This window comes from Veillonella orientalis, assembly GCF_018406505.1.
Lineage (GTDB): Bacteria > Bacillota > Negativicutes > Veillonellales > Veillonellaceae > Veillonella > Veillonella nakazawae.
The window spans coordinates 1387572-1445242 of the sequence record NZ_AP022322.1 but is presented as its reverse complement, the minus strand read 5'-3'; the positions used below and the strand labels follow the sequence as shown (position 1 = coordinate 1445242).

The 57671-nt window shown below is 38.8% G+C and carries 56 protein-coding genes (2 of these 56 cut by a window edge); 53 read left to right on the top strand and 3 right to left on the bottom strand.

Translation table 11 applies throughout. The features are described from left to right. The 40 genes from VEIS1202513_RS06565 to VEIS1202513_RS06370 all read left to right on the top strand — a co-directional run. On the top strand, positions 1-1525 hold the 3' portion of the coding sequence (locus tag VEIS1202513_RS06565; protein ID WP_156719789.1) for a BamA/OMP85 family outer membrane protein. The gene continues 647 nt to the left of window position 1, outside the view; the window shows 1525 of its 2172 coding nt (coding positions 648-2172); its start codon lies off the left edge, out of view; its stop codon occupies positions 1523-1525. A gap of 107 nt (positions 1526-1632) precedes the next feature. Next, entirely contained in the window at positions 1633-2121 is a 489-nt protein-coding gene (locus VEIS1202513_RS06560) for an OmpH/Skp family outer membrane protein (protein WP_060924949.1), read from the top strand. 29 nt (positions 2122-2150) lie between these two features. Next, positions 2151-3122 carry a coiled-coil domain-containing protein gene (locus VEIS1202513_RS06555; protein WP_213467098.1) on the top strand — a complete coding sequence of 324 codons (972 nt, stop codon included), beginning with the start codon at positions 2151-2153 and terminating at the stop codon, positions 3120-3122. 11 nt (positions 3123-3133) lie between these two features. Beyond that, positions 3134-3664, top strand: coding sequence for an OmpH/Skp family outer membrane protein (locus VEIS1202513_RS06550; RefSeq protein ID WP_060924947.1), 531 nt, complete (start codon positions 3134-3136; stop codon positions 3662-3664). Positions 3665-3695: 31 nt separating this feature from the next. After that, entirely contained in the window at positions 3696-4727 is a 1032-nt protein-coding gene (gene lpxD / locus VEIS1202513_RS06545; RefSeq protein WP_156719787.1) for a UDP-3-O-(3-hydroxymyristoyl)glucosamine N-acyltransferase, read from the top strand. 6 nt (positions 4728-4733) lie between these two features. Further along, the gene (locus VEIS1202513_RS06540) at positions 4734-5636 is read left to right on the top strand and encodes a lysophospholipid acyltransferase family protein (protein ID WP_213467095.1); all 903 of its coding nucleotides are present in this window, start codon (positions 4734-4736) and stop codon (positions 5634-5636) included. Positions 5637-5898: 262 nt separating this feature from the next. Continuing rightward, on the top strand, positions 5899-6738 hold the full coding sequence (gene lpxC / locus VEIS1202513_RS06535) for a UDP-3-O-acyl-N-acetylglucosamine deacetylase (RefSeq protein ID WP_213467093.1): 840 nt from the start codon (positions 5899-5901) through the stop codon (positions 6736-6738). After that, entirely contained in the window at positions 6735-7160 is a 426-nt protein-coding gene (fabZ, locus tag VEIS1202513_RS06530) for a 3-hydroxyacyl-ACP dehydratase FabZ (RefSeq protein WP_004695477.1), read from the top strand. The genes lpxC and fabZ overlap by 4 nt, the downstream gene beginning before the upstream one ends. A gap of 19 nt (positions 7161-7179) precedes the next feature. Then, entirely contained in the window at positions 7180-7992 is an 813-nt protein-coding gene (gene lpxA, locus VEIS1202513_RS06525) for an acyl-ACP--UDP-N-acetylglucosamine O-acyltransferase (RefSeq protein ID WP_174683260.1), read from the top strand. A 222-nt stretch (positions 7993-8214) separates the two neighbouring features. Continuing rightward, the gene (locus tag VEIS1202513_RS06520; RefSeq protein ID WP_156719785.1) at positions 8215-9051 is read left to right on the top strand and encodes an LpxI family protein; all 837 of its coding nucleotides are present in this window, start codon (positions 8215-8217) and stop codon (positions 9049-9051) included. Beyond that, positions 9051-10193 (top strand): lipid-A-disaccharide synthase, encoded by a 1143-nt coding sequence (gene lpxB / locus VEIS1202513_RS06515; protein ID WP_060924943.1) that lies wholly within the window; start codon positions 9051-9053, stop codon positions 10191-10193. Before VEIS1202513_RS06520 ends, lpxB begins: the two co-directional genes overlap by 1 nt. Next, a complete protein-coding gene (locus VEIS1202513_RS06510) occupies positions 10186-11916 on the top strand; it encodes an ABC transporter ATP-binding protein (RefSeq protein WP_213467091.1) in 1731 nt (576 codons plus the stop codon). Before lpxB ends, VEIS1202513_RS06510 begins: the two co-directional genes overlap by 8 nt. Before the next feature lie 2 nt (positions 11917-11918). After that, complete coding sequence (locus VEIS1202513_RS06505) at positions 11919-13223, top strand: 3-deoxy-D-manno-octulosonic acid transferase (protein ID WP_213467089.1); 1305 nt, start codon at positions 11919-11921, stop codon at positions 13221-13223. A 56-nt stretch (positions 13224-13279) separates the two neighbouring features. After that, complete coding sequence (gene lpxK, locus VEIS1202513_RS06500; protein ID WP_156719783.1) at positions 13280-14392, top strand: tetraacyldisaccharide 4'-kinase; 1113 nt, start codon at positions 13280-13282, stop codon at positions 14390-14392. A gap of 44 nt (positions 14393-14436) precedes the next feature. Further along, positions 14437-15168, top strand: a complete 732-nt coding sequence (gene kdsB, locus VEIS1202513_RS06495) for a 3-deoxy-manno-octulosonate cytidylyltransferase (protein WP_105094766.1) — start codon at positions 14437-14439, stop codon at positions 15166-15168. Beyond that, positions 15169-15987, top strand: a complete 819-nt coding sequence (kdsA, locus tag VEIS1202513_RS06490) for a 3-deoxy-8-phosphooctulonate synthase (RefSeq protein ID WP_024065882.1) — start codon at positions 15169-15171, stop codon at positions 15985-15987. Between the two features lie 11 nt (positions 15988-15998). Next, positions 15999-16970 carry a KpsF/GutQ family sugar-phosphate isomerase gene (locus VEIS1202513_RS06485; RefSeq protein ID WP_060924938.1) on the top strand — a complete coding sequence of 324 codons (972 nt, stop codon included), beginning with the start codon at positions 15999-16001 and terminating at the stop codon, positions 16968-16970. Beyond that, entirely contained in the window at positions 16970-17491 is a 522-nt protein-coding gene (locus tag VEIS1202513_RS06480; RefSeq protein ID WP_213467087.1) for a KdsC family phosphatase, read from the top strand. The genes VEIS1202513_RS06485 and VEIS1202513_RS06480 overlap by 1 nt, the downstream gene beginning before the upstream one ends. A gap of 14 nt (positions 17492-17505) precedes the next feature. Next, positions 17506-18438 (top strand): lysophospholipid acyltransferase family protein, encoded by a 933-nt coding sequence (locus VEIS1202513_RS06475; protein ID WP_213467084.1) that lies wholly within the window; start codon positions 17506-17508, stop codon positions 18436-18438. Then, positions 18425-18961: an LPS export ABC transporter periplasmic protein LptC gene (gene lptC, locus VEIS1202513_RS06470; protein WP_213467082.1), complete on the top strand. Its 537-nt coding sequence runs from the start codon at positions 18425-18427 to the stop codon at positions 18959-18961. The genes VEIS1202513_RS06475 and lptC overlap by 14 nt, the downstream gene beginning before the upstream one ends. 12 nt (positions 18962-18973) lie before the next feature. After that, positions 18974-19696: an LptA/OstA family protein gene (locus VEIS1202513_RS06465; RefSeq protein WP_105086196.1), complete on the top strand. Its 723-nt coding sequence runs from the start codon at positions 18974-18976 to the stop codon at positions 19694-19696. 9 nt (positions 19697-19705) lie between these two features. Beyond that, the gene (gene lptB / locus VEIS1202513_RS06460; RefSeq protein ID WP_105086197.1) at positions 19706-20425 is read left to right on the top strand and encodes an LPS export ABC transporter ATP-binding protein; all 720 of its coding nucleotides are present in this window, start codon (positions 19706-19708) and stop codon (positions 20423-20425) included. A gap of 9 nt (positions 20426-20434) precedes the next feature. Continuing rightward, positions 20435-21526 (top strand): LptF/LptG family permease, encoded by a 1092-nt coding sequence (locus VEIS1202513_RS06455; protein WP_119209191.1) that lies wholly within the window; start codon positions 20435-20437, stop codon positions 21524-21526. 87 nt (positions 21527-21613) lie between these two features. Then, positions 21614-22828, top strand: coding sequence for a DUF3084 domain-containing protein (locus VEIS1202513_RS06450; RefSeq protein ID WP_213467081.1), 1215 nt, complete (start codon positions 21614-21616; stop codon positions 22826-22828). 114 nt (positions 22829-22942) lie between these two features. Further along, positions 22943-23470 carry a RuvC family protein gene (locus VEIS1202513_RS06445; RefSeq protein WP_105086200.1) on the top strand — a complete coding sequence of 176 codons (528 nt, stop codon included), beginning with the start codon at positions 22943-22945 and terminating at the stop codon, positions 23468-23470. Next, positions 23460-24329, top strand: coding sequence for a YitT family protein (locus VEIS1202513_RS06440; protein ID WP_105090307.1), 870 nt, complete (start codon positions 23460-23462; stop codon positions 24327-24329). The genes VEIS1202513_RS06445 and VEIS1202513_RS06440 overlap by 11 nt, the downstream gene beginning before the upstream one ends. A gap of 9 nt (positions 24330-24338) precedes the next feature. Beyond that, positions 24339-24911, top strand: a complete 573-nt coding sequence (gene lepB / locus VEIS1202513_RS06435; RefSeq protein ID WP_213467080.1) for a signal peptidase I — start codon at positions 24339-24341, stop codon at positions 24909-24911. Between the two features lie 612 nt (positions 24912-25523). After that, a complete protein-coding gene (locus VEIS1202513_RS06430; RefSeq protein ID WP_105094769.1) occupies positions 25524-26786 on the top strand; it encodes an S-layer homology domain-containing protein in 1263 nt (420 codons plus the stop codon). A gap of 607 nt (positions 26787-27393) precedes the next feature. Beyond that, the gene (locus tag VEIS1202513_RS06425; protein WP_213467079.1) at positions 27394-28632 is read left to right on the top strand and encodes a putative porin; all 1239 of its coding nucleotides are present in this window, start codon (positions 27394-27396) and stop codon (positions 28630-28632) included. Positions 28633-28920: 288 nt separating this feature from the next. Beyond that, positions 28921-29733 (top strand): Cof-type HAD-IIB family hydrolase, encoded by an 813-nt coding sequence (locus tag VEIS1202513_RS06420; RefSeq protein ID WP_213467078.1) that lies wholly within the window; start codon positions 28921-28923, stop codon positions 29731-29733. 12 nt (positions 29734-29745) lie between these two features. Continuing rightward, complete coding sequence (rapZ, locus tag VEIS1202513_RS06415; RefSeq protein ID WP_213467077.1) at positions 29746-30660, top strand: RNase adapter RapZ; 915 nt, start codon at positions 29746-29748, stop codon at positions 30658-30660. Between the two features lie 12 nt (positions 30661-30672). Further along, the gene (locus VEIS1202513_RS06410; RefSeq protein WP_005387319.1) at positions 30673-32022 is read left to right on the top strand and encodes a gluconeogenesis factor YvcK family protein; all 1350 of its coding nucleotides are present in this window, start codon (positions 30673-30675) and stop codon (positions 32020-32022) included. 15 nt (positions 32023-32037) lie between these two features. Further along, on the top strand, positions 32038-32985 hold the full coding sequence (whiA, locus tag VEIS1202513_RS06405) for a DNA-binding protein WhiA (RefSeq protein ID WP_005387320.1): 948 nt from the start codon (positions 32038-32040) through the stop codon (positions 32983-32985). Positions 32986-32997: 12 nt separating this feature from the next. Further along, entirely contained in the window at positions 32998-35934 is a 2937-nt protein-coding gene (locus VEIS1202513_RS06400) for an ATPase (protein WP_213467076.1), read from the top strand. A gap of 353 nt (positions 35935-36287) precedes the next feature. Then, positions 36288-37238, top strand: coding sequence for an aspartate carbamoyltransferase catalytic subunit (locus tag VEIS1202513_RS06395; protein WP_105086209.1), 951 nt, complete (start codon positions 36288-36290; stop codon positions 37236-37238). Then, a complete protein-coding gene (locus VEIS1202513_RS06390) occupies positions 37222-38508 on the top strand; it encodes a dihydroorotase (RefSeq protein ID WP_213467074.1) in 1287 nt (428 codons plus the stop codon). The genes VEIS1202513_RS06395 and VEIS1202513_RS06390 overlap by 17 nt, the downstream gene beginning before the upstream one ends. Further along, positions 38508-39575: a glutamine-hydrolyzing carbamoyl-phosphate synthase small subunit gene (gene carA / locus VEIS1202513_RS06385; protein WP_060924922.1), complete on the top strand. Its 1068-nt coding sequence runs from the start codon at positions 38508-38510 to the stop codon at positions 39573-39575. The genes VEIS1202513_RS06390 and carA overlap by 1 nt, the downstream gene beginning before the upstream one ends. Before the next feature lies 1 nt (position 39576). Beyond that, a complete protein-coding gene (gene carB, locus VEIS1202513_RS06380; RefSeq protein WP_213467072.1) occupies positions 39577-42777 on the top strand; it encodes a carbamoyl-phosphate synthase large subunit in 3201 nt (1066 codons plus the stop codon). Positions 42778-42781: 4 nt separating this feature from the next. Beyond that, positions 42782-43549 carry a dihydroorotate dehydrogenase electron transfer subunit gene (locus VEIS1202513_RS06375; RefSeq protein ID WP_105094774.1) on the top strand — a complete coding sequence of 256 codons (768 nt, stop codon included), beginning with the start codon at positions 42782-42784 and terminating at the stop codon, positions 43547-43549. Beyond that, complete coding sequence (locus tag VEIS1202513_RS06370; protein WP_213467070.1) at positions 43549-44499, top strand: dihydroorotate dehydrogenase; 951 nt, start codon at positions 43549-43551, stop codon at positions 44497-44499. Before VEIS1202513_RS06375 ends, VEIS1202513_RS06370 begins: the two co-directional genes overlap by 1 nt. A gap of 207 nt (positions 44500-44706) precedes the next feature. Here VEIS1202513_RS06370 and VEIS1202513_RS06365 read toward each other — a convergent pair whose 3' ends face one another. Next, positions 44707-45597, bottom strand: a complete 891-nt coding sequence (locus tag VEIS1202513_RS06365; protein ID WP_060924918.1) for a LysR family transcriptional regulator — start codon at positions 45595-45597, stop codon at positions 44707-44709. A 196-nt stretch (positions 45598-45793) separates the two neighbouring features. Between VEIS1202513_RS06365 and VEIS1202513_RS06360 the strand changes: the two genes are divergently transcribed. Beyond that, positions 45794-45982, top strand: coding sequence for a hypothetical protein (locus VEIS1202513_RS06360; protein WP_105094777.1), 189 nt, complete (start codon positions 45794-45796; stop codon positions 45980-45982). 21 nt (positions 45983-46003) lie between these two features. Here the strand turns inward: VEIS1202513_RS06360 and VEIS1202513_RS06355 are convergent, their stop codons facing one another. Beyond that, positions 46004-46657 (bottom strand): YigZ family protein, encoded by a 654-nt coding sequence (locus tag VEIS1202513_RS06355; protein WP_213467068.1) that lies wholly within the window; start codon positions 46655-46657, stop codon positions 46004-46006. 337 nt (positions 46658-46994) lie between these two features. Here VEIS1202513_RS06355 and VEIS1202513_RS06350 point away from each other — a divergent pair, with 337 nt between their 5' ends. Next, the gene (locus VEIS1202513_RS06350) at positions 46995-49169 is read left to right on the top strand and encodes a heavy metal translocating P-type ATPase (RefSeq protein ID WP_213467982.1); all 2175 of its coding nucleotides are present in this window, start codon (positions 46995-46997) and stop codon (positions 49167-49169) included. Between the two features lie 191 nt (positions 49170-49360). Continuing rightward, the gene (locus VEIS1202513_RS06345; RefSeq protein WP_213467066.1) at positions 49361-49888 is read left to right on the top strand and encodes an ECF transporter S component; all 528 of its coding nucleotides are present in this window, start codon (positions 49361-49363) and stop codon (positions 49886-49888) included. A 126-nt stretch (positions 49889-50014) separates the two neighbouring features. On the opposite strand, the gene VEIS1202513_RS06340 is transcribed toward VEIS1202513_RS06345, so the two are convergent. Next, the gene (locus tag VEIS1202513_RS06340) at positions 50015-51340 is read right to left on the bottom strand and encodes an FAD-containing oxidoreductase (RefSeq protein WP_213467065.1); all 1326 of its coding nucleotides are present in this window, start codon (positions 51338-51340) and stop codon (positions 50015-50017) included. Between the two features lie 188 nt (positions 51341-51528). On the opposite strand from VEIS1202513_RS06340, the gene ylxM reads away from it, so the two are divergent. From ylxM to VEIS1202513_RS06290, 10 genes are all read left to right on the top strand, one after another. Beyond that, complete coding sequence (gene ylxM, locus VEIS1202513_RS06335; RefSeq protein ID WP_060924915.1) at positions 51529-51864, top strand: YlxM family DNA-binding protein; 336 nt, start codon at positions 51529-51531, stop codon at positions 51862-51864. Continuing rightward, positions 51854-53206 carry a signal recognition particle protein gene (ffh, locus tag VEIS1202513_RS06330; protein WP_060924914.1) on the top strand — a complete coding sequence of 451 codons (1353 nt, stop codon included), beginning with the start codon at positions 51854-51856 and terminating at the stop codon, positions 53204-53206. The genes ylxM and ffh overlap by 11 nt, the downstream gene beginning before the upstream one ends. Before the next feature lie 59 nt (positions 53207-53265). Next, on the top strand, positions 53266-53529 hold the full coding sequence (gene rpsP, locus VEIS1202513_RS06325) for a 30S ribosomal protein S16 (RefSeq protein WP_005377914.1): 264 nt from the start codon (positions 53266-53268) through the stop codon (positions 53527-53529). 21 nt (positions 53530-53550) lie between these two features. Further along, on the top strand, positions 53551-53778 hold the full coding sequence (locus tag VEIS1202513_RS06320; RefSeq protein WP_009352618.1) for a KH domain-containing protein: 228 nt from the start codon (positions 53551-53553) through the stop codon (positions 53776-53778). A 14-nt stretch (positions 53779-53792) separates the two neighbouring features. Further along, the gene (locus VEIS1202513_RS06315; RefSeq protein ID WP_060924913.1) at positions 53793-54200 is read left to right on the top strand and encodes a YlqD family protein; all 408 of its coding nucleotides are present in this window, start codon (positions 53793-53795) and stop codon (positions 54198-54200) included. Next, the gene (gene rimM / locus VEIS1202513_RS06310) at positions 54200-54697 is read left to right on the top strand and encodes a ribosome maturation factor RimM (RefSeq protein WP_060924912.1); all 498 of its coding nucleotides are present in this window, start codon (positions 54200-54202) and stop codon (positions 54695-54697) included. Before VEIS1202513_RS06315 ends, rimM begins: the two co-directional genes overlap by 1 nt. A 120-nt stretch (positions 54698-54817) precedes the next feature. Then, complete coding sequence (trmD, locus tag VEIS1202513_RS06305; protein WP_213467063.1) at positions 54818-55648, top strand: tRNA (guanosine(37)-N1)-methyltransferase TrmD; 831 nt, start codon at positions 54818-54820, stop codon at positions 55646-55648. After that, the gene (locus VEIS1202513_RS06300; RefSeq protein ID WP_156719931.1) at positions 55645-56298 is read left to right on the top strand and encodes an NAD(P)H-binding protein; all 654 of its coding nucleotides are present in this window, start codon (positions 55645-55647) and stop codon (positions 56296-56298) included. Before trmD ends, VEIS1202513_RS06300 begins: the two co-directional genes overlap by 4 nt. Positions 56299-56373: 75 nt before the next feature. Continuing rightward, positions 56374-57420 (top strand): DUF4178 domain-containing protein, encoded by a 1047-nt coding sequence (locus VEIS1202513_RS06295; protein WP_156719932.1) that lies wholly within the window; start codon positions 56374-56376, stop codon positions 57418-57420. 44 nt (positions 57421-57464) lie between these two features. Further along, positions 57465-57671, top strand: partial view of a hypothetical protein gene (locus VEIS1202513_RS06290; protein ID WP_213467061.1) — the 5' portion only. The gene runs 366 nt beyond the window's last position; 207 of the gene's 573 nt are visible here — the first part of the coding sequence; the start codon lies at positions 57465-57467; its stop codon lies off the right edge, out of view.

Here is a 57671-nt window from a genome sequence, read left to right as displayed (position 1 = left end):
TACAGTACCTGAAGGCGTTAAATTGGACTTTGCTGTTACAGTAAATCCGATTACTACTGGCGTGGCTTTCGAAGGTAATACAGTTTATACTTCTGAAGTATTGACTAAATTCATGGACATTCAACCAGGTCAAGTTCTTAACTCTGTATATGTAGGCCAAAAGGTTCAAGGTATCAATGCAGCATATGCTCGTGATGGCTACATGTTGGCACACGTTGATGGTATTCGCGTAGATGATCAAGGCGTGCTTCATGTACATATCGTGGAAGGCATTGTAGAGGATATTATTCCTGCTGGTAACAAGAAAACACGCGATAAAGTTATTACTCGTGAATTCGTTCAAAAGAAAGGTAAACCTTTCAATAAATTCTTGGTACGCCGTTCTGTAGAACGCGTATACAACCTAGGCTTCTTTGATGATGTAAATGTTCGCATGTTGCCTGGCGATCAAGATCCTAATAATGTAATCATTGAAATCGATGTTTTGGAACATAAAACAGGTACTATTACATTAGGTGCAGGTTACTCCAAATCTGATGGTTTGATGGGTATCATTGAATTTGGTGAAGATAACTTCCGTGGTACTGGTGATAAATTCAAAGTTCACTGGGAAATCGGTGGTAAGAAAAAATATAAAAACTACCAAATCTCTTACTTGAAACCTTGGATTGATAGCAAAGGTACATCTCTTGGCTTCTCCTTCTTCAACCGTGAAGATGAATACACTGATTACAACGAAGACGGTAATGAAGTAGCTGAATATAACAAGAAATCTCGTGGTTTCAATATTTCCTTCGGTCGTCAAACAGGGGAATATACTCGTGATTACTTGACTCTTGAATCCCGTAAAGATTCTTATAAATGGGATGATGATGACAGCTCTGGCTTCCGTTATGACAAAAATGCGGGCAAAGGTAAAAATTGGAATAATGGTTCCTACAACTTTGCAAATGATAAATATGTAGATAAAAACTTTGGTCGTATCAATTCCATTACATGGCAAAAGGTATACGATTCCCGTGATAATATTTATGAACCTACACGTGGTCGTCGTATTTCTTATACAGCACAATGGGCTGGTCATGGCTTAGGCGGTGACTTCGACTTCTACAAATTCACAGCTGAAGCACGTATGTATAAAAAACTAGGTGCTAAGAATGTATTGGCATTCCGCGCACGTGGTGGCTTTATCCAAGGTGATGCTCCTTATAGCCAATTGTTCACATTGGGTGGTGCAGACTCCTTACGTGGTTACGAAGATGATCAATTCCGCGGTAAGTATATGTACAATGCTACATTGGAATTCCGTTTCCCAATCGTTAAAAAGGTTAGTGGTGTATTGTTCACTGATATCGGTGATGCATGGGATGCACCAAATGTTTCTTGGTACAATAGCAAGAAAACATTTAACTATGGTGTTGGTGCTGGTGTTCGTATTACTACACCAATTGGCCCAGTTAAACTTGATTATGGCGTGGGTAAACATAAAAATAAATTCCACTTCAGCTTCGGCACACAATTCTAATATAGTAAATGTATATGGTGGAGGCCTCTTTTCTAAAGAGGCTTTCACCAATATCTCTATATGGCATCCTTTGATGTAGTAATTTAAAGAAATGAGGGCACTCTATTATGATGCGAATGATGAACAACAAGGCGAATGTGAAAATTTTCTCCATCGTCATTGCTGCTATTTTTATTATCGGTATTGGTGCATTGGCATATACTCAAATGGCTACGCCAACTGGTAGTAGTGGTAACAGCACAATTGGTGTTATCGATACATCTCGTATGATGTCTCAAGATAATCCAATTTATATCTCTGCAGCTCAAGAATATATGAGCTATCAAAGCCAATTACAACAAGAAACACAAGCAAAAATTGATGCAGCACAAGATGATGCGACTAAACAAAAATTAGCTGAAGAAGCACGTCAAAACTTAGCAAAAAAAGATCAAGAAATTGCTAAATCCGTTCAAGATAAAGCGATGGAAGCAGCAAAAGCTGTGGGTGATGCAAAAGGCCTTAGCGTTGTAATGACTAAAGACACTGTATTATATGGTGGTGTAGATATTACAGATCAAGTATTGAAAAAATTAGCTAATGATGCGAAAAAATAAACTGTAGTTCTATGTAAGGGAGAACGACAATGAACGGGAAAAAACGATATATCGGATTTGCCATATTTCTCGTTGTTGCATTATGTGCTATGGTTTGGGCCTATGGATTTGTGACGAATCGTCAGCAGAGTCCTGATGGGGTATCAATAGGTGTTGTACGTATTGATGATGTATTAGAGTTTAATCCTTCTTATGAGGATTATAAACAAGCTAAAAATGAATTGGACCTTTTACAACGTCAGTATGAACTTGAACAACAAGCTCTAAATGCCAAGTCAGAGACACAAGAGGAACAATTGAAATCTCTTGCATTAGATTCAACCTTGTCAGATGCTCTTACGGTGGAATTGCAAACTCGTATTGCAACAAAAGAAAATGAATTGAATCAGCAATTAAATGCAAAACGAAACGAACTTACGCAAAAATATTTGGCTGAGTTAAAAGTTAGCCCTAATGAATATGATTTAGAAATCGTTAATCTACAGTTAGATCTTTATGCTTATGATGCTCGTGTATACATTGATGATGCACAAAAAGAAGCAGCTATGGCAGAGAAGGCTAAGAAAGAGGAGCGATTGAAGGAGTTATTAGCTAAGAGAAAACCATCTAATCTAGATATGGACTCTATTAAGGCTAAAGTACAAGCAGAACTTGCTCCTATGCAACAAAAAGGGCAAGAAGAGCTTAACCAATATGCAGCATCTTTACAAAAGGAGTTGGCTGCAAAACGGGATACTATGGTACAACAACAAGCACAATCTATTATTGCTAATAATAACTTACCTGTTGCTCAGGACTGGAATGATTCTTGGGCTAAAAAGCTTTCAGATAAGGAAGCTGAAGTGAGTGCACTTCATGAGGCCATTTTAGAAGATGTTCGTATGCGTGTAGCAATTATTGCAGAGGAACAACATTTAGATTTAGTCATCATCGATGATGGTGGTAATATTAAGGGGCTTGATATTACTGATGCTGTAAAAGCGTCCTATCGAGTTCAATAAGGAGTTATATTATGAATAAACGTATTAAATCTTTAGTATTAGGTGCATCCTTAGTGGCTTCTATGGCTGTTTTAGGTGGTTGTGGTTCTAATAATATTGGTTATGTTGATAGCGTGAAAGTAGCAAACAGCACTGAAAAAGGTATTGAAATCACTAAAGAAATTAATGCTAAAAAAGCTGAGTTGGATGCTAAAATTGCAGCCGCTGATGAAGCATCTAAACAAAATGTATTTAATCAAGCTAATCAAGAGTTAAACGCCTTTGCCAATGCAAAAGCACAAGAATATCGTCAATATCAAGAACAAAAAGTTGGTGAACTTGTAAAAGAGAAAAAACTTGATGTTGTTATCGAAAAAGGTGCTGTTGTTGGTGGTGGCTCTGATGTGACTGATGATTTGATTGCGAAGATGGGCAAAGCTTCTGATGACCAAATTAAAGAAGCTGAAAATGCGGCTAAAGCACAAGAACAACAAGATGCACAACAAAATGCTCAACAAGCAGGTCAAACTACAGCAGTTAATACTGAGGAAAGTGCACAATAATTAAGGATTATTACAGGGGGAGGAGTTTACCTTGGAAAAAACTTTACAGGAACTCGCAACATTAGTAGGTGGTCGTGTTATAGGCGATGCATCTATTGTTATTACTGAGACACGTAGCTTTGAACAAGCCGTAAAACAATCCATAACTTTTGCAGTAGGTGAATATGTTGAACATATTGCATTATGCCAAGCGGGTGCTGTGATCGTTGAATCTGAAGTGACAGATGCACCGATGGCTCAAATTGTAGTTGATAATGCAAAAGCAGCATTTGCACAAGTGTTAGAACTCTTCCATCCACCTGTTGTTGTTCCTAGAGAAGTGCATAGCACTGCTATTATTGGCGAAAATGTAACGATTGGAAAAAATGTTTCTATTGGTGCCTATTGTGTTATTAATGATAATGCAGTCATTGAAGATAATGTAACAATTCGCCCATATGTTTATATTGGACATAATGTGCGTATTGGCGAAGGTTCTGATATTTATGCAGGCGCTATTGTTCATGAAAATTGTATTTTAGGTAAACGCGTTGTATTGCGTGCTAAAGCAGTAATTGGTGGCGAAGGCTTTGGTTTTGCTACAGAGAATGGCGTACATACACATATTCCACAAGTTGGTAATGTTATTCTTGAAGATGATGTTGAGATTGGATCTTGTACAACAATTGATAATGCTACAATGGGATCTACATTAGTTCGTCGTGGTACAAAAATTGATAACCTTGTACACCTTGGTCACAATGTGGAAATTGGTGAAGATTGCTTCTTGATTGCTCAAGTTGGTATTGCAGGTAGTACTAAATGTGGTAATCATGTAATCTTTGCAGGTCAAACTGGTTGTACTGGACATATCACAATTGGAGATAATGTACAATTTGCTGGAAAGACTGGTATTACAGGTAATGTACCATCTAATTCTATTATGGCGGGCTATCCTATGAGACCACATAAAGAATGGTTAAAATTGGCAGCCTATGAAAACCGTTTGCCGGATATGGTTAAAACAGTAAAACAACTACAAAAAGAAATTGACGCTTTGAAAGCACAGCTGAAGGAGAGCTAATAATCCATGTATAGGTTTATGAAAATCTTTAGTGCCTTTATTTGCTTATTACCTAAAGGTTTGCAATATGCTATTGGTACATTGCTTGGTGAAATTGCGTGGCTAGCAGTGCCGCCTAAACGCAAGCGCCTAGCGATAGGCCAAATTCTATTCTGTAATATTACCGATGACCCCAAGGAAGCTCGACGCATTGCGAAAGCTAGTACTACACGCTTTGGTCGCATGATTATTGATGTATTACGCTATCCTGAAATTAAGGATGGTGCATACAAAGATATGGTAGAGTTTATTAACAAAGAGTACTTAGATGATGCTTTAGAAAATGGTCGAGGCGCAATCTTGGCGGCTGTTCATAGTGGCAACTGGGAACTCCTTGGGGGGGTTCTTGCTTCGGAAGGGTATCCGTTAATTTCTGTGGCTATGAAACAGAATGGTGATGCCGATAAGTTTATCAATGAATATCGTCAGATTATGCACCAACATGTGACTTATAAAACTGGTGTGCGGGAAATGATCAATGAACTAAAAAAAGGTGCTTTTTTAGGCCTTATTATGGATCAGGATCCTGGTGATGATGGTGTTCTTGTACCATTCTTTGGTTATGAAACATTGACGGCTGCTGGACCAGCTGTACTGGCTCGTATGCAAGATGTACCTATCATTTTTGTAACAATACATTATAGTCCATTTTCTGAGAAGCATGAGATTGAAGTACATCCACCAATTTATGTGGAGCGTACAGATGATAAAAAACGTGATATAGCAGTAACAACAACGCTTTTAAATGAGTTTATTGAAGATTATATTAGAAGATATCCTGAAGATTGGTTCTGGCTTCATAACCGTTGGAAGTGGACACGTCGTTTCTATGGCGAGCATATTGAAACTCCGCCAGATGTATATCGCTAATTATTAAATATAAAGAGATTTTACATGTGTATTTGTACAGTGTCGATTTAGATGCCGCATGAATAAAGCATAGTAAAGTCTCTTTTTATTTTACGGTGTATAAAGTACTATTTATAATTAAATTTATATAGAGTTAATTATGTGAAAAATACTTTCAAAATCATTGAATATATGGTAAATTCCTTGTATCACCTATGCAAATAGGGTATAATACATATTGGTGTATAGTAAACGTGAATTCAGATTATGAAAGGACTTTCTTATGAGTAAGCCACAACAAACAATTAAACAGGCTATTTCATATCAAGGGATTGGCCTTCATAGCGGTGAACCAGTGAATATGGTTTTTAAACCTGCACCTGAAAATACAGGAATTGTGTTTATCCGTACGGACATTGAAGGTCATCCTTCTGTGCGAGCACACATTGATAATGTGACGAACACTATGCGCGCTACTACATTGGAAAATGGTGAAGCGAAGGTTTTCACTGTAGAACATGTTATGGCTGCGTTCAGTGCTATGAATATTGATAACTGTTATATCGAGATGGATTCTCCTGAACCTGCTGTAGGTGATGGTAGTAGTGCTATTTTTGTAGGCCTTATAGAAGAGGCTGGCATTCAAGAACAATCAGCACCACGTCATGTATATAAAATAACTCGATCCCATGCTATTTATGATGGTGATCGTTTTGTAGTTATTTTGCCATACGATGGCTATCGCATTACATTTACATCGGTTAACAGTCATCCGTTACTGGGTACGCAAAATTGCGATTTTGAGGTTTCACCAGAAAACTTTAAAGAGCATATTAGTGCTGCTAGAACTATCGGATTTATGAAAGAATTAGAACAATTACAGGCAATGGGCCTTGCAAAAGGTGGTACCTTAGATAATGCGTTAGTTTATGATGATGAGAAGTGTTTGTCTGTACCTCGCTTTGATGACGAATTAGTTCGTCATAAGGCATTAGACGTAGTAGGCGACTTATTCTTATTAGGACGAATCGAAGGTCATGTAATTGCTATGAAATCGAGTCATGAATTAAACTCAAAATTGGCTCGTAGTATAATGGAAGAAATAAGGGAGACACAGCCATGATTCTTAATCACGAAGACATTTTAGAAATTTTACCTCATCGTTATCCTATGCTTTTGGTAGATCGCATCGTTGAGTTAGAACCTATGAAACGCGCTGTGGGCATTAAAAACGCTACATTCAACGAATTGTTCTTCCAAGGTCACTTCCCAGGTAATCCAGTAATGCCAGGCGTGTTATTGACTGAGGCTATTGCACAAGTTGGTGGTATTGCTTTGCTATACCCTGAAGAAAACCGAGGTCTTACACCTATGTTTACAGGTATTGATAAAGTTCGTTTCCGTCATCCTGTGAAACCTGGTGATCAAGTACGTATGGAAGTTGATATTGTAAAAATCAAAGGTAAAATGGGTAAGGTTGAAGGCCGTGCCTATGTTGGCGACAAATTGTGCGCTAGCGGTGAATACATGTTTGCCCTTGTATAATGATTGAGGAGTGATTGTAGTGATAGTTGTAGGCATGGAAAATGCAGAATCCAACATCCATAGTACAGCCATAGTCCATCCAAATGCTAAATTGGGCAAAGATGTAATCGTAGGTCCTGGCGCTGTAATCGGCGAACATGTCGAAATTGGCGATGGGACACAAATCGGTGCACATGTTGTAATTGGTGGTTGGACAACCATTGGTAAGCGTTGTGAGATTTATCCTAACGCATCTATTGGGTTGGAACCGCAAGATTTAAAATTCAAAGGCGAAAAAAGCTATTGTAATATTGGTGATGAAACGGTTATCCGTGAATTTGTCACTATTAGCCGCGCTACTGGAGAAGGTGAAGAAACACGTGTAGGCAATAACTGCTTGCTTCAGGCATGTACACATGTGGCTCATAACTGTATTGTTGGTAATAATGTAATTATGAGTAACTGTGCAGGCTTAGCTGGTCATGCTATCGTTGAAGATCGCGTAGTTATTGGTGGCCTTGCAGGTATTCATCAATTTGTTAAGATTGGTCGAAATGCTATGGTTGGTGGCATGGCTAAGGTGGTCCAAGATATCCCACCATACGTTATTGCTGATGGTCAACCAGCGCGTGTTATCGGCCTTAACTCTGTTGGTTTATCTCGTGCAGGTATTTCAGAAGAAGTACGCCGAGATTTGAAACAAGCATTCCGTATTATTTATCGTTCTGGTTTTAGTTTATCTAAGGCTATTGAAGAAATGGAAATGCAGCTTGACTCTTCTGTAGAAATTGAAAATTTATTACGCTTCTTACGCAATGCCGATCGTGGTATTATGCGTACACGTCGCGACTAATTCAAAAGACCTCGTACAATGTACGAGGTCTTTTTTGTGTGCTAAATAATTCTGTTAAAATGTTGAAGAAATAGGCATAAAACATGGTGTTTTAATGGTAAAAAGTATCCATTTATAGTACAATATATTGTATATGATTATGTCTTTTTTGAGGCATTATTTATTGTAAATTTGTAATTACTAATTGATATATAGGCCGTAGGTCATCTAGGAGGTATAGTCTTGGCAAAGGTAGGATTGATTGCAGGCATTGGAGTTTTACCTGTAGAATTCATGCGAGCCGCTCATGTATTAGGTCACGAGGTAGTTGTTATCGGCGTGGTTCCAGATGTAGACCCGGCTTTGAAGGCTGAGGCCGATGCTTTCTATGATATTAGTGTTGCTAAACTAGGTAAAATCTTCAAAACCTTGAAAAATGAAGGTGTTGTGGAGTTAACCATGTTAGGCAAAGTTACTAAAGAAATTCTTTTTAAGGGTCTTGCTTTCCCAGACTTGAAAACATTAGGCGTGCTTAAACGTTTGAAAAATCGCAAGGATGACACGATTATGCTTGCCATCGTTGATGAAATTGAAAGAGAAGGATTTAAAGTTTTAGATCAAACCGTATATCTAAAACCATTTATGCCAAAGGTGGGGGTGCTTTCAAAAACACAACCCACTGATGAGCAATGGGCGGATATTTGCTTTGGCTTTGAACTAGCAAAACAAATGGGCGGTCTTGATATTGGACAAACTGTTGTTGTTAAGCACAAAGCGGCAATGGCTATCGAGGCTATTGAAGGTACTGATAAGTGCATTTTGCGTGGCGGTGAGTTAGGTCGTGGTGAGGCTGTTGTAGTTAAAACAGAAAAGCCAAATCAAGACGTGCGTTTTGATGTACCTGCTGTGGGGATTAAAACATTAATGTCTATGATTGACAGTGGCTGTAAAGTGTTAGCTGTTGAAGCAGAAAAGACTATTTTTGTTCAGCAAGAAGACGTACTTGATATGGCTAATCGCCATGGTATTGTCATCTGTGCTGTAGACCAAGAATTTGTGAATTCCAGAAAGGATGCATAATGAAAGTCATGTTTTCCGCCGGAGAAGCATCCGGTGATACTCATGCGGCCAGCGTTGCAAATGCACTAAAAGAAATAGATCCTTCGGTCGATATGTTTGGTATGGGTGGCACCTTGATGGAACGCGCTGGTGTTCGCATCGTATATGATATTAAAAATTTAGGTGTTATAGGGATTGTAGAGATTGTCAAATCCTTACCAAAATTCTTTAAACTTCGCACCTATTTAAAACGCGTCATGATGAAGGAAAAACCGGATATTCTCGTATGTGTAGACTATCCTGGGTTTAATATGAAGCTGGCAGCCGTAGCTCATGAATTAGGGATTCCTGTTCTATATTACATTGCCCCTACAATTTGGGCATGGCATAGTAGCCGTGGCAATACGATTCGCAAGTATGTCACTAAGGTGGCATCTATATTTCCTTTTGAAGCAGAAGCGTATCGCAAATATAAATGCGATGTAGAATTTGTAGGACATCCTTTATTAGATATTGTACATCCTACAATGACTAAAGATGAGGCTGAGGAATATTTTGGAGCCCGTAAAGAAGCTAAAAAGGTTTTACTCATGCCTGGCAGTCGTAAACAAGAGGTTTTATCATTGCTTGATACGATGTTAAAAAGTGGTGAGCAATTGATGGCAAACCATGAAGATATTCAATTCTTCTTACCTCGAGCACATACCATCGATCGCAGTGAGCTGGAAACCTTTATCGATGCTCATAAGGTGCCTGTTACGATTACAGAAGACCATACGTATGACTTGATGCAGATTTGTGATGTGTGCCTTGCCGCATCAGGAACTGCTACGTTGGAAACAGCAATGATGGAATTACCGACAGTGTTACTGTACCGTGTATCCCCAATTACTTATGGTATTGGGAAAATGGTAGTAAATGTATCACATGTAGGATTGCCTAATATTGTGGCCGGTAAAGAGGTAATTCCTGAATTATTACAAGATTCTGTTACACCACAGGCTATTGTATCTTTAGTGGAACCTCTTCTAACTGATGTTGAGAAAAATAAAGCTATGCGCAGTGAATTGCGTGAAGTACATCATAAATTAGGTGAACCAGGCGCCGTAAAGCGTGTAGCGGAATTAGTATATAATCTCGGTAAGGAGAAATGTAATGAATAGTTACTCTAGGCTCTTATATTTTGTAAAGCCTTATTATAAACGCATGATCTTTGCAGTATTTTGCATGATTGTTGCGGCTGCAGCCTACTTGGTAGTTCCTTGGCTAATTAAAAATGTAGTAGACCAAGTATTAGATGAAAAGAATATATTTATGTTGAACCTCATTGTAGGTGCTATCATTCTTATATTCTTAATTCGTGGCTTTGCTACCTATGGTCAAACCTATAATATGTCCTACATTGGACAACGTGTCATCATTGATGTCCGTGAGGCCATTTTTAATCACTTGCAAAAATTAAGTTTATCTTATTTTGACCGCCGTAAAACAGGCGTTATCATGAGTAATCTTACAAATGACGTTGCTGCGCTTCAGTCTGCTGTAGTGGATAACTTAATTTCCTTTATTACAGAATCTGTAACACTGATAGGTTCTCTCGTGTCTATGCTTCTCATTGACTGGAAATTGACACTAGTTACCTTTATTACGGTTCCTGTAGTGCTTGTAATTATCAATGTATTTGGTAAAAAGCTTCGCGTTGCAGGTCATGATGTACAAGGTCGTGTGGCTGACATTACAGCTCTTTTACAAGAGGTTATTAGTGCAATTCGTGTTGTGAAATCCTTCGCTCGTGAAGATTTTGAGCGCAAGCGTTTCGAAGATGAAAATGATCGCAACTTTAAAGCTGTTATTAAAGCTACTAAGTTGACTAGTTTACTAAGTCCAATGGTCGAGTTTTCTGCGGCTATTGCAGTGGCAGTCATTCTTTGGTATGGTGGCTATTCTGTAGTAACAGGAACTATTACAGCAGGCTCTTTGATTGCTTTCTTGATTTATGCCATTAATTTGTCCAACCCGGTAAAACGTTTGAGCCAAGTGTATGGTAACATTCAAAAAGCCTTAGCAGCAGCTGATCGTGTATTTGAAATCTTAGATACTAAAACTGATGTTGTAGAAAAAGCTGATGCTATTACGTTGCCATCTATTAAAGGCGATGTAGAGTTCAAAGATGTTTCCTTCTCTTATGATGGTGAAAAAACGGCGCTTGAAAACTTCACGTTGTCTGTTAAGGCTGGTGAAAGTGTAGCCCTTGTTGGTCCATCTGGAGCAGGTAAAACGACTCTTGCTAACTTGTTACCTCGCTTCTACGATGTAACGGGTGGCGCTCTTACCATCGATGGTTATAATGTAAAAGATGTTACATTTAAATCATTACGTGAGCAAATCGGACTTGTACCACAAGAAACAGTATTATTTAATGCCACAATTAAAGAGAATATCTTGTATGGTCGATTAGATGCTACTGATGAAGAGGTATATGAAGCTGCTAAGGCTGCTAATGTTCTTGAATTCGTAGAAAAGATGCCTGATGGTCTCGATACAGTTGTAGGTGAGCGAGGCAGCTCCTTATCTGGCGGTCAACGTCAACGGGTAGCCATTGCACGGGCTATTTTAAAAGATCCTCGTATTCTAATCTTGGATGAAGCTACATCTGCATTAGATACAGAGAGTGAAAAACTTGTACAAGAGGCACTAGATCGCCTCATGAAAGGGCGGACTGCATTTGTTATTGCCCATCGATTGAGCACAGTTCAAAATGCTCATCAAATTGTTGTACTTAATCAAGGCCACTTGGTAGAGCAGGGGACTCACCAAGAGCTATTAGCTATTAATGGCGGATTGTACAATCATCTCTATTCCGTTCAATTCTCCAACAAAGGATAACCATGTACTGGATATATAATGTATTGCTCATATTTTATTGGATTGGCTTGATTCCGGTCATTTTATACCGTCTCGCCTTTGAAGATGGATTTTATGAGCGTATCAAACAGAGTGCAGGCTATATGCCCGCCTCATTACTAAAGAAAATTGAAGGACGTCGTGCTATTTGGATTCATGCTGCTTCTGTAGGGGAAATTGTAGCAACTAGTCCATTAGTAAAAGAGGTAAAAAAGGAATTTCCTGAAGCCGTTGTGGTCGTATCTGTCGTAACTGCTACAGGTCATGCAATGGCACATCGCATTATTCCTGAGGCAGAAGGTATTATTTTCTTCCCTCTTGATTTGCCTTATTTAACACGTAAGATTTTGCATATTATTAAACCTATTGCTATCTTACTTGTAGAAACAGAAATTTGGCCAAATTTCTTGCGCATTGCGCAATCAGAAAATATTCCTGTTATGATGGTTAATGGGCGAATTTCTGATCGTAGTATGAAACGTTATAAATATATTAGTGCGTTCACAAAAGAAATGTTGCGTTCTATTGAACGTTTTTGTATGCAATCTAAGTTTGATGCAGCACATATTGAAGTGTTAGGAGCTCATACACCAGATATTACCGTAACAGGGAATATGAAGTACGACCAAACGTACGCTACTGTATCAAACGAAGAAAAACAATCTCTTCTTGAAGAGTTTGGCTTTGGTAATAATCATCCTATAATTATTGCTGGTAGTACACATAAGGGTGAGGAAGAAACAATATTTGAGACCTTTAAACAAGTATTACAAGAATACCCTCAAGCTCGTTTACTAATTGCGCCTCGTGAGATATATCGCGGTCATGATGTTCAAAATTTAGCGAAGCGTTATGAATTAAATGCTATTTGTCGTAGTGATATGACAGAGCCAGTTCATGAAGGAATACCTGTAGTTGTTTTGGATACTATTGGCGAACTCGGTCGTTTATATAGCTTAGGGGATATTATTTTTGTTGGTGGTTCTCTTGTGAAAACTGGGGGTCATAATATTCTCGAACCGGCAGCACATGGTAAACCAATTCTTGTAGGACCATATATGTTCAATTTCAAAGAGATTTTCGCTTTATTACATTCTCGTCATGCTTGTGAGCAGGTGAAGAATGGTAAAGAATTAACTGATATGGTATTGCGATTATGTGAGGATAAGGATTTATCAACGGAAATGGGTCAAAACTGTCTTGATATTATTCGTGAAAATCGCGGTGCTACACAACGTAATACACAAGAGTTACGTCAGTTATTTGAAAAACACCATATTATTCCATAAGCTAGATATAATTTATTAGATTCATCTATGATGTTACATAATAGGAGGAGTCACCTATGAGTGGGGAAGCATTATTTAAATCCATCGTTAGTGGTGAGAATCAATCCATATTAGGTGATATAGCTCGTTCCAGCTTGGGCTTTCTAAGTAAAGGTTACGAAAAGGCTGTATCAATACGAAACGCTCGATTTGATGCGGGAAAAGGGGTTACTAAAGTTACCGTTCCGGTTATCAGTGTCGGTAATATTACTGCCGGTGGTACAGGTAAAACCCCAATGGTGAGATTTATATGTGATGTGCTCGCACGAAAAGGACTCCATCCTACTGTGCTTAGTCGTGGCTATCGAGCTGAGGACAATAAGAAAAATATAATTATTTCTAAAGATGGTGCCATGTTGGTAGAGCCATTTATTAGTGGTGATGAAGCTTGGTTGTTGGCCAAAGTATTGCAAAAGTCTAATGTGATCATTGGCCGTGAACGGGCTAAATCTGCAGAAATTGCTATAAATGAGCTCGGTGCAGATTGTTTAGTTATGGATGACGGCTTTCAACATCGCGCATTAGCTCGAGATATTGATATTGTTCTTATTGATGCTTCTAATCCATTTGGTTATGACCATGTATTACCCCGTGGTTTATTACGAGAACCGCTTAGTGGCTTACAGAGAGCTAGTATTATTGTTCTTACCAAGGTGGATCAAGTGGCACCAGGTGTTGTTTCAGGTATCCGTAAGCGTTTAGCTCATATGCTTCCCAATACACCTGTATATGAAACAATCCACAAGCCTCAATGTATGTATACATTAGATGAGTGGGCCAACGGAGAAAATGGGTCTCCCGTCGATACATATCAAAAGCATCGAATCATGGCGGTTAGTGGTATTGGGAACCCTCAATCCTTTACACAAACATTGACCGATATCGGATATAATGTGGTCCATACAATGCCATTTGGTGATCATCATAATTTCGAAAATGATGATGTTGTAGATATTTGGAAAGAGGCATTTGCTCATCAAGCAGATGCTATTTGTATCACGGAGAAGGATGCGGTGAAGTTAAGTCAATTGCATGCAATTGAAGACTTGAAAATGCCGATTCTAGTGCTATCTATTGGAATTGAGTTCATCTCTGAAAAACAAGAATTCATAGAAAATTTAGAGATTTAGTGTATAATAATTAGATACACGAATAACAGAAATGGGGGATTATTGTGAAGTTTGGATGCGTTATTCCTGCTCGTTATGGTTCTACAAGATTACCAGGAAAACCACTAGCGGATATAGCAGGTAAACCAATGATTGAACGTGTTTATGCAAGAGTGTCACAAGCGACAAAAACTGAGTGTACTATTGTTGCTACAGATGATGAACGTGTATATTCTGCAGTTCAAAACTTTGGAGGTTCTGTTATGATGACAGACCCTAATCACCCTACCGGAACTGATCGATTAGCCGAGGTTGCTAATCATTATACAGACTTAGATGTCATTATTAATGTTCAAGGTGATGAACCTATGATTGAGCCAAAACTTATTGATGAATTGGCCCAACTTTTTGAAGAAGATCCAAACTTACAAATGGCAACTGTAGCCACTCCTTTATTAGAGGATGAATACGATGAACCATCAGCTGTAAAGGTTATTTTAAATAATCGCAATGATGCGATGTATTTTTCTAGATCATTAATTCCGTATCCACGTCATGATTTTGTACGTGCGCCGTTAAAACATATTGGCATCTATGCATATCGTAGAGATTTCTTATTAAACTATGCAAAGATGGAACCAACACCAGCGGAGCAAACCGAATCGTTAGAGCAATTGCGCGCTCTTGAAAATGGCTATACTATTCGTGTTATTCTTACAGATAAACGATTTATCGGTGTTGATACACCGGAAGACTTAGCTCGTGTAAATGCAATTTACGAGCAAGAGGAGAAATAAATGAAAACAGTTCAAATTAAAGATATTACAGTCGGTGGCGGTAAAGGTCTTTTTGTCCTTGCTGGACCTTGTGTTATTGAAGATTATGACCGTACATTGGCTATTGGCAAACGAGCAAAAGAAATTTGTGAACGCTTAGGAGTTCCATATATCTTTAAAGCTTCTTTCGATAAGGCTAACCGTTCTAGCTACGGTTCTTTCCGTGGACCAGGTCTTGAGGAAGGTCTAAAAATCCTTGCTTCTATTAAAAAAGAACTCAATGTACCAGTTGTAAGTGATATTCACTCTATAGAACAAATCGAACCAGCGGCAGAAGTATTGGATGTTTTACAAATTCCAGCTTTCTTATGTCGTCAAACAGACCTTGTATATGGTGCAGCTAAAACTGGCAAATGTGTAAATGTGAAAAAAGGTCAATTTATGGCACCTAAAGATATGGAAAATGTCTTAAATAAAATGAAAGAAACAGGCAATGAAAATCTTATGCTTACAGAGCGTGGATTTAGCTTTGGCTATAACAATCTCGTTGTAGATATGAGATCTTTCCCAATTATGCGTTCTTTCGATTATCCAGTAGTATTCGATGCTACACATAGCGTTCAATTACCTGGTGGCGCAGGTACTAAATCTAGTGGTAATCGCGAATTTGTACCAAACTTGGCTCGTGCCGCTGTTGCAAGTGGTGTAGATGGTCTATTCTTTGAAGTACATGATAATCCAGAGGAAGCCTTATCCGATGGTCCAAACATGTTATACTTAGATAATTTTGAAGCTTTGCTACGAGATTTAGTAGCTATTGATAAAATCGTAAAAGGTTAGGGGCGGTATTTGTGACTATTTTAGAACAAGCAGCACAGGTACTTCATGAGGAAGCACGTGCTATTGAGGAATTAAGTTCTCGTTTGGATCACAATTTTGTAAATGCTGTAAATATGATTTTGGCTTGTAAGGGCCGTGTAGTATGTACTGGTATGGGAAAATCTGGTCATATTGGTCGCAAAATTGCGGCTACCTTGGCTAGTACTGGTACACCGGCACTTTTCATGCATCCTGGTGAAGGTGTGCATGGCGACCTAGGTATGATTACAGAAGATGATGTAGTATTAGCTTTTTCCAATAGTGGTGAAACAGGCGAAATCATCAGTATCTTACCATCCTTACGTCGCATAGGTGCAAAATTAATTTGTGTTGTAGGTAAACCAGAATCTACATTAGCTAAGAATTCTGATATTGTATTGCTAGCTGAAGTAGAACGTGAAGCTTGCCCATTGGGGTTAGCGCCAACTACAAGTACTACTGTTGCTTTAGCATTAGGTGATGCCTTAGCAGTATGCTTATTAGAACGACATCACTTTACACCAGAAAACTTTGCTGTATTCCATCCAGGTGGTTCTCTTGGTCGCAAATTATTGTTGACCGTAGAAAATATTATGCATGGTGGTGAAGATAACCCTACGGTGTTTAAAGGTGCAACAGTGCGAGATGCACTCTTTGTAATGACCGAAAAAGGTTTAGGTGCTACTAATGTTATTGATGAAGAAGGTCACTTATTAGGCCTTGTTACCGATGGTGATGTGCGCCGCGGATTAGATTCTGGTAGTAATTTCCTAGAATGGCCTGTAGAGGATATGATGACCTCTATGCCTCGTACGATTACAAAGGACAAATTAGCGGCTGAAGCTCTTCATTTAATGGAGAAAAATCAACCACGCCCTATTACGGTGTTACCAGTTGTAGATACAGATAATAAATGTCTAGGCATTGTTCATATTACAGATTTATTGCGTAGAGGCATTGTATAATGAATATTCAATGGATTGTTCTTGATGTTGATGGCGTGCTATCTGATGGTACTCTAATCTATACATCAAGTGGAGAAGAGCTTAAGTCTTTCTCTGTAAAAGATGGCCTAGGATTAACGGCAGCTCGAAAAGTAGGACTTAAGCTTGCCATCATCACAGCACGGATATCTCCTATGGTTGAGCGACGTGCTAAGGAGCTTCATTTTGATGCATTGCTTATGGGGCATGCCAATAAGACAGAAGCATTAAGAACCCTTTGTGAAGAGCATCAAATCAATTTAGAAGAGATTGCTTATATGGGGGATGACCTAAATGATTTAGGGGCACTCCAAATCGTAGGTTTACCAATGGCGCCAAACAATGCGGTACCAGAGGTCAAAGAATTAGCTAAATTTATATCTACTGTCAATGGAGGCCATGGTGCCGTTAGAGAGGCTGTAGAATATATCTTGAAAAATCAAGGTCTATGGGAAACTGTTGTAGCAGACTATGCACGAGAGGCCCATGCTCATGGACAATAAAGGAGGTGGGCAGAATGAATAACGAATGGCAATACCATTTAGTTAAAGGCATTAGCTGGCTCGTTTGCCGACTGCCATATAAGCTCATTTTGCTCATAGGCGCTAGTTTAGGACCAGTATATGGTCTCATAGCGAAGAAGCAAAAACTTAGAGGTATAAAAAACATAAAGATTGGCATGAACATGAATGATCAAGAGGCAGAGCAATTAATTGAAAAGTTGTTCAAAAATCTTGGCCGTAGTGTTATGGAAGTCTTATATATGCCAAACCTGACAAAGTCTTTTATCAATAAACATATTGAAATGCGAGGCGTAGAACATTTAGAAAAAGCTATCGCTGAAGATAAAGGTATAATTGTTCTTACTGGACATGTTGGCAACTGGGAATGGATGGGGGCTGCTATGGCGGCTCATGGTTATCCATCCACTACTATTGTTAAGAAACAGCCTAATGCTCAATTTACACGTCTTATGAATGAATATCGTGAGATGGTGGGCCTTGATGTGTTTGCTAGTGGTGGCAATGAAATCGTTTCTGCTGCTAAAGCATTAAAAAAGAAAAAATTACTTGGTTTTTTAGCTGACCAAGATGGCTATATACATGGTTTACCGATTCCATTTTTAGGCCAAGATTCCTCGGCAGTTATTGGTCCTGCTACGTTTGCAAGAAAATTTGGCTCTCCAGTAGTTCCAATTTTTGCATCTCGAAAACCAGAAGGTGGTCATATTGTTCACATTCTACCAGCCTTACATTATATAGATACAGGTGATGAAGATGCAGATATGTATCGTCTAACTGAGGAATGTGTACGTGTTACAGAAGACTTTATTCGTGAGCATCCAGATGAGTGGCTATGGTTCCAACATCGCTGGATGACTAAGATGGATCAAATTATTGATTATGATAAGAAGGTAGCTGCACGGGAGAGGGCACATGAAAAACAATAAAAAATTAATTGCCATAGTGGCCGCCATAGTGTTGGCTCTGATTGGTCTTATCGTATATATTATGAAAGACTCTAGTGATGTTGGTACCACTCAAAATCAGAATGGTCAACTCGTTAATTTCCAAGGTGCTGACCTACAAGAGGAAAAGGATGGCAAATTAGTGTGGGCCTTATCAGCTGAAAAGATTGAATATGACCCACGGACAAAGGCCATCGTTTTGACTAATTTGAAGGGTCTTTTCTATCAAGATGATGTGACCACTACTATTACAGCTCCTCATGCTGTATTGACGGGGGACCGCAATTCTCTTGATATCGACCAAGGCGTTACAGCTACCAATACAGAAGGTGCAGAATTTAAAACAGAAGCCCTTCACTTTGATAACAAAACGAAAACGTTGACATCTAAGACGGCTTTTACTTATAACAGTAAGGATGTAACTATTACAGGCGATAAGCTTGAAGGTAATATGGCTTTGAAAATTATTAAAGCCATTGGCAACGCAAAATTAACGAAGAAGTAATTGAGGGGAAATATGATGAATAAGAAAAAACAGATTGGTATGGCTATTTTGGCTGTACTCATGACAGCATCTGTTACAGCTTGGGCTGCAAATGACCCATTGACTATTAGCGCTGATACGTTGTCTTATGATGGCAATACAGGTCGTGCTGATGCAACCGGTAATGTTGTTATTACTCAAGCTGATAAAACTATGACTGGTGCCAATGGTTGGTACAACACAAAAACTCAAGAAGCAAGTCTTGAAGGTGGTGTATCTTTGATTGGTTCTGATATGGCTATGTCTGCACAATCAGTGCACAGCTACAATAATAATAAATTTACTGCTAATGGCGGTGTTCATTTACAACGTAGTGATCGTCAAATTTTTGGCGATAAAGTTGAATATAATACAGATACAGAATATGGCCTTGTATCTGGCAACGCTCGTTTAATTGCAGAAGGTACTACATTAACAGGTAATCAAGTAGAAGGTTGGCTAAAAGAAATTCGCGCAGTAGCACAAGGGGATGTGACATTCTCTAATCCAGAACGAAATGTATCTGGTTCTGCAGAACGAGCTACCTATACACAAACACCAAATCAAAATGATGGAGTTGTACTCTTATCTGGCTCTGCTCATGCTGTTCAAAACGGTAATGTACTTAATGCACCAGAGCTTAAGATTCGCCTTGCTGATGATTCTGCTGAAACATTAGGTGGTCGTAGTACGCTTATCATTGTTCCAAATCAATAAGGATTAAATATGTATATAGAAACCAAAAACTTAGTCAAAACCTTTAACGGGCGCAACGTAGTAGACGGGGTTAGTCTACGCGTTGATAAGGGGCAAGTCGTTGGGCTCCTAGGTCCTAATGGGGCAGGGAAAACTACATCATTCTATATGATTGTTGGCATTGAACGACCTAGTTCAGGTATCATTACCGTTGATGGCAAGGATATTACGAATATTCCAATGTATAAACGCGCTGCTGAAGGTATTGGGTATCTTCCGCAAGAAGCATCAATTTTTCGCTCTATGACTGTTGAGGATAATATTCGAGCAATGTTACAGACAACATCGAAGAAATCTGATGAAATTGAAGCTATAGTGGAATCCCTCATTGAAGAATTTCATATTGGTCATGTTCGGGATCGTATGGGGATGCAGCTATCTGGTGGTGAACGCCGTCGTGTAGAAATCGCTCGTTGTCTTGCGTTAGAACCGAATTTTATTCTTCTCGATGAACCTTTTGCTGGCGTCGACCCTATCGCGGTTGCTGACATTCAACAAATCATTTTGCATGTAAAAAATCGCGGTATTGGTATCTTGATTACAGATCACAATGTGCGTGAAACATTGGGGATTGTAGATAAGGCTTATATTTTAAGTAGTGGTAAGATCCTCCTAGAAGGCACCCCTGAAGAAATTGCAAACGACCCAATCGCTCGTGAGCATTACTTAGGGGATAACTTTAGATTATAGGAGGGGACTATGAGATTATTAGATAAATATATATTAAAAGCCTTTGTAGGTCCATTCCTATTTGGGGTATTTGCTTTTACCAGTATTTTTATTGGCACAGGCACATTGTTTAGAATTGCTCAATATATTACTGAATATGGGGCACCGCTAGTTCTCGTTATGAAAGCTTTTGTGTTGGCATTACCAAGCATTGTTATCTTAACATTCCCAATGTCAGTACTATTGGCTTCACTTATGACCTTTAGTCGCTTGAGTAGTACTAGTGAGATTGTTGTTATGCGTGCCGGTGGTCTTAGCTTTTTACGCTTAGCGATGCCTGTATACATTATTGCCCTTATCATCTCAATTGGAGCTGTTGCGTTTAATGAATTTGTTGTGCCTCGTACGAATAATATGTATCAAACGATTGTGCGCGAACAGATTATGAAAAATGCATCACCTCAAACACAAAATCATATCGTTTTAAAAACAATGAATGGTAATGATTTAGGTACATTGATGTATGCTAAAAGCTACAATGCAGAGACTAAAAAGTTGAGCATGATTACGGTGCAACAATTTGGTGAAGGTGGTAAGCTACAACAAGTTGAGAATGCAGATACTGCCGTTTGGAATGGTCAATATTGGGTAATGCAAAACGGCATCATTTATGATATTTCCGCCGGTGATGGTGTAGAACGTACAATGAAGTTCAAGGAGCAATCCTTACCAATTAAGTCTGCACCAAAGGATATCCAACAAGATCAACGTAAACCTGAAGAACTAACAATCAAAGAATTACGTCATCAAATCAAAGCGTATAAGGCGGCTTATACGAATGCCAATAAACTAGAAATGGAAATGTACCAACGTTTTACAATTCCTTTGGCTAGCTTTGTATTTGCTCTTGTAGGTGCTCCATTAGGTCTTCAAAAGCAACGTTCTAGCTCATCTATTGGTTTTGGTATTAGTATTTTAATCATCTTTATTTATTATGGGGTGATGACATTTGCTGGTGCATTAGGTAAAGGTGGTGCATTGCCAACCGTATTTGCTGCATTAATTCCAGATACATTAGGCATCATTGCTGGCCTATATTTGAATTGGCGTGTATCTAAGTAACCTAGTATATAAAGAAATAAATTTGATTTACGAAATAGCATATTTTCGAATCCAATAATTGTGTAATCTTATGAAAGGAGGGACTCGATGTTAGTAGGTGTTAAAATATTAGTTATTATCGCCCTTATGGGTGGACTTATTGCCTACATGGGGGATAAGTTAGGCACCAAAGTTGGTAAGCGTCGCATGTCCCTCTTTGGATTAAGGCCTAAGCATACATCGATTATTGTTACTATCGTAACGGGATTGTTAGTTGCAGCTGCTACAGTAGGTGTATTAACTATTACATCTCAAAGTGTACGAACAGCACTCTTTGGGATGGATCAGTTGCGAGCAGATATGAAGCAACTTAATGATGAGGTAGCTGCTAAGACGCAAGAGCTTATTCGAGGACAAGCATTGCTTGAGCAAAATAAGCAAGAATTAGCAGAACGAATGGCTGAAATAGAGCAAATTCGTAAAGAGGTTGATGCAACTAAGGCTGAGTTGGCTAGTGCACAAGCGGCTAAAGATGCGACTGAAGCTGAGTTAGCTACACTTCAAGCTTCATATGATGAAGTATCTAAAAAATTAGCTGATTTAGAGGCTACAAGAGCCAAGATGGAAGCTCATATTAAGGATTTACAGACAACGCAAGAACAGTTGCAAAATGGTATTATTCATTTGCGTGAAGGTACAATTCTTTTCCAAGTTGATCAATTATTGGCACAAGCTGTTGTTCGACCTGGTTTGAGTGAAGAAGATAGCAATGCAGCCATCAAAAATATTATTGATGATACAAATAAATTGGTATTACGTCGTCTTGGCATAGAAGATCAAGGTCAGGCTGTTGTATATGTAGATCGTCAGAATATTGAGGTAGCTACACAAAAGCTTAATAGTGCAAAGACTCCAATGGTGGTTCAAGTGGTTGCTGCTGGAAATATTATTGCTGGTGAACCAGCGGTAGCAGTTATCCAAGTTTACCCACAACAATTTATTTATAAAAATGGGGAAGTAATTCATTCTGCTGTAATGGATGGTGGACCTAACGCTCAATCTGCTATGCTTCAATTCTTAAAGCAAGTAAATGAAAAGGCAAGAGAGAAAGGTATTATTCCAGACTCCTTATCTGGTGATATCGGAACGATACCAGGGGATGATTTGTTTACTGCTATTCGTCGTATTGCTACAATGCATGGCAAGGTTCATGTGGAAGCGTATGTTGATGGTGATACATATTCATCTGGTCCTGTACATCTTAAATTACGTATTACTCAAATGCCTGTTTTTAATGATAAGGCTAAAATGCCAGCTTATTAAATTGAATAGTATTTTGGTTTATATACTTTAAACGAAGGTCTTATGTAAATTTTTACATAAGACCTTCGTTTTGTGTTAAAATATAAATGCTGTATTAGAAATGAGGATAGTAATATGACTGATACTACGTACATTTTGGCTGTAGATCCAGGCAATGAAAAAACAGGTGTAGCAATTGTAACACCTTCTGGTACTATGGTATGTCGTAAAATTATTATGACAAAACAGTTCAATGGTGAAATTGAACGTATATTAACTGAATATTATGGTGTTGTTCATATGGTATGTGGAAATGGTACAAATCATAAATATTTATATCCATCTCTCCAACAAATTGGACGAAATCACAGAATTACTACTAGTTTAATTGATGAATCGCATAGTACTGAGGAGGCTCGAAAATTATATTGGCAATATAATTCACCTACAGGGTGGCGTAAGATTATCCCTACGTCTATGCAATTTCCACCAGAGCCTGTAGATGATTTGACTGCTTTTGTTATTGGTTTACGTTATACAAAACAGTTAAACCAAACTGCTAATGATATACAAAATAATATGATGGACTCTAGTGAGTTGGAAGAAAAGAGACTACATGCTATGGAGCAGTTGTACGGTAAAGGAGAAGTGCATGAAAAATGAAGCTTCAACGCATAAGTGGTCAAATTTTATTATGCGTTGCTTAATGATGATCTTAGGGGCTCTAATTTATACTATAGGCTTAGATTTATTTTTAGTACCGAATAGTATCATCGATGGTGGTGTAGTTGGTATTTCCTTGATGGCTGCAGAGCTTTCCGGAATTTCTTTTAGTATTTTCGTCGTACTCTTTAACTTGCCTTTCTTATATATTGGCTATAGAGCTAATGGCAAAAACTTTACTTTCTCTACACTATTTTCTATCGTATGGATGGCAATTTTCTCTACCTTTGCTCATGATTTTACACCTATCACAACAGATCCATTCTTAGGTTCTATCTTTGGTGGTATCATTTTAGGTATTGGGGTAGGCCTCATAATACGTAATGGTGGTTCTTTAGATGGCTCTGAAATTGTGGCAATCATCTTTGATAGACGTTCTACTTTCTCCGTTGGTGAAATCGTAATGGCCATGAATCTCATTATTCTTGGTGCCGCAGGTTTTGTATATAGTTGGAATAGTGCTATGTATTCCTTAATCGCTTATTTCATTGCTTATAAGATGATCGATATTACAATTACAGGCCTTGATGAATCTAAAGGGGTAATGATTATTACAGATGCAGAGAACTCTAAGAATCTTGCAGATGCATTAAATGCGAACCTTAATCGTGGTGTTACAATTATGTATGGTGAAGGGGGCTATTTAAAGCAACCTAAGCATGTTTTATATTCTGTAGTAACAAGACTTGAAATTATGAGGTTAAAAAATACTGTTTATGAAGTAGATCCATCGGCATTTATTACGATTCAAGATGTACATGATGTATTTGGTGGTAGATTTACAAAGAACGGTCATTAAGGGGTTAATATGAGTAATAAAATAGTAAAAGAAATATTAGATTGGATTTATGCCATTGTATTGGCATTAATTATTGCCATGGTAATTCATATTTTCTTGATTCAACCAACACGTGTATCTGGTGAATCAATGGAGGATACATTACACAATGGCCAATATTTAATTGTAACGAAATGGCATCATATTATGAATGAAATGCCAAATTATGGTCAAATTGTAATCATTGATAGTCGTGTTAATCGCGCACGTACTTGGGTAGATGATGTAGAAGAACCATTGATGAACTATGCATCAGTCTTTAATAAAGCTGCTCAAACAAATGATGTATGGGTTAAGCGCGTTATCGGTCGTCCTGGTGATGTATTAGAGTTTAAAGATGGTCATGTATGGCGTAATGGTGAACAATTACAAGAACCATATACCAAAGATACAAAAATGAATTATACACGTTCTACACCTGTTACAGTTCCTGAAGGACATGTATTTGTGATGGGGGATAACCGAAATCATTCTAGTGATAGTCGTTTCATTGGTCCTGTTCCAGTTGATCACGTCCTAGGTTTTGTATCCTATGCAATTTAATGCTTCTAAAAGCCTCTCTATAGTAGTAATTACTATAGAGAGGTTTTTTGTATTTAAATAATGGGGTATTTAAAGCTTAATATTATTAATGACATATTTTAAGAGCTAATATATGATGCATGGCTTTGATAAGGTTATTACTAATAGAAATTAGAGAGACAAAATAAAGATATTAATAATAGAAAAGAGGAATATAATAATATTTTAGGTCCGTATATTAGGATTACATATTAAATAATACAATATTTATTATTTTTAATAATTAAAAGTTGTAAGTTTATCATCTAAAATACATGAATTTTAGATAAATAAAATGAAATTGCACAAAATTTAATTTTAAAAAATGCAGGAGAAATCTATGTTTATAGGTTTATTTTTATTCATGAAAGAAATTTCATCAAATTTAGTTGTATAAAATGCTTTACAAAAAATTTGGACGGTGATATATTCTAATCACAGCAAGGCACCACTAATAAAGAGGTGAGGCTGTGATAGATAATATAGTCGAGGAAACGTGGACACTCCTAATATATCTTTCATAGTTATACCACTTATACAGTGAATGTCTTCTGATAATATAAATTCTTATTTATAAGAAAGAAGGAATTCATTATGAAAAAACAATTTGCAACAATTTTTGCAGCAACAGCAGTATTAGGTGTAACAACAGCATTCGCTGCTAACCCATTCTCCGATGTAACTCCAGATAGCTGGGCATACCAAGCTGTATCCCAATTAGCACAATCTGGTATCGTTAATGGTTACCCAGACGGCACTTTCAAAGGCCAAAACAATATCACTCGTTATGAAATGGCTCAAATGGTAGCTAAAGCAATGGCTAACCAAGATCGTGCTAATGCAGAACAACAAGCCATGATTAATCGCTTGGCTGACGAGTTCTCCAATGAGTTGAACAGCTTGGGCGTTCGCGTATCTCGTTTGGAAGACCGTGTAGGTAATGTAAAAGTAACTGGTGATGCTCGTATCCGTTACCAAGGTTCTGAAGATAAAGGCGTTTACAAAAATAACAGTAAATCCTTAACAGATGGCCGTGCACGTGTTCAATTCAACGGCAAAGTAAATGATAAAACTGAAGCTGTTGTTCGTGTAAAAGGTAATTACGAATTCGGTGATTCTACAAAAGGTGCTGATGCAACAATTGATCGTGCTTATGTAGATCACAAATTTGGTAATAGAGTATCTGCTAAAGGTGGTCGTTTCCAACAAACAATTGGTGGCGGTTTAATGTACGATGATACATTTGATGGTGCTCAATTGAACGTAGGTAATGACAAAGTTCAAGTACAAGGTGCTTATGGTTACATGATGGCAGGTGCTGCTGATGGTAACTCCAAATCCGATAACCCTTCCGTAGCTTATGTAGGTGTTAAAGGTAAAGTTGGTCAAGAATCCACAGTTGGTGGTTTCTACTCCAAATTATCTAGCGGTAACTTGAACCATAACGGTTCCACAGTAAGCTCTGATGGCCAAGACGTATACGGCTTCAATGCAGACTTCCGTAAAGATAAAGTTTGGGTTGGTGGTGAATGGTTAAAAGCTTCCAACGTAAATGATTCCCAAGCTTGGACAGCTGGTGTTGGTTATGGTAACTACGACATCGCTAAAAAAGGTACATGGGATGTAAAAGGTCAATACTTCAACCAAAAAGCTAACGCTCCAATCGTAAGTTCCACTTGGGATCAAGCATATGACTTAACAAATACATCTAATGGTTACAAAGGTTATATGGCTAGTGTAAACTACGCAGTACAAGATAACGTAGGCTTATCTGCAGGTTATGGTTTCAACTCTAAAGACCAAAAAGGTAATGATCTTTCCGATTTCTACCGTGCAGAATTAAACTACAAATTCTAATTCCCTCACAAACAAAAAAAGACTTCTTCGGAAGTCTTTTTTTGTTGTATATAAAGAGATAATATTTTCTTTTGTATATAATAGTATATATATAGTAAAATAAATCTATATATAGTGAAAGGTAAAAATTTATTTGATTAGTATGTATATTGATCTATTCCACAATATATTGTATGAGGTGTTTATGAACTATTTATGCATAAAATAATCCTTGAATAATCAATAGGTGCACTATTAATTAGTACAACTTAATAATATATATGATAATCAATCTCATTTAATGAAAAAAAAGATAAATTTCATATTTTTAATAAAAAAAAATATATCTCATAAAAGTAGATAATACGTGAATTTTGGGGCTTTTTAAATTATAAAATTTTTATAATGAGAATGATATTGAGAAAAAAGGGTTTACACGAAAATTTGGTTATGCTAATATCACCCTACAAGAAGTAACAAACACATGAAACGAAGAACTTCGATGTAGAATGTGGCGAGGAAACGTGGACACTCCCAAAAATTCTTAATCTGAAGAACAGAGTAGAATGTGAATGTTATGACTTGTAACATTTTATATTTCTATTTTTCAGAAAGAAGGAATTCAACTATGAAAAAACAATTCGCAGCAATCTTTGCAGCAACAGCAGTTTTGGGTGTAACTACTGCATTCGCAGCTAACCCATTCTCCGATGTAACTCCAGATTCTTGGGCATACCAAGCAGTTTCCCAATTGGCAAACGCTGGTATCGTTAATGGTTACCCAGATGGCACTTTCAAAGGCCAAAACAACATCACTCGTTACGAAATGGCTCAAATGGTAGCTAAAGCTATGGCTAACCAAGACCGTGCTAACGCTGAACAACAAGCTATGATCAACCGTTTGGCTGATGAATTCTCCAACGAATTGAACAACTTGGGCGTTCGTGTAGCTCGCTTGGAAGACCGCGTAGGTAACGTAAAAGTTACTGGTGATGCTCGTCTTCGTTACCAAGATGCTGAACATGCTAAATCCAAATTCGACGCTCGTGCACGTGTACAATTCAACGCAAAAGTAAACGATCGCACTGACGCTGTTGTTCGTTTGACTTCTGGTAACTTCGAATTGGGTGACTCCACTACTGGTGGTAATGCAAACGCTACAATCGACCGCGCTTATGTAAACCATAAATTCGGCGAACGTGTATCTGCTAAAGCAGGTCGTTTTAACCAAGTTATCGGTGGCGGCTTAGCATTTGATGGTACATTCGACGGTGCTCAATTCAATGCTGGTAACGACAAAGTTAACTTCCAAGCAGCTTACGGTTACTTGGTGTCTGGTGACAAAATTGCACCTAACAAAACAACTGGTTTCAAAGGTTTGACTAAAGACGAAAACGTAACTAACACTTACCTTGGCTTGAACGGCAAAGTAGGTAAACACACTATGGTTGGTGGTTTCTACGATCGTGTAAACCAAGATACTTCTAATGGTTACAAAAACGTATATGGCTTCAACGCTAATGCAAACTTCGACAAAGTTTGGGTTGGTGGCGAATGGTTGAAAGACTCCCATGTAGATGAATCTCAAGCTTGGACTGCAGGTCTTGGCTATGGTAACTACAACATCGCTAAAAAAGGTTCTTGGGATGTTAAAGGCCAATACTTCAACGCTAAAGCTAACGCTCCTATCGTTGATACTACTTACAACCACATCTACACTACAGATGCTAAAGGTTGGATGGCTTCCGTTAACTATGCATTGCAAAACAACGTTGGCTTATCCGCTAACTACGGTTTCGACTGGAAAACTCAAGACGGTGCTGATCTTTCCGACTTCTACCGTGCAGACCTTAACTACAAATTCTAATTTGATAGTTAATCATATAAAAGGGACTCCTTCGGGAGTCTCTTTTTTTATGAATAATATATAGATTCCTATAATAAATTGATATAGAATACCTTTTATTATGCAATTTTGATAACTATAGATCGATTTATATACAAATAATACTTATCTTTTGCTTTATGACTTATTAGCTCTGTTACTGGGAGAAGTAAAATATTTTTGATAGAGGATTACTGTATATTTCTATCTATATAAGTATTATAAATGGTATAATAAAGAGTATTAGATTTTCTTGTAAAGGAGGTAAAAATGAATCCTTCTTTTTCTCACATAAAAATGGTAGCCATCGATTGTGATGAGACATTAGTTCGAAGTGATAATACAGTTTCTGCGTATACGGTTGATGTATTGCATCGCTTGCAGCAGAAGGGAATTGGTATAACAATTGCAACTGGACGCATGTATCAAACGGCAAAACCAATTGGATTAGCATTACAACTTGGCAATGTTCCTATGATATTGTTCTCTGGTGGTTTAATCCAGGAGTTAGAAACGGGATATAAGTTATTTGAACAAACTGTTCCTATAGATGTAGTACATCGTGTTTTTCAACTCGGTCAACAATATAGTTGGCATATACAATCGTATGTAGATGATCATTTACTATGTCATCATAAAAATTGGCAATCCGATCATTATGAACAGCAAACAGGGGCTGTAGCTGAGTTTTTAGGTGATACAATTTATACACTTTCTTCAGAACCTAATAAGCTCATTGCAATCGATACAGAGGAAGGAATCGATAAAATTATTGATATCTTGACCCCATTAGTTGGTAATCAAGTTACATTGGTGCGTAGTCAACGAGATTTCCTCGAAATTACTGCACCGAATGTATCAAAAGGGCGTGCATTAGCTCAATTAGCTCTAGATAATCATCTTAGCCTTGAAAATATAGTTTCCTTTGGAAATGCAGAGAACGATATTTCTATGCTTAGTGAAACAGGGTATTCAGTAGCTGTTTCAAATGCAACAGAACATGTAAAATCTGTGGCTAATGAAGTATGTGGGCATCATAATGAAGATGGTGTAGCTCATTGGATTGAAAAGAATCTTTTATAATGGAGTAAAACTATGGAAGCATTTCGTTTATTAATTGTTACAGGCATGTCTGGCGCTGGCAAAACTCAGGTTCTACAAGCATTAGAGGATATGGGCTATCTATGTATTGATAATATTCCTCCTGTACTTATTCCTAAGCTAAGTGAAATTTGTCGACAAGGTGGAGAACGGACTAACCGTGTAGCTTTAGTCGTAGATATTCGCGGTGGTGAATTCTTTGAAGCCCTTTCTTCATCTCTTGAAACATTAAGAGAAATGAAGGTAGATTATGAAATTGTCTTTATGGATGCCACAGATGAGACGTTAATTAGACGATATAAAGAAAGTCGTCGCAGCCATCCACTGGCTCCAGATGGGATGATTACTACAGGTTTGAAAGAAGAACGTCAGATATTAAATTCTGTACGACATAAAGCAGACTTCATTATTGATACAACGAATATGAAAACTGCGAGCCTCAAAGAGTATTTAAAAACTCGATTCACTCAAGTAGATGAAGGCCATGGCATGTCTATTACAGTTGTAAGCTTTGGCTTTAAATATGGATTACCTTTGGATGCGGATATGGTTTGGGATGTTCGATTCTTACCAAACCCATTCTATATTCCAGATTTCCGTCATAAAACAGGTCGTGTGAAAGCTGTAAATGAATATATTCATTCCTTTGAAGTTACAGAGGAATTTAAAAAGCGTTATTTTGATACTATTGATTTTCTTGTGCCTAATTATGAACAAGAAGGAAAGTCTCAATTTATCGTTGCTGTAGGCTGTACAGGTGGTATGCATAGATCTGTGGCTATGGCAGAAGCATTATATTCTCATCTATTAGAAAAAGGCTATCGCGTTTCTGTAGAACATCGAGATATGATGAAAAATAATGTAGAAGAAGATTATAATCCTCATGAAATTAAAACACTTGGTAACTAGATAGGGGTTCATATGTTGCGAAAAAGATGGTTTCGGTGGCTTATTCCGGGCCTAAATATAAAACGTTGGCTTGCCCTATTTAGTTGTGGTGTAGGTCTTTTAATCATTGGCATATCATTGATGTTTAACTATCAATGGCTTGCCGTTCTTGAAGATGTTGTACTGGCCTTTTCTTATAATATGACGGGCTTTTACAATTATAATGTGCTCATTGCTGTGGGTGCAGTTATATTATCGATTGGCGCTGTTCTAATGCTAATTGGTACTAGTAAGGTTATTAAAACGATTATTCGTGCTGTATTGCCTAATCCTGATAGTAAGGTATCAGATATTATCTTCCAAAATATACGACTTGATAAAGGTCCTAAAATCGTTGTTATCGGCGGTGGTACAGGATTGTCTAATCTATTGCGTGGATTGAAAACACACACATCTAATTTATCAGCTATTGTTACAGTAGCTGACGATGGTGGTTCATCAGGTCGTTTACGGGAAGATTTTAAAATGATTGCCCCTGGTGACTTACGAAACTGCTTGGTCGCATTAGCAGAACAAGAAGGGGTTATGGAAAATCTTTTCCGCTACCGTTTTGAAGGGGAAAATGAGCTATCTGGTCATAGCTTTGGTAATCTCTTTATCACAGCACTTGCTCAAGTATATGATGGCGATGTGGAGGAAGCGCTTGAAGCGGCTAGTAAATTGTTGCGTGTACGAGGTCGTGTAATTCCGTCGTCTACTGAGTTCATTAAATTAGTAGCGGAGATGACCGATGGTACTATCGTAGAAGGTGAAAGTAATATTCCTAATTCTGGTAAACGCATTCGCCATATGTATAGTGAGCCAGCACAGCCAAAACCAGAAGGTGCTGCGTTACGTGCTATCGATGAAGCAGATGTTATCATCTTTGGACCAGGTAGCTTATATACAAGTATCATTCCGAATTTGTTAACTGATAAAATTGCATCTCATGTACGCGCTAGTAAGGCAAATAAAATTTACATTGCTAATGTTATGACTCAACCTGGCGAAACTACAGATTATACCTTAAGTGATCATGTGGAGGCTCTCATTGCACATGGTGGTGAAGGCATTGTAGATACTGTACTTGCTAATGATGGACCACTACCAATTCAAATGGTAGAACAATATAGTGCTGTAGGTTCAGAGCCTGTAGCATTAGATACTAAGAAGCTACAAGCTAAAGGAATACGTACGATTCGGGCTACATTGATAAGCCCTAAAAAGCCGGCTGTTCATGATCCTGAACGGTTAGGTAAAGTAATTATGGATATTGTGCATGCTATGCAATCAGATACTGAACCACATATCCTAGAGTATTATCTCCAACGAGATGATCATTAATGAGAAGGGATACCTATGTCATTTGCTGAAGATGTAAAAAATGAATTATGCCAATATGAATCCTCTAGTGATGCAGATTTGGCCATGAAAATTGAAGCGTCTTGCTTATTGCGCATGGGTGGATCTATCATTCTGGGGATGAAGGGTGCTGTTGGTATTAGATTGGCTACTGCAAATAATGCAGTAGCTCGTCGCTTGTTAGGCATATTAAAAAAACAATATGAATTACCTACCAATGTATTAGTACGACAAGGACTAAATTTGCGCAAGAAAAATATGTATACTTTATCTGTAGAGCCATCTATAGAAGGGCGACAGGCGTTAGAAGATCTTGCTTTATGGCCTGTAACTGAACAAATTCCTCGTAGTTGGCTTAAATCTATGGAGGCACGACGTGCTTTTTTACGAGGTGCTTTTTTAGGCGGTGGCTCTGTTAATAAGCCACAAAGTGATTATCATCTTGAGTTTATGACCGGCAATGAGAATTTTGCAAAGGAAATTATACATGTATTGCGGTTATTTCATATTCATGCAGGTTTGACTGAGCGTAAGGAAGAGTACGTAGTATATCTTAAAGAAGGGGACGCTGTAACGAATTGCTTGCAAATTATGGGTGCTCAATCAGCACTGATGGAATTTGAAAATGTGCGCATAATGAAAACTGTACGAAATCAAATTAATCGACAAGTAAACTGTGAGACTGCAAATTTGCAAAAGGTTGTAGATGCTGCAGTACGCCAGGTAAAGGCTATTCGAATTATCGATAGAGAAATTGGTATTGATGAGTTGCCTGAAAAGTTGCGGATTGTAGCAAGATTGAGATGGGACAATCCAGAAGCGAGTCTGAAAGAACTTGAAGAATTGATGGATGGCGAATTATCTAAGTCGGGTATTGGACATCGTTTAAAGAAAATCGAAGCATTAGCACTTACGTATGACCCTATGGGGCTTGAAGAAATATAGAGGTATTAATATATGTTTTCTTATAAATCAAAATATTGTGTAGCCGCAGCGATGGCCGCCATGGCTGCTCTTACAGGCCATGTAGAGGCTCGTGATATAGATTTACAATCAATTGGATATTTTCAGTTTTCTCCGTTGCCACCAAGTTTGGTGTCTCAAACGGATACATTGCTACTATCAGATAGCCCTGAATATGTAGGACCAGTAGGTGGTACGCTTAGTGCAGGTACAATTAATGGAAATGGTCGTATCTATTTTTACCATGTAAATGAAATGGATCAGCCTCATAAGATTGCTATCGTATTGGAGAATCAATCGGCGTATCCCAATACTGTTCATGTGATGAGACAGTTGAAATCTGTGGCTACACCAGATTATTTCGCTGCTGGTCGTGATTTATCCCGGAAGGACTTAGAGCATCCTTTAGATGAAAGTCCCAATGCGAGACCTTTATATTCGCTAAGTATTCCGCCACAAGGGCGCCAATTAATCTTTAGTGATTTGGAAAATACACCAGTATATCAAGATGCATTATTTACCGGTATCGTAGATATTAAAACAGAGGCACCAATCTTTGCTCGTGTTATGATGTTGCCTGTGGGGATGGATGCTGTTGATGCATCTCATTGGGCTAAAAATTTACCTATTGATGAAATTCAGTTGCGCGGTACCTATACTGGGTCTAAGCGTAATATGGAGGTTACCACACCTTTTGATACTACATTAGGTGGTGCTTTTGTAGAAATCGGTAATGACCGTGAAGATATGTTTATCAACGGTATAGACGAAATGCAAAATAAAGCATTTGTTCGTGACCGTGGTAACTATGGTGTTTCATATACTTTAAAAATTCCTACAAAAGGTAATGAACCATTTAGATTGTATTTTAACCCTCTTGGTGGTCCCTATTCTGGTTCCTTTACGGTGAAAGCATTACACCAACAAGGTGTTCGTCGCGGTCAAACAGATACACGAACCTATCATATTGGTGGTGCCGATGGTATCTCTGCACTTGGGGATGGAACTATTTTAGATAGTCGCATCATGGGTAACTATAACGCAGGTGATTTATTAACATTAAACTTTATGCCTGCAGGGGCATCTAACTTGCCGATACGGTTCTTGTTAATTCCTGAATCTCTTGCGAATCCACAAAAACATCAAACTATTGCTGTTAATGTTCCTAAGGATGTAAAAGATAGTTTAGGTCATCCAACTCAAGGGACTACGCAAATTCCAGTAGGCCCTATAGGTAGTAAAGATAGCAATAAAGGTACTGTAGATACTACAAAATCCACATTGACACCTAGTAAGCAGGCAGAGAATATCGCTCATGAAGAAACAAAAAAATTGAGTGATAAAGCTGCGGCAGATGCTAAAAAAGAGGCACAACTCAAAAAAGCAAAAGATGCAGAAGAAGCATTAGCGCGTAAGAAGGCTGAAGAAGCTCGTATAGCAGCAGAAAAGGCCGAATTGGCGCGTAAAGCAGCAGAAGCAAAACATGCTGAAGTGGAGCGAAAACTAGCAGAGAAAGCTGAGGCGGATCGCAAAGCTACTGAATTGAAGGCGGCTCAAGAAGCACAAGCTGCAAAAGAAAAAGCTGCATTAGAAGCTAAAAAAGCTGAAGAAATGCGCCAAGCAGAAGAAGCTAAACGACTAGAAGCTGAAAGAAAAGCTGAGCTTGATCGAAAAGTAGCTGAAGCACGTAAGGCCGAAGAAGAACGTAAAGCAGAAATGGCGCGTATTGAAGCTGCAAGAAAGGCTGAGGCGGATCGTTTAGAAGCGGCCCGTAAAGCAGAGGAAGCTCGTGTAGCGGCAGAAGCGAAACGTCTTGAAGAAGAACGTAGAATAGAAGCGGCTCGTATTGAAGCCGCTCGTAAAGCTGAAGAAGCTAGACAAGCCGCAGAAGCCAAGGCTCGATTTGAAGCACAACGGGCAGCAGAAAAGGCAGCATTAGAGGCAAAAAAAGCTGAAGAAGAACGCTTAGCAGTTGAAGCGAAAGCGCGTTTAGAAGCACAGCGAAAAGCAGAACAAGAAGCATTAGAAGCACGCCGCGCAGAAGAAGCACGTCGCTTAGAAGCAGATAGACTTGAGGCACAACGCAAGGCCGAGCAAGAACGACTTGAAGCGGCTCGTAAAGCTGAAGAAGCTCGCGTTGCTGCTGAAGCAAAACGTCAGGAAGAATTGCGTAAAGCAGAGGAAGCTCGAATTGCAGCAGAAGCAAAACGAGCAGAAGAACTTCGTAAGGCCGAGGAAGCTCGAATTGCAGCGGAAGCAAAACGGGCAGAAGAGGTTCGTAGAGCCGAGGAAGCACGCCGCATAGAAGAGGCTAGACGAGCAGAAGAAGCGCGAAAAGCCGAGGAAGTACGTATAGCTGCTGAGGCACGTAAAGCAGAGCAAGCTAGATTGGCTGCAGAACGTGCAGAGGCTGAACGCCAAGCAGCAGAGGCAAAACGCATTGCTGAAGAACGTTACCAAGCTCACTTAGAAGCGGAACGTAAGGCGGAAGAAGCACGTCAGCAAGCTCTTGCGCAAGCCGAAGTTGAACGTAAAGCTAAAGAGCGAGCTGAAGCAATTCAACGTGTCAAAGAACAACAAGAAAATGCTCGTCATCGCGCAGAACTTGCACGTCAACAAATTGAGGCAGAACGTAAGGCAGCACAAGTTGCTAAAACAGGACCTTCCTTCAGTGAACTTGATGATGTACATGAGGATACACCAAGTGTAACTATTCCAAATGCTGTATCTATTGATGAGTTGACTAAACCTAGACCGACTGCATCTCAAAATACACGTCGTCGTGACCAACGGCAACCACTACAAAATCAACAATATGCACAGCAAAATCCAATGACTAATGGTCAACAAGATCAAGATCCTTATAGTTCACAGCAAGATAAACAAAATGATGATCAAAATCCACCAAAATTATATCCTATGGGTCAGTAATATTAGCTTATAATAATGAAAATTATTTGTATCTAATTATAGATTGATTATAAGGAAACAATTGGTGAAGTATAGAGAGGACAAGCCACTTTTAAGGGCTTGTCCTCTTTTTAAAATACTTATGAACTTTCGCTTTCACATTGACTTTCAAGGGCAGATTCAGTACAATAAATAAAGAAAATGCATCTATGGTACGAGAGACCATTGCATATTACAAAACCTTTTAATTTAGTCCAGAGAGGCTGAGAAAGGAATATAGTTGAAGCGCCCCCATAAGGGCTTCTTTGTGCAAACTATTTGACCTTTTGCCCTGGGCAAAAGGTCTTTTTTGTTACGTGAGTTAGGAGGAAATCATGGGACAAGTTAGCCTAAAAGGCAAACATTTATTGGGTTTGCAAAATGTGTCACCTGAAGAAATCAAATTGATTTTAAATGTGGCAAAGAAAATGAAAAAAATCGTTCTTTCTGATGATAAGAAGGTTCCACTTTTAAAGGGGAAATCCATTATTAACCTCTTTATGGAGCCAAGTACTCGTACCCGTAGTTCCTTTGAATTGGCCGGCAAATATTTAGGGGCTGACGTTATCAATCTTTCTCCTAGCGGTTCTTCCATGGGTAAAGGTGAAAGCTTCCGTGATACTTTGCTAACATTATCCTATATGGGCACAGATGCTATTGTAATGCGTCATAGTGCTGAAGGGGCTCCTCTATATGCCACAAAAGCAGTAGATCCTATTATTATCAATGCTGGTGACGGCGCCCATGAACATCCAACACAAGCATTATTAGATATGTACTCCATTTTAGAGAAAAAAGAATCTATTGAAGGCTTAAAAGTTGTTATCTTAGGCGATATTATGCATAGCCGTGTAGCAAGATCTAATATTTATGGCCTTACTAAAATGGGTGCTAAAGTACATTTGGCTGGTCCTCGTACTATGGTATATCCAGAGCTCGAAAAATTAGGTGTTACCGTACACCACGATATTCGTGAAGCAGTGGCTGATGCAGATGTGGTTAACGTACTTCGCATTCAATTAGAACGTATTCATTCTGCGTTGTATCCTACAAATAGAGAATATGCACGTATCTTTGGTATTAACAATGATGTATTGAAATTGGCTAAAGATGATGTAATGGTAATGCATCCAGGTCCTATGAATCGGGGCCTTGAAATTGCACCAGATGTAGCATATTCTGATCAATCCGTAATTCAAGAACAGGTACGTAATGGCGTAGCTGTACGTATGGCTGTATTGTACTTAACTATTATCGGAGGTGACGGTAGTGAGCTTGCTTATTAAAAATGGTACGGTAGTTAATCCGGCAAAAAAACAAAACGAAGTAGCAGACGTTCTCGTAAAAAATGGTAAAATTGCAGCCATCGGTCAAAACTTAAGTGCCGAAGGCGCTGAAGTATATGATGCAACAGGTCTTATCGTAGCACCTGGTCTTATCGATATTCACACACATTTGCGTGAACCAGGACAAGAAGCTAAAGAAGATTTCCACTCTGGTACACAAGCTGCTGCAGCAGGTGGTTTCACACGTGTTGTAACTATGGCTAATACAAATCCAGTTGTAGATAATGCTGCTCTTGTAAGAGGCTTACAAAAACAGGCTGAGCTTACAGGTGTTGTAAAAGTAGAATTTATTGGTGCCGTATCAAAAGGCCTTGAAGGTAAAGAACTTGCTGAAATGGGCGACATGGCGGAAGCTGGTGTAGTAGCCTTCTCCGATGATGGTCACTATGTAGAAAATGCTGCGTTTATGCGTCGTGCCTTAGAATACTCCTCCATGTTCAATAAAATGGTTATCGACCATGCAGAAGACATTACATTGACTAAAAATGGTCATATGCATGAAGGTATCGTTTCCTATGAATTAGGTGTTATTGGTCGTCCTGCAGTAGCTGAAGATTTGGCTGTTGCTCGTGACATCTTGTTGTCTGAAATGACAGGTGGTCACATTCATATTGCTCACGTAAGTAGTAAAAATACAGTGGACATGGTTCGTCGTGCAAAAGCAAAAGGTCTTAATGTAACATGTGAAGTTACAAGCCAACATTTATCTTTCACAGATGAATATTTACGCGAATATAACCCAGCGTTCAAAATGGCTCCTCCAATTCGCTCCGAAGATCATCGTCAAGCATTATTGGAAGGCTTGAAAGATGGCACAATCGATGCAATTATTACAGACCATGCACCACATGCGTATGAAGAAAAAGACCATGAGTTCTGCTGTGCACCAAATGGTTTCAGTGGTCTCGAAACATCTTTAGCAGCGGTTATTACTAATGCATATGGTCCAGATAAACTTAGCATCGACCAAGTTGTGTACTACATGAGTACACGTCCAGCTGAATTAATGCGTCTTGATGCAGGTGTTCTTGAAGTTGGTAAACCAGCAGATATTACTGTATTCTCTACAACTGAAGAGTGGACAGTAGATCGAAATAAATTCTATACAAAAGGCAAAGTCAGCCCATTTGATGGTATGACTGTTACAGGTAAGGCCAAACTCACAGTAGTTGATGGCAAAGTAGTTATGAAGGAGGGCGTAGTCTTATAATGAAAGGCAAGTTAGTTCTTGAAGATGGTTCCGTGTTTGAAGGTTCCTTATTAGGTGGCGCTCCTACATTAGGGGAAGTTGTATTTAACACAGGTATGACAGGGTATCAAGAAATCTTGACTGACCCGTCCTATGCGGATCAAATTATTACATTAACATATCCTTTGATTGGTAATTATGGTACATTGAATGCTATTACTCAAGGTCCTAAACCATATTGTAAAGGATTTATCGTAGGCGAACTGTGTGATTTCCCATCTAACTGGCAAAATGAAGGCCTATTTAGCGAGTATCTTCGTTTACACGGTATCCCTTGCCTTTATGATGTAGATACACGTGCTATTACACGTGTTCTTCGTAACCATGGTGTAATGAAAGGCGTACTTGTACGTTCTGACTACCCTATGGAAGATATTCAAAAATTATTTAAACAAGACTTGCCAACAGATCAAGTTATGCGTGTAACTACAAAATGGCAAGGTATGCGTGGCGATAAAAATGCTGAGTTCCATGTAGCTGTAATGGACTATGGTGTAAAGGAAAATATCCTTCGCTCTTTAGAAGCAGCTGGTTGCCGTCTTACAGTATTCCCTGCAGATGCTAAAGCTGAAGATGTGTTAGCAGCAAATCCAGATGGTGTGTTCTTATCCAATGGCCCTGGAGACCCTCAAGATCTTGGCTATGCCGTAGAAGAAGTAAAGAAATTGTTCGGCAAAAAACCAATCTTCGGCATTTGCATGGGTCATCAAGTATTGGCGCAAGCTTATGGTGGTACAACATTTAAATTGAAGTTTGGTCATCGTGGCTCTAACCATCCAGTACAAGATTTACGTACAGGCCGTGTATATATTACCTCTCAAAACCATGGCTATGCAGTAGATGATACTTCCTTGCCAGATTTTGTAGAAATTACACATCGTAGTGTAAATGATGGTACTGTGGAAGGTATGCGCCATAAAGAATTGCCTATTTTCTCTGTACAATATCACCCAGAAGCATCCCCAGGACCTACTGATAATCTATATTTATTTGACGAATTTGAAGACTTAATGAGAAAGGGAAAATAATATGACCACAGAAGCAAAAAAAGTACTTGTAATTGGTTCTGGTCCAATTATTATCGGCCAAGCTGCAGAGTTTGACTATGCTGGTACACAAGCATGCCGTTCCCTTCGTGAAGAAGGTTATAAAGTAGTATTGGTTAACTCCAATCCTGCTACAATTATGACTGATACAGATATTGCAGACCGCGTATATGTAGAACCGATTAGTCTTGAATTCGTAACAGAAGTAATCAAAAAAGAACGCCCTTGGGGCTTGTTGGCTACATTGGGTGGTCAAGTAGGTCTTAACATGGCCGTACAATTGTCTGAAGCTGGCGTATTAGACGAATACGGTGTAAAACTTCTTGGTACAACTCTTGAAGCAATTAAACAAGCGGAAGACCGTGAGCTCTTCAAAGAAGCGATGAAGGAAATCAATCAACCAGTACCTGAATCCGATATCTTTAACGATCTTGAAGAAGCTGTAGCCTTTGCTAATCGCATTGGTTATCCTATCATCATCCGTCCTGCATATACATTGGGCGGTACTGGTGGCGGTATTGCACATAATGAAGATGAAATGTATGAAATCACACGCCGTGGTTTGAAACTTTCACCAATTCACCAAATCCTAGCAGAACGTTCTGTAGCAGGTTGGAAAGAAATCGAATACGAAGTAATGCGCGATAGTGCAGATAACTGTATCATCGTATGTAACATGGAAAATATCGATCCTGTAGGCGTACATACTGGTGACTCCATTGTTGTGGCACCAAGCCAAACATTAAACGATATTCAATACCAAATGCTTCGTACTGCTTCTGTAGAAATTATTCGTTATTTGAAAATCGAAGGTGGTTGTAACGTACAATACGCGTTGAATCCAAATAGCAATGAATATATCGTTATCGAAGTAAACCCTCGTGTATCCCGTTCCTCTGCATTAGCATCTAAAGCAACTGGCTATCCAATTGCGAAGGTAGCTGCAAAAATTGCAGTAGGCATGACATTGGATCAAATTACAAATGCTGTAACAGGTGAAACAAAAGCATGCTTCGAACCTACACTTGACTATGTAGTAACGAAATTCCCACGTTGGCCATTTGAAAAATTCAATTTGGCAGACCGCACATTGGGCACTCAAATGAAGGCTACTGGCGAAGTTATGGCTATCGATCGCTCCTTGGAAGGCTCCTTGCTTAAAGCAATTCGTTCCTTGGAAATTGGTTTAGACCATATTGAGCTAAAGAAAATCTCTCATGAGTCCATGGAACAATTGATTGAACGTTTACATTTAGTAGATGATGAACGTATCTATGTTGTAGCAGAAGCACTTCGCAAGGGCATTAGTGTAGAAAAAATTCACTACATTACAAAAATTGATACATTCTTTATTGAAAAAATCAAAAACATTGTTAATGTAGAAAAAGCGTTAGCTGAACATGGTTTAACAGAAGAAGTATTGCGCAAAGCAAAACGTTATTCCTTCACTGATTCTGTGATCGCTCGTTACGCTAATACAACTGTAGAAGATGTTCGTGCAAAACGTAAAGAATGGAATATTCTTCCAACCTATAAATATGTAGATACATGTGCTGCCGAATTCGAATCTAAAACACCGTACTACTACAGTGCTTATGCACAAGAAGACGAAGTTAAACCACTAGGTGAAAAATCCGTTGTAGTACTTGGTTCTGGTCCAATTCGTATCGGTCAAGGCGTAGAGTTTGACTACTGCTCTGTGCATTCCTCTTGGGCACTTCGTAAAGCGGGTTACCAATCTATTATGATCAATAATAACCCAGAAACAGTATCTACTGACTTTGATATTTCTGATTCCTTGTACTTCGAACCATTAACAGTGGACGATGTAATGGAAATCATTGATAAAGAAAAACCAGCTGGTATTATTGCTCAATTCGGTGGTCAAACGGCGATTAACTTGGCAGGTCCATTAGCTAAGCGTGGTGTCAAAATCCTCGGTACATCCGTAGATAGCATTGATATGGCGGAAGACCGTGAACGTTTTGATGAATTATTGGCAAAACTTGGTATTCCTCGTCCAGTAGGTGCTCTTGTAACTTCTGATGAAGAAGCGCAAGCAGCTGCTAAAAACTTGAAATATCCATTAATCGTTCGTCCTTCTTATGTATTGGGCGGTCGTGCCATGGAAATCGTATACAACGATAAAGAACTCGATGTATACATGAAGGAAGCCGTAGTAGCATCCAAGGAACATCCAGTACTTATCGACCGTTACATGGTTGGTATGGAGGTAGAGGTTGACGCTATTTCCGATGGTACTGATGTTTGTATCCCTGGCATTATGGAACAAATCGAACGCGCCGGTGTTCACTCTGGTGACTCCATGGCAGTTTATCCTGCTCAACATTTGAGCCAAGAATTGATTGATCAAATTGTAGACTATACACGTCGTATTGCAGTAGGCCTTAATGTTAAAGGTGTACTTAATATCCAATATATCGTGGCTGATGGTGAACTTAACGTAATTGAAGTTAACCCTCGTTCTAGTCGTACTGTACCATTCATTTCTAAGGTTACAGGCATTAATATGGTAGAATGTGCAACACGCATTGCTCTTGGTGAAAGCTTAAAAGATTTGGGCTTGCCACTCGGTCTTGTACCTAATAAACCATATGTAGCTGTAAAAGCACCTGTATTCTCCTTCTCTAAAATGGGCCTTGTAGAAATCGCTCTTGGACCTGAAATGAAATCTACTGGTGAAGTTATGGGTATTGGTCGCACATATTCTGAAGCTTTGTTTAAAGCAATCAATGGCGCCAACATGCGTATCCCAGAAGATGGTACAATTCTTATGACTGTAGCAGACCGCGATAAAGAGGAAGCTAGTCAATTAGCAAAAGGCTTTATTGAATTGGGCTATCACATTGAAGCAACTGGTGGTACTGGTAAATACTTCAAAGAACATGGCGTTGACTGTAAGGTAGTTAACAAAATTTCTGAAGGTGATGACAACTGTGCTGACCACATTCGTCAAGATAAAGTTGATCTTGTACTTAATACATTGACTGCAGGTAAACGTCCTGAACGTGAAGGCTTCCAATTGCGTCGTCTTGCTGTAGAAATGGGTACACCATGCTTAACAAGTCTTGATACAGCTCGCGAAGTATTGCGCGTTGTGGCAAACCGTAAAGATGATGCTAACTACAATGTAGAAGCATTACAAGATTTTGAATTGGAGTAAAACCATGAGTGGCTATGTAGAACAGGGCGAAGTCGTTCGCAATGAGCAAATAGGCTCTGATGTGTGGATTATGGATATTCACGCACCAAAACAGGCAGCAGAAGCAAAGGTAGGACAGTTTTGTAATGTTCGCGTAGCGAACTCTACGGCGCCATTATTGCGTCGCCCTATTAGCTATGCTGGATTCGATGTACAAAAGGGGACTATTACCCTTTTGTATCGCGTCGTAGGCAAGGGCACTGAAATTATGACACATCTCGTGCCTGGTGATACATTAGATTGTTTAGGACCTTTGGGTGAACCATTTGTAACATCTAATAATATGCTACTTGTTGGTGGTGGTGTTGGTATTGCACCGATGCTATGCATCGCGTCTCACTTGCAAAACGGTGAAGAAGCACAAGTTATTTTGGGCTTTAGAAATGAAAGTGAAACCTTCTGGGCAGACTTATTCAAAGATACGCCTGTAGAGGTGCATATCACTACTGATGATGGTAGCGTAGGTACAAAAGGTTTCCCTACAGCGATCATGCCAGAACTTATTAACGCTAATACGTTCACATCTGTTATGACTTGTGGTCCTACACCGATGATGAAGGGTGTCGCACAAGTTGCTAAAGAGCTCAATGTACCATGCCAAGTATCTCTTGAAGAACGCATGGGATGTGGTACAGGCGGTTGCTTAGGCTGCGCTTGTGATGGTGCCGGTGGCAAACGTTATAAAGTTTGTAAAGATGGTCCTGTATTCCCAGCTGAGGAGGTGTTCTTTTAATGAGTGAACGCGATTTAAATAACACCGTTACGCCTAATCCAAAGCTTGCTGTAGATTACTGCGGGATTAAGATGAAAAATCCTATTATCGCTGCATCTGGTACCTTTGGTAATGGCCCTGAGTATGCTGGTTATTTAGACCTTAGTAATGAAGTAGGTGCTATTTCTGTAAAAGGATTAACGCCTAAAGGTCGTCATGGTAATCCAGGAACTCGTATTGCAGAAACACCATCTGGTGTATTAAACTGTATTGGACTTGAAAATCCAGGGGCAGAACATTTTGTTACAGATATTTTGCCAGACCTCAAGAAATATGATGTACCATTGCTAGCAAATATGTCCGCTGGTACGGTAGAGGAATTTGCGTGGATGGCAGAAACACTATCTGTAGATGGTATTGCAGGCCTTGAAGTTAACGTATCCTGTCCTAATGTTGCCTGTGAAGGCATGGCTTTTGGTATAGATCCAAAGGTGGTAGAACAGGTAACAAAAGCGGTTCGTAAGGTAACAGATAAGCCTGTTATTGTAAAACTTTCACCGAATGTTACAGATATTGTGGAAATTGCAAAGGCTGTAGAAGCTGGTGGTGGTGATGGAGTCAGTCTCATCAATACCATTCTTGGTATGGCTATCGATATCCATCGTCGTAAACCTGTATTGGGTAATATTTATGGTGGTTTATCTGGGCCAGCTGTTAAACCGGTTGCACTTCGCATGGTGCACCAAGTGTATAAAGGGGTTAATATTCCTATTATGGGCCTTGGTGGTATTATGACAGGCACTGATGCTATTGAATTTATGATGGCTGGTGCACAAGCAGTTCAAGTTGGGGTTGCTACAATGGTAGATCCAACGGCGATTTCTCGTATTGCTCGTGAAATGGGCGATTATGTGGAACAATATAATCTAAGTAGTATTACTGATATAGTAGGTGCTGTACATCAAGGGTAGTCATAGTTTGTATCTAGTAAATGTAAGGACTAAAAGTTTACTTGTACGGCTTAGATGGCTTACCATATATATTAAGATGACAAAGAAAAGACCTAGTACATAATGTACTAGGTCTTTTCTTATGTATTGTATTGGTATCTAACATAGGGTAGGTACCAATCGTGGAAACTGTTGATATTATAATAGTAATCATATGTAGAACTTTAATTATACATAAGCTTTATAGAAATCAATAAATTGCTGTGCTACCGGAGATAAAGCATGTCCTTTGAGGGTAATAAATGCTTTTTTGAAATCTCCAGAGAATTCTGGTAATTTAATGCGGGCCATTTTACGATGGTTAACAAGCTCTTTACCATCCATAGGAACTAAAGAGACAGTTCTACCAGAAGATGCCCATTCGATGGCAGAACTCTTAGTTGTAGTGATAGCAACGGCATTGAGTTGGTCCATATCTGTCAAGCTAGATTGCATAATCATTCGCACAGAGCCGCCGGAGAGGGATAATGGGCATTTTTTGATATCATCCCAAGTGATTGTATCATGTTCGCGGTCTATCCAGAATACATCACGACGGAAGATAGCATATAAGTGTTCTTCTTGGGTGAGGAGAATATCAAATTTGTCAGTGTCTACCATTTGGATGTTAGCAATTCCTAACTCAGCATTACCATTAATCAGTTGATTAACTACATTCGTCATCAGTCCTTCATAGATTTCAAAGTGAACTGATGGATATTTCATGGAAAAGGCTGGTAAATATTGTTGTACAATTGGTGTGGAACGAGATGCAGAGGTAGCGATTCTCAACGTACCTTCAATGCGTGAATTTAACTGCTGTACCGCATTATACGTAGATTCTTCAATAGAACATAGTTGTTGGGCTTTTTCGTAGAAGATTTTACCTGCATCAGTAAGTTGTAAGTTCGATCCTCGTTGACCGCGCTTGATATTGATGAGTTGAGCCCCAAATTCAGCTTCTAAATATTTTAATTGTTTACTTAAAGCTGGTTGTGTAATATGAAGAATCTCTGCGGCTTGTGTCATATTGCCCGTTTGAACGAGGGTAATAAAATTGTGGTAGTAAGATGTATCCATAGAATCTCCCTATTATACACAAAGTTAAGATAAATAAAAATTATAACGAACTAAGAAACAGTAATTTCACATTTGGCAAAATAGCATATATACTATGTTTATCAAGGTAAGAGAAAGAGAAATGTGTTTGAAATAAACTTTCTATCCTTATCACAAATTTTTATATAATATAGTGATTAAGAAAGTAGGTACTATCATGGGCGTAGTAAAAAGAACATTAAGTAAAGCAATTCGTAACTGGGAAGCACGTAGATTAATGACTGCACATAATACAGGTCTTAGTCGTAAAAAACAACTAGAACGCGTATGGCCTCATCCATTGACTAATGAAAAACGTCACGAACTAAGTCAAGGCATAAGTGGATTAGTCCATAGTGATAACTAATTAATGTGCTCATCAGTAAGATTATTGTTCTAGCGGTAGCACCACTTCAATAGAATCTAATATAGTACAAGTAGCAGCTCCATGACTCATGTCTTGGAGCTCTTTTTGTATGCGCTCTACATCAGTTGGTGGTACTAAGATGGTTATATCTACATGTTCACCAAAGTTTGCTTCATAATGTAATTTTTGATCTTGCACATATCTTTCAATGGCCCCATACAAGGAATAGTCGATGGTAGCCTGCAACTGAGTTCGTGTTGTGTGTAGTTCTTTAGGGGAAAGACGTAAGGTTTCTGCAACGGAGTGTGAATATGCACGAATCAAACCACCTGCGCCTAGCTTAATACCCCCAAAATAGCGCGTTACTACGACCGCTACATTGGTAATACCTGTTTTTTTGAGTACTTCTAACATAGGTTTACCAGCGGTACCAGATGGTTCACCATTATCAGAAGAGCGTTGTTGTTCTTGTTTTGGTCCTAATGCAAAGGCTGTACAATTATGGCGTGCATCCCAAAATTCTTTGTTGATACGGCCAATAAAAGCCTGCGCTTCCTCTTCTGTAGAACAAGGGCATATAGTTGTGATAAAACGAGACTTCTCAACAACATATTCATGGCGAAATTCCTTCGCTACTGAAGTAAACTCTACTATAGGGCTTATTGATTCACACATAGTTTCACCTCCTTTGGAATCAAAGTTTATGTTTATTCATCATCACTTTATTATAATCTATTTATGAATGTTGTGTATAGGTGGGGAGATGTTAAATCCCCTATAAAAAAGGAATAGTCCTCTAGATTTAGTAGGATATTGACGTAATGAGAATTTATGTTATTATAGAATAAACACGTATGAATGAATACTCATGTAAATGTGTTCATATAATAAACTATACGTGTTTATAAAATACTCTGTTACCGATGTATGATATGTCTACTATGAGTTTCTGACTTATATAGATATATAGGAACATATATCTTTGAAAATTCTAGTAGAAAGAAGTGATATGATGAGTAAGAAGAAACAAGAGTTTGATATTACAGGTATGCATTGTGCTGCTTGTGTAAAGCGCGTTGAAAATGTCGTTTCTAAGATTGATGGCGTAGGATCTGTAAAGGTTAATCTACTCACTCGAAAGGGGAGTGTAGAATACAAAGATGGTTCTACTGTAGAGCCCCAACAAATTATCGATGCCATTACAAATATTGGTTTCGGTGCTGCAGAGGCAGATGAAACAAAACAAGAAATAGAAAAGGTTAATTTAAAACCTCATATTACACGTCTTATCATTGCTGCTTGTATGGCCGTACCGATGATGATTAACATGACATTACATCGTTTTGGTATTCAAGCCTTGCCGGTATGGGTAGAGTTCATTCTTGCTACCATTGCTCAGTTCGGCCCTGGCCTTATGTTCTATAAAAGTGCGTGGAGTGCGGTGAAGAATGGTGCCCTTACCATGGATGTTCTCGTTGTAATGGGGACGACTGTTGCTTATCTATTTAGTATTTATAATTGGCAGTTCCATCCAGAGCTAGGCCCACAGGGTATTTACTTTGAAACCTCTGCATGGCTCATTACCTTTATCCTTCTTGGTAAACTCTTAGAAGAGATTGCAAAAGGGCGTACCTCAGAGGCACTTCAAAAATTGATTGCCTTACAACCTGCAACGGCTCATGTATTGCGTGACGGTGAGTTTGTAGATATTCCTACTTCTAAAGTAGTTGCCGGCGATATTTTACAAGTTAGAGCAGGCGAAAAAATCCCAGTGGATGGTACAATTACTGAAGGCTATTCTACTGTAGATGAGGCTATGCTTACTGGTGAAAGTTTGCCTGTAGAAAAACAAGTAGGCTCCGAGGTAATTGGGGCGACCATTAACTTGAGCGGTGCTTTCACGATGGAAGCAAAACGTATCGGCTCTGATACAATGCTCTCTCAAATCATCAAAGTCGTAGAGGAAGCTCAAACCTCTAAAGCAAGTATTCAACGTATTGCAGATATCGTAGCTCAATACTTCGTGCCTACTGTTATCGGCCTTTCTGTTTTGACCGGCCTCGTATGGTACTTCATTATGGGCGACTCTATTAATGTAGCTCTCATTAATGCTACAGCAGTGCTTGTTATTGCTTGTCCTTGTGCACTTGGACTTGCTACACCAACATCTATCATGGTTGGTTCTGGCTTAGGTGCGGAACATGGGGTCCTCATCAAGAGTGCGGAATATCTTGAAAAAGCTGGTAAACTCGATGCCATCGTTATGGATAAAACTGGCACTCTTACACAAGGTGTTCTCGATGTAACGGCTTTCAAAAACTATAATGGTGATGAAAGTAGAAATATGTCCCTTATGATGGCCCTTGAAAGTGGTACATCGCATCCAATTGCAAAGGCCATGGTTTATTATGGCGAAGATCATGGTTATAAAGGTAAAGCTATAGAACTAGAAAGCTTTGGTGATGTGCCTGGTAAAGGTTTACAAGGTGCTTATCAAGGTGTATCTGTACAACTTGGTCATAGCCGTTGGATGTCTGAATTAGGTTATGATCTAAGTGCCGTCCAAGATGATATTCTACACTATGAAGAACAAGGTGCTTCCGTGTCTGTTCTCGCTGTAGATGGTGTCATCAGTGCATTATGGGCTGTAGAGGATGAATTGCGTCCAGAAACTATTGAGGTGGTAAAAGAATTACAGTCTCAAGGTATCGATGTGTGGATGCTTACCGGTGATAATCGCCGTACAGCTCAATATATTGCTAAACAAGCAGGTATTACTCACGTTATTGCAGAAGTCTTGCCTCAAGATAAAGCTAGCAAGGTAAAAGAGTTACAAGATAAAGGTCTGGTTGTGGGCATGGTTGGTGATGGTATCAATGATGCACCAGCTCTTGTAACGGCAGATATTGGCTTTGCCATCGGTAGTGGTACAGATATTGCCGTAGAGGCAGCAGATATCGTTCTTGTAAGAAATGATTTACACACACTAGTACAAGCAGTACGCCTCAGCCGTAAGACAATGACTAATATTAAACAAAATCTATTCTGGGCATTGATCTTTAACTGCATTGGTATTCCATTGGCTGCTATCGGTGCATTAAATCCTATGATTGCAGGCACAGCAATGGCATTTAGCTCTGTAACCGTTGTGGGTAACTCTCTTCGTTTGAAACGAGCTAAGATTTAATTTAATTTGTATCTTATAACATATAATATTTGATAGAGTTGATTAAAGTTTATAAAGCACCTATAACATGGTATAGGTGCTTTATTTTAAATCTGACTATATATTTAAATCCTATGAAATTAGTGTTTTTAGACAGAGTGAGATTTGTTATACTAAATATAGTTATTCAGCTAAAAGAGAGGAGCTAGATTATGAAATTAAAGACGCGCGATATTGTATATATCGGATTTATTGCTGCCTTATGTGCAGTAGCAACAACAATTCGCATCGAAATACCGGGTGGTGCAATGGTTCACTTAGGATCTGCTGCATTATTTACATCATCCATTCTTTTTGGCGGTTTATATGGTGGTTTAGGTGCGGCTATTGGTTCTGCATTATTTGACCTCTTTGGTGGACATACGCAATACATTGTATTCTCTTTCTTCATTAAAGGTATTGCAGGCCTTATTGTGGGCGGTATGACAGCGGGTTACTTGCCACCATCCATTACAAAGCCCACAGCATCCTTTACACGCATTTTGATTGCTCTTATTATTGGTACAATTTGGACTGCATTTGGCTATTTCTTAGCATGGTGGTTTGTTCTTGAAAGTGCAGCCGTAGCAGCTAGCAAAATTCAATACTCCTTGATTACAAGTGCTGCAGGTATTGTGGTGGCTATCGTATTGACACCTAAATTGCAATCAGTAGTTCGTAGATTATTTACAAAGAACTAAATATATTAACTAATAATCCAAAATTGATCATTAGGCATAAATAAAAGAGTCTCCCGTAACTTATGTATTCCAGTTATGGGAGACTCTTTTATTTATTATATTAGATTATGTAGTTACTATTCTTACCTAGAAATTACAGAGATCATTTAAATTTTCTGCCATGGTAGGATGTGTGAAGATTTGATTTTTGAAATATGTATATGGAATGTTGTTGTCCATAGCCATTTTAATGAGGTTAATCAACTCTTCAGCACCTTGAGAATAAAGTGTAGCACCAAGGATTAAATCGTTATCTGCATTTACTACAATTTTAAAAGCACCTTTTAAATAGTCGTTTACATGAGCTCTTGGCATGGTAGCTACGAGCATTTCTTTAGTTTTAACTGTATATCCTTTGTTGATAGCATCTTCTTCTGTGAGACCAACACGAGCCAGTGGCGGGGTTAAGAATGTTGTGTAAGGAATATTTTTGCGATCTTTTAATGTGTATTGGCCATTTCCTGTAAGTGCACTAAATACAATGCGGAAGTCATCGAGAGAAATGTAGGTAAATTGAGGACCACCGTTTACATCGCCTACTGCATATACGCCAGAAACGGAGCTTTCACACGTATCATTCACTACGATAGCACCACGTTCGTTAGTAGTGATATCTGTATGTTCTAAACCGATGTTAGCTGTATTTGGTTTGCGACCTGTAGCATATAGAACAGCATCAAACGTATAGTTTTGACCATTTGCAGTAATAACAGGTTTATTGCCATCATTAGATACAGAGTTTAATGTTACATCGTTAAGAATAGTAATACCTTGCTCAGTCAAGTACTCGTTAGCTAATTCTTGTACGATCGGCTCCTCCCGTTTTAAGATGCTAGATTCAATATTAAATACTGTTACCTTTGCACCTAGTTTAGCGTATAAGCTGGCAAATTCAAGGCCGATAGGACCAGCACCGATAATGCCTAGTGTACTTGGTTGAGGCGATAATTGTTGAATTTCTGTGCTATTATAGAAGCCTGTTGCTGTGTCGATGCCATCAATGTTAGGCTTAATCGCTACAGCACCAGTGTTAATAATAATTGTTTCACCACATAAGATGATTTTATCTTCCCCAGCTGTAACGGCGATTTCTTTATTACTAATGAATTCACCATGTCCAGTATATACATCGACATGTTCATTGGTATCTAACATACCGAAGTTTTTATTGCGTAAACGAGAGGTAACTACTTCGCGTTGGTTTAATACTTGATCGTAAGATAAGCCTTTTGATGCGGCTACAATCATCGTTTTAGTTGGGATACATGCAATATTAATACATGTGCCACCGTACATGAGAGGGTTTTCTTCAATCATAGCTACGGCTTTACCCATAGAGCCAAATTTAGCAGCTAATGTTTTACCGGCTTTGCCGAAACCTAGAACGATAAGATCATAATGTTTGGTATTCATACAATACCTCCTGTCTTTATATTGAAAATATTAGATATGTTTATTATAGCATATTACAGTAGATATAAAAATAAAATATGAAAATAATTCTCTATAATTTAGATGTTAAGTATTTCTACTTGACACATCTTTTTTTATACTGTACCATATGTAAAGTAATATGACTTGACAGTGATGGAGGTGGCGAAATGGAAGAACGAGTACTTATCAGTTTGCTCTTAGATTTCTATGGGCCACTATTGACGGACAAGCAACGCATGTCCTTACAACTTCACCACGAAGATGATATGTCCCTTGGCGAGATTGCTGAGGAATTAGGCGTATCACGACAGGCCGTACACGATAACTTACAGCGTGCTCGACACATTTTAAATGATTACGAATCAAAATTGCACTTGGTAGAACAATATGAACAACGTGAAGGTTTGCTTTCACAGTTGAAAGAAAACTTGCCTGAAGAGGTGTTGGCTGAAACCAAGGTACAAAAAGTATTGGCGCAAATGGAGGGATATTATGGCATTTGATAGCTTGTCAGAAAAACTGCAAGAAGCCTTTCAATCCTTGAAAGGGAAAGGCAAAATTACTGAAGATGATGTCAATCTTGCGTTGCGTCAAGTACGTACAGCACTATTAGAAGCGGACGTTAACTTTATGGTTGCGAAGGACTTTGTGAAGTCCATTAAGGAAAAGGCCCTCGGTGAAGAGGTATTCGGTTCTTTAAATCCAGCCCAAACGGTTATTAAAATCGTAAATGATGAGTTAACAGCCTTATTGGGTGGTACACAAAGTCGTATCATGATTTCTAGCAAGCCACCAACAATTATTATGCTTGTTGGTTTACAAGGTGCTGGTAAGACTACAACAGCTGGTAAATTGGCAGTATACCTTCGCAAACAAGGTAAACATCCAATGCTCGTAGCTGCCGACGTATATCGTCCAGCCGCGATTACTCAATTGCAAGTTGTAGGTAAGCAAATCGATATTCCTGTATTTGCTGATGAAACACCTGGTGCTAATCCAGTAGACATTGCGCGTCGTGCCGTAGAGCAAAGTACGCATATGTTGAAAGATGTTGTTATCATCGATACAGCTGGTCGATTGGCTATTGACGAAGTTCTCATGGACGAGTTGTCTAACATCAAAGCAGCTGTTCGACCTCATGAAATTCTACTCGTTGTAGACTCCATGATCGGTCAAGATGCGGTAACAACAGCACAAACATTTAATGAAAAATTAGGCGTTGATGGTGTTATCCTTACTAAACTCGATGGTGATGCGCGCGGTGGTGCTGCGTTATCTATCAAAGCTGTAACAGGTTTGCCAATCAAGTTCACTGGTGTGAGCGAAAAAATGGATGGTTTCGATGTATTCTATCCAGACCGTATGGCTTCTCGTATTCTCGACTTGGGCGATTTCAAAACATTGATCGAAAATGTTCAAGGAGCTATCGACGAAGAAGAAGCTCGTGAAATGGCTAAGAAAATGGCGAAAAACAATTTCACCTTGGATGACTTCTTGAAACAGATGAATCAGGTGAGAAAGTTAGGGCCATTACAAAATATTATTGGTATGTTGCCAGGTATGGGTCAAATTAAGGATCAATTAAAAGACCTTGATTTGAATAGTAAAGAGGTGCGCCGCATCGAGGCCATCATTACATCCATGACGGCAGCAGAGCGAGAAAATCCAAATATTCTTAATGGTTCTCGCCGCAAGCGTATTGCAATGGGGTCTGGTACGCAAGTACAAGATGTTAATCGCTTGTTGAAACAATTTGAAGAAGCGCGGAAGATGATGAAGCGCATGCAAGGTTTACGTGGCGGTAAGGGCGGCTTCCCAGGAATGCCTAAATTACCGTTTATGTAATACATGGGCAGGGGCGCTGAACCTGTCCACCTATATCAGTATAAGGAGGTGAATTTCACATGTTAAAAATTCGTTTGACTCGTTTAGGTGCTAAAAAAGCTCCTTTCTACCGTATCGTTGTTGCTGACTCACGTGCTCCACGTGAAGGTCGTCCTGTTGACACTATTGGTCAATATGATGCTACTAAACAACCAGCTATCGTTAATGTAGACGAAGAAAAAGCTTTGGCTTGGTTAGCTAAAGGTGCTCAGCCTACTGACACTGTTCGCTCCTTGTTCAAAAAACAAGGCGTTATGCAAAAATTTGCGGACGCTAAAAAGTAATTAATAGAGAGGCATACTGTGATGATAGAATTAATTTCATTAATTGCGAAATCATTAGTGAAGCAGCCTGATGCCGTATCTGTTACCATGGTCCAAAAGGGGAATATGGAGGTTTACGAACTTCACGTAGCCCCAGAGGATATGGGCAAAGTCATCGGAAAGCAAGGACGAATTGCGAAAGCGATTCGCGCTGTGGTGAAAGCGGCGGCTATTAAAGAGAACAAAAAGATATCTGTCGATATTGTCTAAAAGGGAGTATTCCAATGGAAGAAATGACATTACGTGTCCCTGTAGCAGTAAAAGCAAAAGTAACAGAAGACTTGAAAGCGAAAATTGTATCCGATCTTGAAACTCGCCTTGATATGGTGAATAAAGATTTGGAAGCAATTGAGTTCCAAGCTCAACGTATTTTGGCTGATGCGGCTAAAGTTGATGCTACAAGTCTTACTGCGATTCGTCAACAAATCGACGAAGAGAAAAATAAACGCTTGGCTTTCAAAGAAGAAGTAACAGCTAAATTGAAAGATGCTCAAGAATTGTCTTTGGGAACTGAAATTCCTCAAGGCACATTAGAGCAAACAGTTACCGTTAAAATCGGGGATGATTTGGATGCCATGATGGGCGCTGAAATCCTATTAGAAGACGGTAAAATCGTTGCGTTTCGTCAATAATGAAGCATAACGATTTCATCACAATAGGTGTTATCATCGCCCCGCACGGCGTGCGGGGTGATCTTCGTATTATGCCTAGAACCGATTTTCCAGAACGGTTCATGCATATGGATGCCTGTTACATCGATGGTAAAGAATACCACGTTGCATCCGCACGATTTCATAAACAATTTGTACTAGCATCCTTTAAGGAAATCCCTGATCGCAACGCGGCTGAATTATTCGCTAAGAAAGAGATTCAAGTACGTCGTGAAGATTTGGTAGAATTACCAGAAGGTCGCTACTACATCTTTGATATCATTGGTCTTGAAGTACAAGATACAAAGGGGAATGTGCTTGGCACAGTGACTGATGTATTGCAACCTGGTGCTAATGATGTTTATGTGGTTTCCAAAGATGGGGAACCAGATCAATTATTTGCAGCCATTGAAGAGGTCGTTAAAGACATCGATGTGGAAAATAAATTAATGATCGTAGATCCGCCTGAATGGATATAATCCTTTAGGCGGTTTTATTTTATCTACATATAGGTATATTATGGTAAAAGTTATATAATATAGCTATATATAGATAATGCTAATGAGTTTATGTGAGTTAATAAGTGTAGGGGACGGTCTATGCGTATCGATATCGTATCTTTATTTCCTGAGTTTTTTGATGCTTTTTTTAGTCATTCCATCATAAAACGGGCTATCGAAGCGGAACGCTTATCTATGGGCGTAACTAACCCTCGAGACTTTAGTCATAATAAACATGGTCAAGTAGATGATACGCCGTATGGTGGCGGTGCGGGTATGCTTATGATGGCACCTCCCATCTTTGAAGCGGTAGAATCTGTTATTGCTCAATATGATAGCGAAACTAATAGCGCCTATTCTACAGATGAGATATGTGATGAAATGAGCCTTATTGGTAATCCTAGTGAAAGTATACGACGTCGTGTTATTTTTATGGGCCCTACAGGTCAACCTTTTACACAAGAAAAGGCTCGTGAACTAGCGACGTACGATCAATTGGTGCTCATTTGTGGTCATTATGAAGGTGTAGACTATCGTGTAGAGGAACATTTAGTAGATGAAACCATTTCCATTGGGGACTATGTATTAACTGGTGGCGAGTTGCCAGCTATGGTTGTAGCAGATGCAGTAGCTCGCATGATTCCTGGCGTACTGGGGGCTGCTAGTGGGGCACAAGAGGATTCCTTTTATGAGCCTTTATTAGAATGTCCTCAATATACAAAGCCTCCAGAATTCAGAGGATGGGTTGTTCCTGATGTATTGCGTAGCGGTCATCATAAAAATATTGCTACGTGGCGACAAAAGGAAGCTTTAAAACGGACACGATTATTGAGGCCCGATTTATTGGAACGACCATTAACAAAAGAGGAAATTAAACTGTTAAAAGAAATTATTGCTGAAGAGTCTGAAAGAGATACAGGTGAAGTATGAAAGCTTTAGTATTAGGTGCTACTGGTGCAGTTGGTTGCCATATTGTAGAATCATTGATTGACAATCATGAAATTCAAGAAATTCATGTATTTGTACGTCGTCAAGTTACGTATACATCTCCAAAGGTAATCGTTCATATCGTCAATTTTGATGAACCTCGTGAATGGGCACACCTAGTAACAGGGGATATTTTGTTCTCTGCTATGGGCACAAACCGTAAACAAGCAGGCTCTAAAGAAGCACAATGGACAGTCGATTATACCTACCAATATGAAATGGCTCGCATTGCAGCTCAAAATGGAGTAAAAAAATATGGATTAGTCTCCTCTTTAGGGGCGAATCCAAAATCGAAATTCTTTTATATGTCCATGAAAGGACAATTGGAAGAGGTCGTCCTAGAGCTTCCATTTGAAGCGATTGTTATTGCTCGTCCATCTACCTTGATTCGAGAGGAACCTAAATTGGTAGAGCGTATTAGCTGTGCTGTATTGGGGGTTATTAATAAGGCACGTGTATTAATGAGTCAAGAGCCTGTAAAAACTGCTGATGTAGCTAAGGTTCTTGTAACAGCTACTATAGGACAACAATATGGTATTTCTATTATTGATAATGAAATGATTCATGAACGTGTAGGCTACTTTAAAGCTTAATTTCATTAAATCCCGTTTAGGAGAGAGAGTAGTTTAGATACATATATAGGTATTGCTACTCTAACGAGGTTGTTTATGAAGTTTAATTGTTACGATGTCCTTGAGGTTCAGGGAAAACGATATGTAGTCGGGGAGGTCATTTCTTATCAAGAGTTTATCGTTGATAAAACAATACGTTATGATCTTAATGATGAAAATTATAAGAAAGAACTAGGTGTTTCTAAAGGAGCTCAGTCTTGGACAGAATATGGCCTTATGCCAGTTGATGGTGAAGATAAAAAATGGCTCACCATTGTAAATGGGGAAAAAGACTATTGTACCTTTTCAGAGACTATTTTACGTTCAACGCCGCCTAAAGGATATAGATTACATGATAAAGGTATAGAACGTGTCGTAGCTGTGGAGGGGCAATCGAAGGCTAGAAGTGGCGACGAAGCAGATTATAAAGAATATAGATCAATTAAAAAGAATAAAACCTATGTATTCTTTATTGAGGACTGGCATGGTGGTTTGACGGATCAGGCTCAAGGTGAGCGGATTCGTTTGTCTGATGTACATCGACGGCGAGATCAGGCTGCTCAAGCAGCGAGTAAAAAGATTCGTAATGCAGCTCGCAGAAAAGAATGGACACGATTGGGTCTGAGTTGGGGAATCATTTTATTCTTTTTGGGATATTTGTTTATAGGAGATCTGTCTTGGCATGAATTGCGTGATGAAGTAGGATTCCCATATACCATGGAAGAGCGCATTAAAGATTCCTATTATTATGAACCACAAGGCACAAAAGACGGTTTGATGGTATATACGTCAAAGCAAGATCCAAATGCAACGGCTATCGATCTTATCGATGCTGTGTATGGCAAGGTTTATACCATTAAACAAGACACTAAGTCTCCTGAGCAGTGGATTGTCATTTATACGACTAAAGATGTATCTGTTATTAGTGTGGTCAATGGCACTACATATGTTGAAGTGGGGCAATTAAAAAACTTGTCAGATTCGGAGAATACACGAATAGCGACTATTAGAAATGACAGTGAAGTATTGTTACGATATGCGTATATGGTGGAATTAAAGAATAAGCAGGGTCGTAAGACGTTATCAAATATAATAAAAGATTGATATAGAATTGATTTCAGTTACGAAATCAAACGAAGGAATATTATATGTATGAACCAAGTAAGAATACTGTTTACATAGCCATAGCCTTTACATCTATAGCAGCTCTAGTAGGCGCTTATTCGTATTGGGACGATATTAGCTATGCTCTATGTGATGTGGTCAAACCAGAATTAAATAATGGTGAAGTGCGGCTCATTGATGATGAAGGTAAAAGCTATACCTTGATTAATCACGGTGATGGAAAAGAAACT

Bases quoted from the DNA above. Each gene is read 5' to 3' on its own strand.
- VEIS1202513_RS06475 (WP_213467084.1), top strand. From the start codon at position 17,506: ATGAATAACGAATGGCAATACCATTTAGTTAAAGGCATTAGCTGGCTC.
- kdsA (WP_024065882.1), top strand. From the start codon at position 15,169: ATGAAAACAGTTCAAATTAAAGATATTACAGTCGGTGGCGGTAAAGGT.
- trmD (WP_213467063.1), top strand. From the start codon at position 54,818: ATGCGTATCGATATCGTATCTTTATTTCCTGAGTTTTTTGATGCTTTT.
- carB (WP_213467072.1), top strand. From the start codon at position 39,577: ATGACCACAGAAGCAAAAAAAGTACTTGTAATTGGTTCTGGTCCAATT.
- VEIS1202513_RS06395 (WP_105086209.1), top strand. From the start codon at position 36,288: ATGGGACAAGTTAGCCTAAAAGGCAAACATTTATTGGGTTTGCAAAAT.
- VEIS1202513_RS06450 (WP_213467081.1), top strand. From the start codon at position 21,614: ATGTTAGTAGGTGTTAAAATATTAGTTATTATCGCCCTTATGGGTGGA.
- VEIS1202513_RS06560 (WP_060924949.1), top strand. From the start codon at position 1,633: ATGATGCGAATGATGAACAACAAGGCGAATGTGAAAATTTTCTCCATC.
- VEIS1202513_RS06300 (WP_156719931.1), top strand. From the start codon at position 55,645: ATGAAAGCTTTAGTATTAGGTGCTACTGGTGCAGTTGGTTGCCATATT.
- VEIS1202513_RS06540 (WP_213467095.1), top strand. From the start codon at position 4,734: ATGTATAGGTTTATGAAAATCTTTAGTGCCTTTATTTGCTTATTACCT.
- lpxC (WP_213467093.1), top strand. From the start codon at position 5,899: ATGAGTAAGCCACAACAAACAATTAAACAGGCTATTTCATATCAAGGG.
- VEIS1202513_RS06420 (WP_213467078.1), top strand. From the start codon at position 28,921: ATGAATCCTTCTTTTTCTCACATAAAAATGGTAGCCATCGATTGTGAT.
- VEIS1202513_RS06365 (WP_060924918.1), bottom strand. From the start codon at position 45,597: ATGGATACATCTTACTACCACAATTTTATTACCCTCGTTCAAACGGGC.
- VEIS1202513_RS06445 (WP_105086200.1), top strand. From the start codon at position 22,943: ATGACTGATACTACGTACATTTTGGCTGTAGATCCAGGCAATGAAAAA.
- VEIS1202513_RS06320 (WP_009352618.1), top strand. From the start codon at position 53,551: ATGATAGAATTAATTTCATTAATTGCGAAATCATTAGTGAAGCAGCCT.
- VEIS1202513_RS06340 (WP_213467065.1), bottom strand. From the start codon at position 51,340: ATGAATACCAAACATTATGATCTTATCGTTCTAGGTTTCGGCAAAGCC.
- VEIS1202513_RS06465 (WP_105086196.1), top strand. From the start codon at position 18,974: ATGATGAATAAGAAAAAACAGATTGGTATGGCTATTTTGGCTGTACTC.
- VEIS1202513_RS06400 (WP_213467076.1), top strand. From the start codon at position 32,998: ATGTTTTCTTATAAATCAAAATATTGTGTAGCCGCAGCGATGGCCGCC.
- lpxB (WP_060924943.1), top strand. From the start codon at position 9,051: ATGAAAGTCATGTTTTCCGCCGGAGAAGCATCCGGTGATACTCATGCG.
- VEIS1202513_RS06410 (WP_005387319.1), top strand. From the start codon at position 30,673: ATGTTGCGAAAAAGATGGTTTCGGTGGCTTATTCCGGGCCTAAATATA.
- VEIS1202513_RS06550 (WP_060924947.1), top strand. From the start codon at position 3,134: ATGAATAAACGTATTAAATCTTTAGTATTAGGTGCATCCTTAGTGGCT.
- carA (WP_060924922.1), top strand. From the start codon at position 38,508: ATGAAAGGCAAGTTAGTTCTTGAAGATGGTTCCGTGTTTGAAGGTTCC.
- lpxK (WP_156719783.1), top strand. From the start codon at position 13,280: ATGAGTGGGGAAGCATTATTTAAATCCATCGTTAGTGGTGAGAATCAA.
- ffh (WP_060924914.1), top strand. From the start codon at position 51,854: ATGGCATTTGATAGCTTGTCAGAAAAACTGCAAGAAGCCTTTCAATCC.
- VEIS1202513_RS06370 (WP_213467070.1), top strand. From the start codon at position 43,549: ATGAGTGAACGCGATTTAAATAACACCGTTACGCCTAATCCAAAGCTT.
- VEIS1202513_RS06480 (WP_213467087.1), top strand. From the start codon at position 16,970: ATGAATATTCAATGGATTGTTCTTGATGTTGATGGCGTGCTATCTGAT.
- rpsP (WP_005377914.1), top strand. From the start codon at position 53,266: ATGTTAAAAATTCGTTTGACTCGTTTAGGTGCTAAAAAAGCTCCTTTC.
- VEIS1202513_RS06425 (WP_213467079.1), top strand. From the start codon at position 27,394: ATGAAAAAACAATTCGCAGCAATCTTTGCAGCAACAGCAGTTTTGGGT.
- VEIS1202513_RS06510 (WP_213467091.1), top strand. From the start codon at position 10,186: ATGAATAGTTACTCTAGGCTCTTATATTTTGTAAAGCCTTATTATAAA.
- VEIS1202513_RS06315 (WP_060924913.1), top strand. From the start codon at position 53,793: ATGGAAGAAATGACATTACGTGTCCCTGTAGCAGTAAAAGCAAAAGTA.
- whiA (WP_005387320.1), top strand. From the start codon at position 32,038: ATGTCATTTGCTGAAGATGTAAAAAATGAATTATGCCAATATGAATCC.
- lepB (WP_213467080.1), top strand. From the start codon at position 24,339: ATGAGTAATAAAATAGTAAAAGAAATATTAGATTGGATTTATGCCATT.
- VEIS1202513_RS06430 (WP_105094769.1), top strand. From the start codon at position 25,524: ATGAAAAAACAATTTGCAACAATTTTTGCAGCAACAGCAGTATTAGGT.
- lptC (WP_213467082.1), top strand. From the start codon at position 18,425: ATGAAAAACAATAAAAAATTAATTGCCATAGTGGCCGCCATAGTGTTG.
- VEIS1202513_RS06345 (WP_213467066.1), top strand. From the start codon at position 49,361: ATGAAATTAAAGACGCGCGATATTGTATATATCGGATTTATTGCTGCC.
- rapZ (WP_213467077.1), top strand. From the start codon at position 29,746: ATGGAAGCATTTCGTTTATTAATTGTTACAGGCATGTCTGGCGCTGGC.
- VEIS1202513_RS06455 (WP_119209191.1), top strand. From the start codon at position 20,435: ATGAGATTATTAGATAAATATATATTAAAAGCCTTTGTAGGTCCATTC.
- VEIS1202513_RS06355 (WP_213467068.1), bottom strand. From the start codon at position 46,657: ATGTGTGAATCAATAAGCCCTATAGTAGAGTTTACTTCAGTAGCGAAG.
- VEIS1202513_RS06440 (WP_105090307.1), top strand. From the start codon at position 23,460: ATGAAAAATGAAGCTTCAACGCATAAGTGGTCAAATTTTATTATGCGT.
- VEIS1202513_RS06505 (WP_213467089.1), top strand. From the start codon at position 11,919: ATGTACTGGATATATAATGTATTGCTCATATTTTATTGGATTGGCTTG.
- fabZ (WP_004695477.1), top strand. From the start codon at position 6,735: ATGATTCTTAATCACGAAGACATTTTAGAAATTTTACCTCATCGTTAT.
- VEIS1202513_RS06375 (WP_105094774.1), top strand. From the start codon at position 42,782: ATGAGTGGCTATGTAGAACAGGGCGAAGTCGTTCGCAATGAGCAAATA.
- lptB (WP_105086197.1), top strand. From the start codon at position 19,706: ATGTATATAGAAACCAAAAACTTAGTCAAAACCTTTAACGGGCGCAAC.
- VEIS1202513_RS06360 (WP_105094777.1), top strand. From the start codon at position 45,794: ATGGGCGTAGTAAAAAGAACATTAAGTAAAGCAATTCGTAACTGGGAA.
- rimM (WP_060924912.1), top strand. From the start codon at position 54,200: ATGAAGCATAACGATTTCATCACAATAGGTGTTATCATCGCCCCGCAC.
- ylxM (WP_060924915.1), top strand. From the start codon at position 51,529: ATGGAAGAACGAGTACTTATCAGTTTGCTCTTAGATTTCTATGGGCCA.
- VEIS1202513_RS06350 (WP_213467982.1), top strand. From the start codon at position 46,995: ATGAGTAAGAAGAAACAAGAGTTTGATATTACAGGTATGCATTGTGCT.
- VEIS1202513_RS06555 (WP_213467098.1), top strand. From the start codon at position 2,151: ATGAACGGGAAAAAACGATATATCGGATTTGCCATATTTCTCGTTGTT.
- VEIS1202513_RS06295 (WP_156719932.1), top strand. From the start codon at position 56,374: ATGAAGTTTAATTGTTACGATGTCCTTGAGGTTCAGGGAAAACGATAT.